Raw genomic sequence first — 42,922 nt, forward strand, 5'->3', positions numbered from 1 at the left:
TTTGTCTACAGTCTGAAATGCCGCACAGAGCTGTGCGGCATTTTTTACTTTTTCAAGTGATATGGAACCGTTGTAACGACGACATTTCTACGGTAAAGCAGAAAAGCCCGGATGAGCAGACTGGATTGATTATGAAGAAAATGATGCCAGCCTTTTTTCGGAATAAACTGCGGAATCAAGACAGTCACCTGGTAATTGGATTCGTTTGCCTTATGCTCCACTGTATCCACAAATTTTGTCAGCGGCTGAATAATACTCCGGTATTGCGAGTGCAGGGTGACCAGCCGTACATCGGGCTGCCATTTATTCCACTTTTCTTCAAATCTCTTTTCATCTTCTCTTTCAAATGCAACGTAAACGGCAATAATACGTTCAGGTGAAAGAGACTTCGCATAGTTTAACGAGTTTTCGACTACATGCGTAATACCGGAAACGGGAACAATAATAATATTCCCTTCGATCGGAATAGCAGGCTCGCATGTGGTCATACGCAGCTGGTCACCGACCGCTTCATAATGCAAGTTAATCCGATGAAAGAGGTAAATAATAATAGGCAAAAACACAAGTACCGGCCAGACCTGTGCAAACTTTGTTAAAAAGAAAACGATTGTGACAACAAAGCTGATCAAAGCCCCGATTGTATTAATCACAAATTTCACGGCCCATCCTTTCGGCTTTTCACGAAGCCATTTTACCATCATTCCTGTCTGTGAAAGCGTAAACGGAATAAACACGCCGACTGCGTAAAGTGGAATCAAGCTTTCTGTATGCCCGCCAAATACAATAATCAAAAGAATAGAAGCAAAGCCTAATATTACAATACCGTTAGAGTACCCCAGCCGGTCTCCTCTAATGGTAAACATTCTTGGAATAAATTTATCTTTTGCTAAATTCACCGCCAATAAAGGAAAGGCGGAATATCCTGTGTTTGCAGCGAGAATCAAAATTAAAGCTGTCGTCCCCTGAACAAAGAAATACATAAAGGTACGGCCGAATGTTTCCTCGGCAATTTGAGAAACAACAGTTACTTCCGCCAACGGCGTAATACCGTAGTAGTAAGCCAAATATACGATACCTGAAAACAATAAAGCCAGCAGAAAACCCATCGCTGTCAGCGTTTTGGCTGCATTGGCCGGCGCTGGGCTTTTAAAGTTCGGGATCGCATTGGAAATCGCTTCTACTCCCGTTAAAGCAGAGCTTCCCGATGCAAATGCCCGCAGCAGAATAAACAAGCTGATGCCTGCAACCGGGGTCCCAACCGGCGTGTGCAGCTCAGGCGGCACCTCTCCTGCTGCAATCCGGAACAATCCTGCACCTATCAAAATAAACAAAGCAAGTATAAACAAATATACCGGATACGCCAGCAAGGAAGCAGACTCGGTCACACCACGCAAATTCAAAAGTGTTAATAGCACCACGAATATAATAGCGATCATTACGTTATATTCATGCAAAGCTGGAAAAGCAGATGTAATCGCATCTGTACCAGCCGATACACTAACCGCAACCGTTAAAATATAATCAACAAGCAATGACCCTCCTGCCACCAGCCCCGGATTGGTGCCCAGGTTTGTTTTTGAAACGATATACGCTCCGCCGCCGTGCGGATAAGCAAAAATAATCTGCCGGTACGACAAAATCAATGCGGTTAATAAAATAAGCACTCCTATTGCAATCGGAACCGAGTACCAAAAAGCGACTGCACTGATTGTTATTAAAACAAGTAATATTTGTTCCGGTCCGTAGGCAACAGACGACAGGGCATCTGAAGACAAAATAGCGAGAGCTTTTGTTTTGTTTAACTTTTGTTCGCCAAGCTCAGTTGATTTTAACGGACGCCCAATTAAAAATCGCTTTAAAGAAGAGACCACGTTATTCACCATCCAGTTTCAAAGTGTGTATATCGCTGTTTTAGCTCAACTATTGCTGTTTTTGCGCAGAAAAAAACCAATGATAATTTTTCCACGCAAAAACAAGAAAAGAATTCTCCTGATCTGCAGATGAAAAAACATCATTGGTTTACGTAACGCCCAGCAAGCACTTCTGCCCTCTTTGCGTTCTGTCTTCCAAGCTGTTTTTTAATTAGGCACAATAAAAAGACCTGCTTTTTGCTCAAGCTGCCCTCTTTCGCCGCAGTGTACTGCCACAAAAAAAAGCCCCCTGAATAAAGGTGGTCTTTAGACCTCCTTCGCTTTAGCCGACGAAGTTAGCTGACGGGCAGGATGGCGAAAGAGTACTCTCATCCTTTCCACAAAAACGTGGAATTAGCCCCGAAAAAATTGGGTCCTCCGTTCCCATTGAGGGATTAGGCCGATCATTCTGTTGTTGATGAACTCATTCTACGCTGCCCACTTTTTAAAGTCAATAGCATTTTAGTCAGCAGTCATGTCCTTTTCTAGATTACGATCAATAACAAATATTTCAATGCGCTCCCCGGTTTTAGTGCTCATATCACTGTGGCTTGAAAGCACTTTACAGCCGGTATGCTTCTGCACAATTTCTTCAAACTGATTGCTATACATCTCCCGAAGCACCTGACGCATCTCCTTCACAAGCTTGCGCCCATCTTTGTGGCCGGCCAAGTGCTTTTCCTCTACGGTCATAACACCTTTGAAGCGGACGATGACCATATCCTGAACGATATACGTTTTCGTTTCCTGCGGTCCACGCCCGATCAATTCACGCTGAAGCTTAATAAGCGCTTCACTCAATTCTGCTTCCAGCTTTTTTTTCTGTCCTGCCATTCCCGCTCCCCCCATTTGTCAGAATCAACTGTTTTTCATCATACGTTGAACCGTAAATATCTGTAAAGAAAAAAATAGTATATTACACGAGCGCCTGAACACCAGCCAGCACAAGGCCGATAAAAAAGCCGCAGACAGCTCCATTGACTCGAATCCATTGCAGGTCTTTGCCAATATGGTTTTCCATCATATTCACAAGCGTCTCATTATCCAGCTTATTTAAATTTTCTTCTACCAGCTTGCCAATTTTCGAATGGTTTTCTTCAACAAGCATGCCGATTTGATGCTGAATCCAGGCTTCCATCCGGTTCATTTTATCCGTGTCGTTCTGCACACTTTCAATGGCTCGATTTATAAAAGGCAGAATATAGGACTCCATACACTCGCCACTCTCGACAAAAGCAGAGGTTCTTTGCTGAATAGATGTTAAGATCTCCTCGATTTTACCGGAAAGCTCCCAGTCGTCGATGGCGGCTTTTTTCCGCGTTTCTATCACATCCATCCATTCTTTCCGTTCTGTAATACCGCGCATTTCTTCCTTCACTTTCAACAAAAGAGCCTGCCGGTTCATATCTTCTGATCGCTTAACATTCATCAGGGCGTTCCGCAGCAGGTTTTGCAGCAGACTGCCCAGCTTTTCTTCATTTAACATCTGCTGGAATGATTTAAGGGCAAATTGCATAAACCCATCAAGCTCCAGGCCTTCGATAGCTCGCAGCGCTGTCCGGCCGAGCTGGCGGCTTGTTTCATTTTTGTTAAGCCATTGCTCAATACGGTCCAGCAGGTAATCAAGTGCTTTTTCATCATATTGATAACGAATCAGTCCTTCTACAGCCATCTCGATTACGCGTTCGGTGTCAATGGATCGCAGCGCTTTTTTCAGCTCTTTTTCTATAAGCGGCGCAATTTTTGTTACATCGATAGAATGGATTATTTGAATAAGAAGCGTATTTATTTCCCTTTTGACTGGTTCCGTGGAAACTTCTTTTCGGATAACCGGCATTACTTTCTCCATCACTCGTACATTTTGCAGCTTATGTTGAATGCTTTCTTTTGAAAGCCAATCATTTTCTAATGTATTCACCAGGGCCGACACGATTTTTTTGCGGTTTTTTGGCAAAAGAGCCGTGTGAGGGATTGGGAGGCCCATCGGATGACGAAACAGCGCCGTCACGGCAAACCAGTCAGCAAGACCACCCACCAGACCGGCTTCAAATCCACCATGCAGGATGGCACTCCATGTTGTTTCTTGAAAAGGAATAGTGGCAATAAAGCCGCTGCCCATTATAGCAAGTGAGGTACTGGCTAAATGCTTTGATTGTGTTGATTTTTTATTTTTCATATTTTCTGCACCTTCCGTACATTCTATTGCTTTTATTATAACAACAATAAGAAAAATATTTTAATTTGAAATAGCTAATTTACATATTATATTGACATAGCTAAATATTATTTGTTATTCTCAAGTTTGTAAAAATTGAATATCAAATCCTCATGGCTGTCTCAATGAGGTAGAGGTTGCGATCATTAATAGTAAAACACCAGAAGCCGAAATGGGGCTGATGATGGTGTTTGAAAGGAATGCTCGCCGAAGTTCAAAAGATCCATTTTCCTTTTGGGCTGGGTTTGTATCGAATAGGTGCAAAACTGTCACAGATTTGTTCTGTGGAGAACTATAAAGAGATAGAAAAATGAGGGTTATAAAGATAAAACACAAATGTCCCATGCATTTGTGTTTTTTTATTTAGGAGGAACATGGAATGGATAAAAAATGGGGATTATGGCTGCTAACCGCCATTGTTGTCGGAAACATGGTCGGTTCCGGTATTTTTATGCTGCCAAGCACGCTGGCTCAGATCGCGAGCCCGCTTGGTGTAACGATTGCCTGGCTGCTGACTGGTTTCGGTGTCCTAATGATTGCTCTCGTGTTTGGCACATTGTCAATTCGCAAGCCTGACTTAACAGGCGGCCCTCAAAGCTACGCGCGGTCGTTGTTTGAATCGCCAAAGTACGGAAAAACGGCCGGCTTTTCAATGGTATGGGGCTATTGGGTCGCCAACTGGATCAGCAATGTCGCAATCATCACAAGTTTTGCAGGCTACTTATCAACGTTTTTCCCGATTATGAGAAGTGAACATCTTCTTTTCACAATTGGCTCTCAGCAAGTTTCCGTAGGGCAGACAATTACATTTATCATTTGCAGCTTACTGCTTTGGGGAACACATTTTATTTTGATCAAAAGCATGCAAACGGCCGGCAAGTTAAACTTTGTCGCTACTGCTTCAAAAGTCATCGGGTTTCTGCTGTTTATCACAGCTGCTTTGTTCGCTTTTCAAATGTCGAATTTTGGCGAAATGTATACAACGATTACAGACAGCGAAGGCCAGATACATGGCTTGTTTAGTCAAGTAAATATGGCCGCTATTTCTACGCTCTGGGCATTTGTTGGAATTGAATCAGCTGTTATCTTGTCCGGCCGGGCAAAATCCCAGCGTGATGTTGGACGCGCAACGGTTCTTGGCCTACTTATTGCTCTGGCTATTTATATAGCGCTGACCCTGATTACGATGGGGGTACTGCCTCAGGATATCCTAAGGTCGTCTGATAAGCCCTTTGTCGATGCTCTTTCTGTTTTGATCGGCGATACAGGGGCAACTGTGATGGCCCTGCTTGCGGTGATCTCGTTGTTCGGTTCCACAATCGGCTGGATTCTGCTTGCCTCCGAGGTACCATACACTGCAGCGAAAGAAGGCAATTTCCCGGCTTTCTTTGCGAAAGTGAATAAAAAAGGCAGTCCGTCTCGCTCATTAGCCGTCACAAATGCGATGTCACAAATTTTTATTTTCTCGACGATTTCCGGAACCATCAGCGAAGCATTCACGTTTTTAACAACGTCAGCTACGCTTGCTTACTTGATTCCGTACCTGGTTTCATCTCTGTATCTGTTAAAGCTTACTTTAAAAGGTGAAACGTACGAAGCAGGCGATAAAGCGCGCATCCGTCATGGAATCATTGCCGCAATTGCGCTTGTGTACTCTCTCTGGGTTATTAGATCAGGAACAGCGGACTGGCTAACCTTTACTCTTGGAATCGGACTATTCCTTCTAGGTGTTGTCATTTATCCTATTCTGCGCCGCTCAGATCTTATTAAATAAATAGCTGTTTATACAATAAAAACCATCCTGCCTGCAGGATGGTTTTTATATGGCATTCAATATATTAAAATAGCAACCAACGACAAAATTCTGATCAAATGATCTAGAAAAACTAAACTGGCTGCACGACACCTTTTCTTTTTGCTTCCATATGCAAAACCATTTATCTTTAATATTTTGTAAAGGTTTCTCGGCACTTCTTGAAGGAACCGGACAGTCATGCTAATTTAAATAAAACACTTTGTTTGAAACCAAAGGAGTAAACGATGAAAAAGATAAACGCCAGGACATTATGGGAAATTTTGTTTGTATCAACCCGGCTTGGGCTGACTTCTTTCGGCGGCCCCACAGCTCACTTGGGATATTTTCACGAGGAATATGTGCGCAGACGAAAGTGGATAGATGAACAGAGCTATGCTGACCTGGTCGCTCTCTGTCAATTTATTCCCGGCCCGGCAAGCAGCCAGGTCGGCATTGGTATTGGTGCTGCACGAGGCGGTGTGATTGGCGGCTTGCTGGCTTTTCTCGGCTTTACGCTTCCTTCTGTTATAGCACTCATTTTGTTTGCTCTTCTTTTGCAAGGAGGAAACATAGCGGAAACCGGCTGGATTCACGGATTAAAGCTTGTAGCGGTAGCGGTCGTGGCTCATGCTATTTTAGGAATGGCAGAAAAATTAGCCCCGGACCTTAAGCGGAAAGCCATTGTGCTCGCTGCACTCGCAGTCGTTTTGCTCTGGCAGGCTGTGTTTGTACAGGTACTCGTCATTGCAGCGGCTGCTTTAATCGGCTTTTTTCTTTATCCAAAACATGATTCAAAGACGGTTCGTCCTTTTATTTTCCCCCTTTCCCGGGCATTTGGTATCGCCTGTCTCTTGCTTTTCTTTGCTTTGCTCGTCTGTCTTCCTTTGCTTCGCCAGGCGACGGGGCTGGACTGGCTGGCACTGTTTGATAGCTTTTATCGTAGCGGTGCGCTTGTGTTCGGCGGCGGGCATGTTGTTTTGCCTCTTTTAGAACGAGAATTTGTTTCAGCGGGCTGGCTGACAGCTGAACAGTTTTTAGCCGGTTATGGAGCTGCTCAAGCTGTGCCGGGGCCGCTTTTTACATTTGCCGCTTATATCGGTGCCGTGATCGATGGCTGGAAAGGCGGGCTGCTCGCGACAGCTGCCATCTTCCTTCCGGCGTTTCTACTTGTTTTCGGTATCCTTCCTTTTTGGGATAAACTTCGTCGCAGACCTGCTGTTCAAGGCGCACTGATGGGTGTAAACGCGGCAGTTATCGGTTTATTGATTGCTGCATTTTATATGCCCATTTGGACAAGCAGTATCACTCGCCCTCTTGACTTTGTTTTTGCCGCTATTCTATTCAGCCTGCTGGCACACTGGAAACTGCCTGCCTGGGTGGTCGTTATGGTCGGTGCATTCGGCGGTGCCTTTTTAAGTATATTTATGTAAAAAAGCGGTCTCTTTGGGCAAAGAGACCGCTTTTTATTCTTGTTTCTTTTCGACATATTTTCCGTAATCAGGAATGGCTACTTGATCGAATTCCTGAACAAGTAGAGCTAATCCATCCGATAATTCGCTGCCGCTCATCGGGCGCCCGTGGCCTGTTATCGTGACAGCCGGCTTTAGCTTCTCCAATGCCGCTACAGAACTTTTCGCAGCTTCCCAGTCGGTCGTCAAATACCGCGGAGGGCCGTTTAGCTCTTGTTTTTGTGTCACCACTTTATAAAAAGAATCCTGTTTAACCGTTATGAATGCATCGCCTGCCAACAAAACACGATCCTTTTCCCGGAACAGCGATATATGCCCCGGAGAATGACCCGGTGTGTGAACCCACCGAAAATCCGGCAGATGCGGAACCGTTCCATCAGTGGGAAGGCTTCTGACATTCTCGGCCAGGTTAATCGCCTCACGCGGAAACAGCGGTGACATCTTCGCTACCATGCCGCCTTCTACCGTCGCGTCTGGTTTAGGATATGGTCTTTGTCCCGTTAAGTACGGCATTTCCAGTTCGTGTGCATAAACCGGCACCTGCCAATGTTTTATCAATTCAATCACAGCCCCTACATGGTCAAAATGGCCATGCGTTAAGATGATCGCCTTTGGGCGACTGTCAGGACCAAAACGCTTTTCCGCTACAGAAATAATTTCTTCAGCAGACCCGGGCATTCCTGCGTCAATTAAAACGAAATCTCCGGTTTTTGAGTCTTCGATCAGGCAAATATTCACGATTTGAATTGTGTGGCAGATAATACCCGGTAACACTTCGACGGAATCACCGCTTTTTATAGAAGTGGCGGGAATGACTTTGTAATCACTGCCATATGTCATCTGTTGATCCATTTGCCATCCTCCTTTTTTGCTGTTTACCATACGCCGATTAGTATTCCTCTGCCCGGACAAACTATTTAAGAAAACGAAAGGCTCTTTTTATATTACGGGATATACCCACCCATAACGCGGATTGCAGTAATAAGGGGGTCTTGTGCCAATTTTCGGTACTTGAATACTTGCAGCATCTGCCGTATAAATAATTTTTTCTTTTTCATTAGACTGTTGTACAAGCAGCAGCCTAACCTGGCCGTTTATTTCAAAAGCCTGCATACCCAGCTTCCTCCCTTCTTTTGGTTCTCCCTTACTTTATTCAATTTTTCTGCAAATGGACTCCCGCTTCGCAGCCGTTTAAGACATTCACCACAAACGCCTATCTTACATACAGTGTGATAGGTTATTTTTTAACAAGGAGGGTTTTTCCATTTTGAATAATGACAAAGAAAAAAAACGAGACGAATCTCAACAGTCGTATCCTCTTTACCCAAATTGGGGGAAAATAACACAATATGAAGATGTTTCTCTTACCGTCCCGGAACAAAGACAGCATCGGCAACCAGGACTGGAAAAATGGATGGTTCCCCGACCTATTGTAGAAAATCCAAATGAAAAAGGCAGCGGAAAGCTGCGGGGAAAAACGGCATTAATCACGGGTGGAGACAGCGGAATTGGCGCCGCTGTGGCCATTGCTTTTGCAAAGGAAGGAGCAAATGTGGCTATCTCCTATTTGGATGAACATGAAGATGCCCAGCGGACAAAAAACCGAATTGAAGCCCTTGGCCAGTGTTGTTTACTGCTGCCTGGTGATGTAGGCAAAAAAGAACAATGTACTGCTATTGTAGAAAAAACCATATCAGCTTTTGGCAGGCTTGATATACTGTGTAACCATGTCGGCATTCAGTTTCAGCAGTTGAGTCTGCTTGATATTACGGATGAACAATTTGACCTGACCTTTAAAATTAATATTTATTCACACTTTTATACAACACGGGCGGCGCTTCCTCATTTAAAAGCTGGCAGCTCTATTATCAATACTTCTTCTGTTACAGCTTACCGGGGGCACAAAGAATTGATTGATTATACAGCCACAAAAGCTGCCAATATCGGTTTTACACGCGCTTTAGCCAATAACCTGGCCGGCCAGGGAATACGCGTAAATGCTGTAGCACCCGGGCGTGTTTGGACACCGCTTATTCCGGCAAGCTTTTCAGCAGACCAGGTTCCGCTTGTTGACAATCTCATGGATCGCCAGGCACAGCCATTTGAGCTGGCTCCCACTTATGTTTACCTTGCTTCGAATGATTCCCGGTTTGTCACCGGTCAGACGTTCCATGTAAACGGCGGCGAATGGACTTCTTCATAGAGAAAGAAAACAACAAAAAGGAAGCAGTTCATCACTACTTCCTTTCCTTACATAATTTAGACCGATCATCGTATTCGGGATTGTCCCCGTCTTTGTTATCATTTCCTGGTTTTAGCGGTTACGGATTCTCGGCTGGCGCGACAGGGTGCGAGATCTTCTTTTTCATGTTTGTAAAATGATAAATTGAAGCTCCAGTTGGGTGCTTTCATTAGACCGCTTTGCTCCCGCAGCCATCGCTTCTGCTACCTTGTCCGCGTCCAGGCATTCTTTAAAGCCTGATGGAATCATTACTACTTTCATTTTTTCTCCTCCTTTTTGTTTTCTTTACAATAACCGCTGAATGTTAGCGCTCTCTAAGAAAACCATTAAAATTTGATGAGAAAATAAAAATATATTATCATATTAGAAATTATTTTTAATAATAATTATTATAATTAAATATTGACTTTCGTTTGAGAAGTGTTATCATTTAAATATAAATAAAATACTAACCGATGAGGTGATTTGTTTGATCGAAAAAAACAATCGTTTAACAACTAGCTGGGGTGCTCCAGTTGGTGATAACCAAAATTCACAAACAGCGGGACATCGCGGTCCTACTTTAATACAAGATGTTCATTTACTTGAAAAACTCGCTCATTTTAACCGTGAACGTGTACCTGAGCGTGTTGTTCACGCAAAAGGCGCCGGTGCGCATGGCTATTTTGAAGTAACAAACAATGACATTTCAAAGTATACAAAAGCAGACTTTTTATCCCAGGCAGGCAAACGTACGCCGATGTTTATCCGCTTTTCAACGGTTGCCGGTGAGCTTGGCTCAGCTGATACGGTCCGTGATCCACGCGGCTTTGCGGTGAAATTTTACACAGAAGAAGGCAACTATGATATTGTCGGAAATAACACACCTGTATTTTTCATTCGTGACGCGATTAAATTCCCTGACTTTATTCATACACAAAAGCGCCATCCGCAGACGCATTTGAAAAATCCTACAGCGGTTTGGGATTTCTGGTCTTTATCACCTGAATCCCTTCATCAGGTGACAATCTTAATGTCTGACCGTGGTATTCCAGCAACGCTTCGCCATATGCATGGATTTGGCAGCCATACATTTAAATGGGTAAACGCTGAAGGACAAGCTGTCTGGGTGAAATATCACTTTAAAACAGATCAAGGTGTAAAAAATCTGGATGTAGATGTTGCAGCGAAACTAGCAGGTGAAAACCCTGATTATCATACAGAAGATTTGTTTAATGCAATTGACAATGGCGATTTCCCATCTTGGACGCTGTATGTGCAAATTATGCCGTTTGAAGATGCCAATACGTACAAATGGGATCCATTTGATGTAACAAAAGTGTGGTCACAAAAAGATTATCCACTCATTGAAGTTGGTAAAATGACACTGGACCGCAATCCAGAAAACTATTTCGCAGAAGTAGAACAAGCTACGTTCTCACCAGGTACGCTCGTTCCCGGTGTCGAGCCGTCTCCGGATAAAATGCTTCAAGGCCGCTTGTTTGCTTATGCAGATGCGCATCGCTATCGTGTAGGGGCCAACCATAATACACTACCGATCAACTCGCCAAAATGCCCATACCACAATTATCAGCGTGACGGTCAAATGCGATTTGACGGCAATGGCGGAAAGTCTGTTTATTACGAGCCAAACAGCTTCGGTGGACCTGTTGAAACACCGGAAGCGAAGCTGACACCATTTGAGGTAGAAGGCTTTGCAGGAGAACACAGCTACAGCCACGACGACCATTACACACAAGCAGGTGACTTGTACCGCTTATTGTCTGAAGATGAGCGTACACGCCTTGTAAATAATATTGTTGGAGCTATGAAGCCAGTGGAACGTGAAGACATTAAGCTTCGTCAGATCAGCCATTTTTATAAAGCAGATCCGGAATACGGTACACGTATTGCAGAAGGCCTCGGCCTTGCTGTTCCCGCTCAATAAATAAAAAAAGAGGTATGCCGCCTGCTGGCGGATACCTCTTTACTTTGAAAAGGGGTGAATATTTGTTGAAAAAAACTCAAATTTGTCCTGACTGCCAAATGGCTATGAAAAAGCTAAAGCATAGCACTTTATGCGGGTGTGGCATTAAATTTACAACGATCGGCCGCTCAAAGCGTTAAGAAAACCGCTCGGGAAAATCAGTAATAAGGGCTTCCACAGGTATACCACTGTTTTTGATCCGCTGCCATTCCTTTGGATGATTAATCGTATAAAGACGAAGCAGCATGCCACTATCAACGGCTTCCTTCCCATAATTGCTGAATGCATATGATGCCTGCGTGTGAAGAGCTGTCAATCCAAGATCCTTCGCCCTTGCCAGTGCATCCCGGCGAATTTTCCAAATAAGACCGGCGACTGCTATGTAAGGATCCAGCTCTATCACCCGTTTAATACTGTCGAAATTAAATGAGGAAATAATTACTCTCCCTCGCATGTTATATGCTTCAATCAAATCAAGTACTTGCTTTTCAATACCGTGATAAGGCACTTTGTTAGTTTTTAATTCAATATTGATTTGCAGATGATTTCCTGCTGCCCATGTAAAAAATTCATCGAGCGTCGGAATTTTTTCACCTGCAAAGACCGGACTGAACCAGCTTCCTGCATCGAGCTCAGATACTTCAGCCATCGTCATCCGTGCAATTGCACCTCTGCCATTTGTTGTCCGCTTGACGGTTTCATCATGAATAATGACAATTTCTCCGTCACGTGTCATTTGAACATCAAGTTCAATGCCGTCTGCCCCTTTTTCGGCCGCTGCCTCGAAAGCCACCATTGTGTTTTCCGGATGGGTGCCGCTCGCACCGCGATGGGCAAAAATGACCGGCTTCTTATTCATGTAGATCGCTCCTTTTTCCATCATCTTCTTATATTATGTTACATAAAAGAAGAAGCGCCAGCTCTGGCACTTCCTTGCCTCGTAAAAATGGCTTCCGTGCACGGAAGCCATTTTTTATTTCTTTTTAATTTTTACAAACATCACCTTTAAGTAATGACCTTCAGGAAAAGTTTCGATTGTTCGAAAATCTTCTGGCAGCCCGTATTGCTCAAGAATTTCGTAGGAAACTCCCTGCTCTTTGCAGGCTGTTTTAATAAACTTTTTAAACGTTTTTACATCCACAGCGCTGCTGTTTGTGGATACAACAATGATTCCATTATGCTTCGTTAACTGAATCGTTTCTTCGAGCAGCTTTGGATAATCTTTTGCAGCACTGAACGTTCGTTTTTTTGTTTTTGCAAAGCTTGGCGGATCAACCACAACAAGATCAAAGGTGCGGTTTTTACGTGCAGCGTATTTAAAATACTGGAATACGTCGTCTACTACAATTTCCTGCTCGGAAGCATCAATGTCATTTGCTTCAAATTGCTGGACGGTTTTCGACCGGCTCCGATTAGCTACATCTACGCTTGTTGTTTTTTCGGCACCTCCCAGTGCAGCACAAACTGAAAATGCGCCTGTATAAGAAAACATATTCAGCATTTTCGCACCTTCCGCATACCTGGTTCGAATTGCATTTCTTACTTCCCGCTGGTCAAGAAAAATGCCCGTCATGGCGCCGTCATTTAAATCGACACAAAAATTCACACCATTTTCCTTGATCATCATTGGAAACTCCCCGCGCTCTCCTTCTACAAAATCATCGTCTTCAATGTACTGGCCCTTTTGATCAAAACGTTTTTTTTCATAAATCCCTTTGAACTGAAGCTTTTCTCGCATGGCGGCCAGAATCTCTTTTCGAAACGAATAAATACCTTCGCTATACCAGTGGATCACATAAAAGCCATCGTAATAATCGATAATTAAACCGCCAATTCCATCTCCTTCACCGTTAAACACCCGAAAAGCATTGGTATCTGGATTTTTCATCAGCTCTTTACGATGCTGAAGGGCTGCTTCTATTTTTCTGACGAAGAAAGGAGTATCTATATATTCCTCTGGCTCATGTGTAATAATCCAGCCGATCCCTTTATTTTGCACACCGTAATAGGCAGTACCAATATAGTTTTTCTTATCGTCTAAAATGCGGAGGATGTCTCCTTCTTTTTTGAGCACTTTGACATTTTCAACCGCTTCTTTTTCCAGCAGCGGATATCCTGCCCGCAGCTTTACTGCCGCTTTTTTGTTTACTTTTACATTGATCAGTGTTTTCATTCCAGCCCCCTGAGACCTTTTTTTCTTTATCTTATCAAAACCCTGCTGTAAACAGCATCTTTTACGTATGATACAATGAAAAAAAGGATGTTGAAGGGATTTTTGCCTCATGATAAAACTCGCAGCAGGTTCACTTCAATGGGCGGTGTTTTTAATTGCCTCGTCTATTGCTGCACCAGTCGCGATTGCCGGACTGTTTCACCTGGATGCTTCTGCAACGGCAGAGTTTGTTCAGCGCACCATGCTTGTACTCGGCGCTGCTGGAATTCTACAAAGCCTGTTCGGCCATAAGCTGCCTATTAACGAAGGGCCTGCCGGACTATGGTGGGGTGTATTCACTATTTATGCAGGCTTCTCGGGTATTTTATACTCCAATTCTGAATCTACACTTCAGGTACTACAAAGCGGCATGCTGTATGCTGGTGTTTTATTTGTTCTTTTTGCAGTTTCTGGACTGGTGAACCGAATGAAGAGCTTGTTTACGCCAACGATTACATTCGTTTACCTTTTACTGCTCGTCCTGCAGCTGAGCGGCACCTTCGTAAAAGGCATGATGGGTCTACCAAACGAAGAAGGTCGCATAGATCTTATTGTTGTTCTCGGCAGCCTGCTCACCCTTGGTTTTACTTTTTGGATCACCGGTCATCGAAACCCGCTTGTACGTCGGTATTCTGTGTTAATTTCCATCGGCACAGGCTGGATGCTTTTTGGTCTGATTGGAAAAAGCCATCTACCTTCTAGTGAGAGTGATACTGTTTTTTCACTGCCGGATATCTTTGCATTCGGTCCGCCCGTTTTTGACGGCGGGATGCTGGTCACCTCGTTTTTTATTACCCTCCTGCTCGTCGCCAATATGATGGCCTCCATTCGTGTTATGGAAGGTACATTAAAACGTGAATTCGGGCAGCAAGCGCCTAATCGTATTCGGCAGGCGGGCATTTTTGCCGGCATTAATCACTTGATGGCCGGCGTTTTTTCTGCGGTCGGTCCTGTACCGATCTCTGGCGCTGCCGGCTTTGTTTCCGCAACGAAAATGCGCTCGGTCTGGCCTTTTGCCTTAGGCTGCTTCCTAATTGTCGCGGTAACCTGTTTTCCTTCAGCTATGCTCGTACTGTCTTCACTGCCGGCTCCTGTAGCGTATGCAGTCACCTTTGTTCTTTTCACAGGCATGGTGCGGATGGCCTTTTACGAGCTGAACAGCGCCGATCATATAGAACAATCGCTTAAAGTAGCAGCTATTGGGCTGATGACCGGTGTGGGGTTTATGTTTCTTCCGCCTGAAAGTGTGTCCGAGCTCCCGGCAGCCCTTTCTGCCATTTTGTCAAACGGACTTTTGACCGGCACCATTACAGCACTTATTTATGAACAATGGCTCCTATGGCGTGCCCATTCCTAATGTGAAACAGCGGTTTTGCCGATTGGCAAAACCGCTGTTTAATTGGACCGCTGCGTTTTAAATTGGAATTGAACAGTGCCTTCCTTTTTATCTTTCCAAATAAGATATGCATCAAACGGCCGCTTTCCTTTAAAGCCTTTGATTAAATTTGTTTTTCCAGTTTTCAGCAGCTTTTTCATATTCGTTGCACTGATCGACTTACCGAGCATTTTTTTGCTGAGTATAAAACCGCATTTTGATGATTGATACGCAGAACAGCCATAAAACTTCCCTTTATCAACAACCGGACTGCTGCATCTTGGGCAGGAACCAAGCGGCTGATTGCTGCTTGGTTCCTGCTTAGCTGGTGCATCAAATGTCCAGCTGCTGGAATGCTCTACCGCATCCTGCACAATTTTCTGGGCAAGCCGCTTCGACTGTTCAATGAACACATTTGCCGGCGCTTTTCCTTTGCCGATTTCTTTTAAACGCTGCTCCCATCTGCCCGTCAATTCTGGTGAAGCAAGCAGCGTATTGTCCACAGCATCCATTAAAACGAATGCCTTGGCCGTGGGTACAACACGATGTTCCTCTACCTTCATATAGTCAAGCTGTTTCAGCCGTTCAATAATATTGGAACGCGTGCTTTCTTCTCCGAGGCCCGAAACAGACTTTAACACACTGCCGAGCTCTTTATCATCCATCGTATAGCCAACGTTTTTCATCGCTGTAATCAGTTCCCCTTCTGTATAACGCTTGGGCGGAACCGTTTTTCCTTCCACTACTTTTACATCCTCGGCTGTTCCTCTTTGCCCTTCTTTTACTTCCGGCAGCAATACATCATCTTTTTCCTTTTCAAACAGAACTGGACGCCAGCCTGGCTCGATCAGCCGTTTTCCGTTTGTGATAAACATATGAGAACCTATGGCTGTTTGAATCGTAGAATGGGCAAACAAAGCCGGTTCGTAATGAGCAGCAATCAATGAACGGACGATGATATCATAAATCTTTTGTTCGTCTCCGCTTATAGAACCGAACGCCGGCACTTTTTCCGTTGGGAGGATGGCGTAATGGTCACTTACTTTTTTAGAATCCACATAACGTTTATCCGACATAATAGAACGCGTTGTTTCGGACGCCCATTTTTTATAAGGCTCTAAGGCAGACAGCTTGCTTAAAATGGCCGGAAATGCCGCCGCTTCTTCCGGATTTACGTGATTGCTGTCGGTCCGGGGATAGGTTACAAGGGATCGTTCATACAGAGACTGTGTGATTTCCAATGTTTTTTTCGGTGAAAAGTTAAACCGCTTGTTCGCAAGCGCCTGCAAAGTAGACAAACTATGAAAAGCAGGCGGCGGCACCGGTTTGTTTTCTGTTTTTACCTTGAAGACTTCTGCTTCTTTTCCTATACATTCATCCCGAACGGCTTCAGCTGCTTCTTTTTCAGCAAAGCGTGTTTCTTTTTCTTTCACCCATTTTCCTTCGTATACGGCATTGTCCATTTTAAAAGAAGCAACAACTTCATAAAACGGCCTGGATACAAAATCAAGAATATCTCGCTCCCGCTTCACAACAAGAGCGAGTGTTGGTGTCTGCACGCGCCCAACCGCATATACGTCCCGGCCTGCTCCCTTTGTTTTGGATTGAATCAAAAGAGTGTAAGCACGGCTGGCATTCATGCCGATCAGCCAGTCTGCATAGCTGCGTGCCATCGCTTCATGATAAAGCGGCATTGTTTCTTCAATAGGACGCAGGTTGGCAAAAGCCTGTTCCACAGCCCTCGGTGTTAAGCTGCTTACCCACAGGCGCCGCATCGGCTTATTAATGCCGGACATCCGGACAACAAGCTGCACAATCAGCTCTCCCTCGCGCGCCGGGTCGCCTGCGGAAATAATTTCAGTTACGGCTGGATTACGGATGATATCCTTCACTGCTTTGAAACGGCTCGTTTTGGATGGAATCACTTTATATTTGAAGGTTTCTGGAATCATCGGCAATGTTTCAAGATGCCAGCGCTTTAATTTAGGATCCATTTCATGCGGGGGCACGATTTCAAACAAATGACCGCTGCACCAGGCAAGCAGTGCACCATCTGGAAAAGTGGCACACGGGGCAATTTCAATGTGCGTTCCCTTTTTCACATGGCGAAATGGAGCGGCAAGCGCCTGTGCCTGGGATGCTTTTTCAGCAATAATCGCCTGCATAGCGTTTCCTCCTATCGTTAAAACAAACGTTCGATTCTTCCATTATAAAGGGGGGATTTCTTTTTCGCAAACGCAAAAAAGCGAAGCCGGCTTTGGGCTTCGCTTTTTTAGCTTAGTTTTCTCTCTGCTTCGCCAATCGCCTGACGAATGGCACTTTCCGGATTTGAAATCACATATCCATGACCCGAAGCAAGCAAAGACGGCCGAAGGAATTCGATCTGTTTCGCACTTTCAATCGCTGTTTGCTTATCCCATGTTCCAAATGCAGGAAACGGGAACATTGGTTTCAATGTGCCGGCAACCGCTGTGCCTCCACGCGTTTGAAAAGCGTCCCCCGCAATAAGATGTTTGTTTCGTGTGTCCAAAAATGACATGGAACCAGGTGTATGGCCCGGCGTAAAAACAGCTTCAAGTGAACCAATTCGATCTCCTGCTTCCAGCTCTACGTCTGGACGTGTCCGCATTCTTTTTGGCACTCCGCCTTTGACTGGCTTTTGCGCTTCGTGTGCATCAATCGACAAGTCCCCCTGCAAAATACGGGCATCACGTGCAGAGATACAAACCGGCACATCAGGCATAATCGCTTTGAGTTTATCGACAGAGCCAATATGATCCTCATGAGCGTGCGTCAGCACAATGTGCCCGATTGGCTTGCCCAATTGTTTAACCATATTCATAATGGCTGCTGCACTAAATGGAAGCGCCGCATCGATCAAAGTAAGAGATTTCTCTTCCTCAACGATATAGCAATTTACCGGAAACAAGGATGGCATAAAAGAAAGCTGATATAATGTTCCCCTTTTTTGAATGCGAACCATGACAATCCCCTTTCGATGAAAAATGGCTTCCGTACGAAACGGAAGCCATTTTTTATTTGTAATAGGTGCTGACATTGAATCCTTTTGCTTTGTAGTAATCAAGGATACCATTATAAATCGCGATGGACATTTTATTCATTTGGGCATCAGACGCCATCTTCGCAGCGTCTTCAGCATTTGTAATAAAGCCGAGCTCAAGAAGTGTTGCCGGCATGCTATTTTCTCGGAGAACAGAAAGATTGCCTGGCTTTGTGCCCCGGTCGCGAAGCCCCCATGCATCAATCATACGCGCCTGAATTTTTTCGCCCAGAAGCTTACTGTCTGCTACATGCTGATTTCCAGCTGCATAGTAATAGGCTTCTGTACCAGTTGCAGCAGGCGAGGCTGCATTCGCATGAATACTGACAAAAATATCGCCATTCTCATTTTTCGCAAACTTAGAACGATCGATCAGCTCAATAAATACATCGGAGGACCGCGTCATTTTTACAGTAAACGGTGTTTGCTTTAAAAGGTTCCTTACCTGAAGTCCGGTTTTCAGAACTACATCTTTTTCATTTAATCCATTGCCGACTGCTCCAGGGTCTTTGCCGCCATGACCCGGGTCTAAAATAATCGTTTGTCCGGCAAGAGCAGAATGGTTGTCTGGTGACGGAGCCGGCGCTGGCGAAGTCACGGCGCCTCCTGCCGATGAACGTAAATAATACGAGCTGACAAACCCAGTAAGGGCGCCCGTTTGAATATAAGTCCAGCCGCCGACTGAATGAGCACCTGTTACTTTTGTGTTGCCTGAAATCTTGCCGATTGATGCATAGTTCGTTGACGGGCCGGTGCGAATATTTAAATTGTTTACTGTCGAGACAAGCGGGGAATCAAAAGACGCTGTTTGCTTTAAACGAAAAGCTGGATTAACAGCACGTGCCAGAAACACAGCAAAGTCTGCACGAGTGATCGTTTTGCTTGAGCCGAACGTGCCATCGGCCATCCCGCTTGCAATTCCGAGCTTTAAAAGTGCCTGTTCAGCATCACCGGAATAACTGAATGCTCTTTTTAAAATAACAGCCATCTCACTACGTGTGACTGCTTTAGATGGAAAAAACTTGTTTTCCGGGGTACCAGTCATGATCCCTTTATCAGCCAGTGCTTCGATATAGCCGGACGCTGTATTTCCTTTTCCTATATCAGCAAACCGGGTCTCTCTCTGATGTCCGTCCAGCTGCAGCGTACGGCCAACAAAAATGGCCACCTGTGCCCGTGTTAACGTTGCTTCTGGGACAAATGATGTTGACGTGACTCCATAGACAATTTTTCCTTCGGTTAAGTAATTAACTTCCTTAACTGCACGCGGTGGAACATCTTTAAATCCTGCTGCTTGAACAGGTGCTTGAATGCCCAGCAGAGAAAGAACCAGGCACAATGCTGCCATAAACATCGTCCATTTTTTCACTTTGTTGCCTCCATTCAAATATATGCCGCTTTTAATCTATACATCGGTTATATTTATTTCATTTTAACGTTTTTTTGGAGACAATTTTATTTCATTTGTGTTACAGACCTCTTGAGCGGCGTTTGAATGAAGCAGTATATATCTCCTTGCGGGCATGCAAAACAGGATCATCAGAGCATTCTATTCCAGCCGGCAGTATGGTTGGATCGAATAGGAGCTGGTCATTGGGATGGGTGAGTTTTTCTTTTATCTCCAGGCGGCCGACGAGAACTCTGCTCCTCTCTTCAGGCCAGAGTACAGTTGAATCGTCCACGGCATCTTCCGGTTTTCCTAGAATAATAGAAAGGGTAAAACCAACAGGCAGCTCCTCTTCTAATTCTTTTTCCAAGTAATCCGCCGGGTGAGTGACAGCTTCTTTTACCGCTTCTTTGCTGAACGATTGGTCTGGTGTCCATTCATATTTTATCGGATAGCGGTCTCCTGCTTGATTGATAAAGTAAAATGTATGAATAGGAAAATAACGGCTTGTTGAGTAGCTTACGAACGGCTTCAATCGTTTGAAAATCTGAAAAGCGGCTTTGCCTTCTGGATAGTCAGTGAACATTTTCACCAGATCCCATGGGCCTGGTTTTTCTGCTGCAAGCCTCATCATCTCTACAAAGGCTTCCGGCGTTTTTGTTAAAAAAACAGGCACATTAACACCTACTAAATAAGTTACTTGTCCGTCTGGAAGGTGAAATTGAACAGACATCCCTTTGACTGGAGAAAAGCCGTCAAGCATGTTTGGATTGGGTGAACTATCAGAAAAGCGGACGACTGCTTTCACCGGCTCCCGCTGTAAATGCGCGGCTGTTGTGTACGGAGCTGCCTGTCCATTTGGAGTGAAAACAGCCTTGTAAAAGCTGCCTCTCGCATGTGCCCGGCGGCAGCCCGGGTGTGTGCCTGCTATTTTTTCAATAGATTCTATCGCAGTTTCGGCTAAATCTGCATACCTTTCGTTCATAGAGCATCCTCCTTTTTTATTCATCCTTACCCAAAAAAGCCTTTACTGATTCAAATACAATCAGCAAAGGCTTTTTTCCCGCTCATGGTTAGCTGTTTAAAAATCGGATAAGTTCCCCTGAAAACTTCTCACGTTTGTCCCAAAATGAACCATGGCCGCTTTGTTCAAATGGAACAATATGTGAATTTGGAATACCTTTATTCATTTCCTCTGCAAATTCATACGGGCAAATTTGATCTTTTTTTCCGTGAAAAATAGCAGTCGGTACATTTATACTGCCGAGATCCATTCGCAAATCCTCATCCCGAAGTGCTTACAGCAGACTTGATTGTGGAATGACCTCCTACTTGAAGACCGGTAGAAAAATAACCGACTTTCCTTCATCTATATCATTCGCAAATAACTTTACGTCTTTTGCTGTTTCAATAAACATAACCTGGAACACTCCTTTTAAATGGATGGAAATCCGCTCAATCCTTTCCCGCCCTTACGCCCTCACAAACATGCCAATATGCTGTATACTGTTAATGGCTTATTCTTAAAAGAAGGTGATACGTATGATCCGAACCGCTGCCATTACAGTTGACCAGACTGTTTTGCATAATATTCCGCTCCAGGACCTTCAGGGAGAAAATATTCTTTGGTACTGGGTGGATCTTGATCAGCCGACCAACGATGAAACGACGATTTTACAGGATTTTTTCTCATTTCACCCGCTGGCCATTGAAGACTGCCTGCATTTTATTCAGCGCCCAAAGCTCGATTACTATGAAGATCATAATTTTATGATTATCCAGTCCGTCAACCAAAAAACCCTCGACCCGGAGGAAATCGATATCTTTTGGTGTGCCAATTATATCGTAACGTTTCACCGAAAAAAATCAGTTGAAATCGACACAGTATGGGACCGCCTGCTGGATGCAAAAAAAATCAAAAACCTGAACCCGGTCCAGGTTTTATATCATCTTGTTGACAAAGTGGTTGATCACTTTTTTCCAAGTGTTTATCAAATTGAAGACAGCTTAATTCAGTTGGAAGCAGAAGACGCAGATCAAGCCAGCACCGATGATTTATTTAACATCAGAAAAGAATTATTAAAGCTGCGCCGGATTATTTTCCCGATGCGGGAGCTGCTTTATCGGGTCTTGAATTCGGACCGTGTTCGAATGGGTAAAAAAAGCAAAGTGTATTTTAAAGACATTTATGACCACCTTTTAATGCTGACGGAAATTGTTGAATCAAACCGAGAGCTGACAAAAGATATGCGTGACAGTTACTTATCCGTTAATTCAAATCGAATGAACAGTATTATGATGACCCTGACTGTGATTACGACTATTTTCATGCCGCTTACATTCATTGCTGGTATTTATGGGATGAACTTTGATTATATGCCGGAGCTGCACTGGCGTTACGGTTACTTTATTGTGCTGGGCGTAATGGCTGGAATTTCTTTATCAATGTTTATATTTTTCTGGCGCAAAGGCTGGTTTCGACAGGATCATTAATAAAAAAAGAACCGATGCAAGCCATCGGTTCTTTTTCCATTTTTTCTACATAATTTCTTTTGGAAAAATGAGTGAGAAATAGAGTGTGTCTTGATGAAAATCATTTTTCTTTCAATAAATACCTCTCTGCTTTTTGTTTATATTCCCAAACAAACGAAACAAATTTTCATTTCAGCACAAATAAATTATCTATCAATCAATGATAAAATGAGCGTACGCTTATTTGTTGTAAGCGTTAACAAATAAGTTCCGGCCTGCTTTCTATCTTTTTATTTTTGATCAATCTGACTGTTTCGGCAAAAGAGAAGTCTGTGTTTCCTTCTTATTCTTCTTGCCAACCGAAACAGCACAGAGCTACAATGAGGAAGCGTGTTAATTTCTTGAAGCATCACAGAGCGATTTTTTCCATTTTAGAACTTATTTTAAGGAAAGGAAGAACACAAATGGCACAACTAGATTCAAAGAAAATAACACCTAAATCAAACGGCAGCACCGAACTGCACCGTGGGTTAGAAGAAAGGCATATTACACTAATGTCCCTCGGCGCTGCAATCGGTGTCGGGCTGTTTTTAGGCTCCGCCACCGCAATTAAACTGGCTGGACCAGGTATTTTGCTTGCTTACGCAGTCAGCGGTATGGTGATGTTTTTTATTATGCGTGCACTTGGTGAAATGGCAATTGAAAAGCCTGTTGCCGGTTCATTTAGTAAATACGCGCGTGATTATCTTGGCCCACTGGCCGGATTTATAACTGGATGGAACTACTGGTTTTTATGGGTTGTAACCTGTATGGCGGAAATTACCGCGGTCGGCGTTTATATGGGCTTCTGGTATCCAGATGTTCCAGCCTGGATTTGGGCATTAGCCGCCCTGGTCATTATGACAACCGTTAACTTTTTAGCAGTAAAAGCATATGGGGAATTGGAGTTTTGGTTTGCTCTCATCAAAATTGTTGCGATTCTTTCGATGATTGTAATCGGTGTGTTAATGATCGCTTTCGGAATCGGAAACGGTGGTATTGCAACCGGGATCAGCAACCTTTGGGAGAACGGCGGCTTTTTCCCGAATGGTGCAAAAGGACTTCTGTTATCCTTGCAGATGGTTATGTTCGCTTATTTGGGCATTGAGTTAATCGGTGTTACGGCCGGGGAAGTAAAAAACCCGGAAAAGTCATTATCAAGAGCGATTGACTCTGTATTTTGGCGGATTTTAATTTTTTATGTGGGCGCTTTGTTCGTCATTATGTCTATTTATCCGTGGACCGAAATTGGCACACAAGGAAGCCCCTTTGTCCTGACATTTGAAAAAGTGGGTATTCCAGCAGCAGCCGGCATTATCAACTTTGTTGTTCTAACGGCCGCTCTTTCATCTTGCAACAGCGGTATTTTCAGTACAGGACGCATGCTGTTTAATCTGGCAGAACACGGGGAAGCACCTGCTTCTTACCAAACGCTGACTCGAAACGGTGTGCCGGGCAAAGCTATTATTGCGTCTGCCGGCGTGCTGCTCATTGGCGTTTTGTTGAATTATCTTGTACCTGCTAAAGTTTTCACATGGGTAACGAGCATTGCGACATTCGGAGCGATTTGGACATGGGCAGTTATTTTGCTTTCACAAATTCGCTACCGCAAGAGCTTGAGCCCGCAACAGCAGCAGAGGCTTAAATACAAGGTTCCGCTATTTCCTTTTACTTCATACATCTCTCTTGCATTTCTAGCAGGCGTTATCGTTGTAATGGGCTTTAGTGCGGATACAAGAATTGCCCTGATTGTCGGTCCACTTTGGCTGCTTTCATTAACGGCTTTCTATTATGCCAAAGGGTTTCACCGCAAAAATGCATAAGTGCTCTTTCAACGGACCGGTTCTGCCCTGAGCAGGCCGGTCCTTTTTACGATCAGCCATACTTTTTCTGATGCTCTTTTTTCATCTTTAAGTACTCTTCATCCTCACGTACGGTTTTCCACTTCACTTCAAAGATCGCAGCTGATTTCGCTTTTTCTTCATCAATATGCCGCTCGTTTACTTCACCTTTTTTATCATATTTGCGCCCGCCTTTATAATTGGTGTAGCGACGTGAACGCGTATAGCCCATCTGCAAAAATTTGCGAGCCATATCCATGCCGACAAAATCTCCTTTTTCTTTGTACTCTAAAAACATGCTGTAAATCTTTTCTGATGATTCATGGGCAATATCCGGTGTTTTAAAGCGCCAGTGCGGCAAAATTTCGCTTTTATACGGCTCGACCAGAAGCACGCCCTGTTCACCACGGCCTACCCGGTATTTTTCTGGTTCTTTTCGAAAGTCAATGCGGTCAAAATCGAGTGAATAATCAAATGCCATTATGCTTCTCTCCTTTTTCTTTTTTTACCCGCTCTTCCAGGGACAAAACGAAGGAAAATACGTTTAAAACTGCGCCAATTGTAAATAGTAGTAAAAAAAGATGAAAAGAGGATCGCGATGAAAAAAATTTACGGTACTGCTGCTTCTTTTTTTCTTGCAGGGATGCTGACAGCTGGATGTGGGACAGATGAAAGTGAACAGCCTGTTTTGGATACAGAAACCGATACAATTGAAGAAAACGCCCGTGATCTGCCAAGTAAAATTCAAAATGTTCAAAGCATGCTTGACCGTGTAAACACGCACATCAAATCTTCTGAAAGCGGCGAGGAGCTTCAAGAAGCTGGAGAAAGCCTGAAGGAGCATTGGGATTTAGCCGAAAAGGAAGTGGAAGAACAGTATCCAAAAGATTATGCGGCCATTGAAAAAAGCCTGTATCCACTTATAGATGAAGCAAAAAAAGACAGTCCGGACCTTCAGAAAATGACACCATGGGTGAAAGATGCTAATGATCAATTAACTGCCCTTTTAGAAAAAGCATCAAATCCTAAAAAAGAAGAAGATGCGTTAAATCTAGAGCAAAAATAAAAGGAGGTGTGGAGGATGGCTGATGAATTCCAGGAAACGATTCAGCGGCCGTTTCCGCTCCCATCTTCTCCATGGGCCGCCAAACAACGATGGGATTTTATGCTTTTTCTTCACTGGCCGGTTTCAGCTCAAAAACTGAAGCCGCATATTCCGTCCGCTCTGTCTCTTGACTTATTTGGTGGCAATGCCTGGATCAGTATTGTACCGTTTCTGGCCCGTAGCACCCGCCTGCACGGCATGCCGCCCTTTCCTTTTTATCATTCTTACTTGGAATTAAATATAAGAACATACGTAACGTACAAAGGCATTCCTGGCGTTTACTTTTTCAGTCTCGGCGTCGATAAATGGCCGGTCGTCCTTGGTGCGCGCGCCGCTTCCTTTCTTCCGTATTACCACACTCGAATGAAGCTGCTTTTACGCAATCAAACTGTGTACTTTCAATCAGGAAACAAGCAGCCTTTTCGCGCCGCTTATTTTCCTTCTTCTCCTGTTTTTATTCCATCGGAGGGCAGCATAGACTTCTGGCTGCTTGAACGCTACTGCCTGTTTGATCAAAAAGGCAGTATCGTTCTTCGCGGAGATATTCATCATGACCGCTGGCGTGTGGCAGAAGCGTCCTGCGCTTTTTTGAACCTGCCGTCTGTTCCTTTTTTACCGGATACTCTTTTTAATCAAAAGCCTCTCGCTCATTTTGCCCACAAAAAAAACGTGTTTGCCTGGCCATTAAAAATTTCCAGATAAACACGTTTTTGATTATGATGTAAAAACGACGCCGGCCTGTCTGCGGGCTTCTTCTGTGATCTCGATCACGATTTCGCTTATATTCCGGTAATGCTCGTACATATTCCGGTCATTTGATTGAATCGCTTTTGCAATCGCTTCTGCTTCATACATCATGTCGTTCTCTTCTTCTGCAATGGCTAGTTGTTCCTGCCCGCCTGAGAGCCGATCTGTAAATTCGATACTTGCAATCGGCGCCACATGGTCAATCGTAATCGTACCGTTTTCTCCACTGATTTCACCTGGCAGGAATGAATCAGTTATTTTTGAAAACATCGTTGTACACACATGTGTGCCGTAATCAAGCACCACTGAGCCGCTTCCGTCTACCCCTGTCGGCAGCATTGTCACCCGGGAACTGATGCTTTCCGGCTTGCCAAACAACGAAACAGCCAGGCTGATCGGATATACACCTAAATCTACAAGAGCACCGCCCGCAAACCTTGGTGAAAAGATGTTTGGTTCTTCCCCTGCCAATACATTGTCGTAGCGGGAGGAGTATTTCATATACTGCAGGAACGAGTGGCGAATAGGACCTACTTTTTCAATCGCCTGTTTTAAGCGGGCATGATTTGGTGTATAAAGATTCCGAAATGCTTCAAATAAAAATACACCGTTCTCATCTGCTGTTTGAAATGCTTTTCTGCACTGCTCAGCTGTCGAAAACATGGGTTTTTCGCATAGGATATGTTTTTTATTTTTCATTAACAAAAGCGCCTGTTCAAAATGAAGGGAATTAGGTGAAGCGATATACACGACGTCAATTTCTTCATCAGACGCGAGGTCTGCAAGGTCTGTGAAAACCCTCGGGGCTCCCAGCCTTTCTGCTTTTTCTGGAGAGCGCGAATAAGCGCCGGCAAATGTTAGTGCATCTGTTTTGCTGACGGCGTCTACAAATCGCTCGGTAATAGAGCTTGTACCAATCGTTGCAATGTTCATATGTAATCCCTCTCTTATCCAAAATATTAGCTGCTGCTCCTTGTTATTTTCTCAGCAAAACACGCCAAGATCAACTGCCGGCCAAACAAGTTTCTTTTTGGAATATACATATACATTGTATACTGTTCAAAAAGGAGGTAAAAAAATGGGACATGTATGCGCAAGAGAATTTAACTGTGAAAAAGAACTGACACTGGCAGTGATCGGCGGAAAGTGGAAAATGCTCATTCTGTGGCATTTAGGAAAAGAGGGCACAAAACGGTTTAACGAGCTTAAATCCTTGATGCCTGGCATTACGCAGCGTATGCTCGTAAATCAACTGCGTGAGCTCGAATCGGATTTTATTGTCCATCGGGAAGTGTATCCGGTTGTGCCTCCTAAAGTAGAGTATTCCTTGACAGACCAGGGCCGGACGTTAATGCCAATCCTTGAATCCATGTATGACTGGGGCAAGAAATATAAGGATCTTATTGAAGAACAAGCTGATAAAACTTCCGCGAAAATCGAACATGATAAATAACTGACAGAGCATATAAAAAATGCTCTTTTTTTATTGCACAGTATACTTTTTAGCACTATATGAGTTTAAAGTGCGTACTTCTTTTTTGCTCAGCATGCGATTACAATGAACAAACATCAAACAAAAAAGGAGAATTTATCATGAAATTACAATTAGCACTTGATCTCGTCAACATTCCAGAAGGCATTGAGCTTGTGAAGGAAGTACAGGAGCATATCGATGTTGTTGAGATTGGTACACCAGTTGTGATTAACGAAGGCCTTCACGCTGTGAAAGCGATGAAAGAAGCATTCCCAAACCTGGACGTGCTTGCGGATCTTAAAATTATGGATGCAGCCGGCTATGAAGTCTCACAAGCCTCAGCGGCTGGCGCAGATATTGTTACCATCCTCGGTCAGGCAGAGGATGCTTCTATCAAAGGCGCGGTTGAAGAAGCGAAAAAACAGGGTAAACAAATTTTGGTTGATATGATCGCGGTAAAAGATATTAAAACACGGGCGCAGGAGCTTGACGCACTTGGCGTTGACTACATTTGTGTGCACACTGGCTACGATTTGCAGGCAGTCGGCCAAAATTCATTTGAAGACCTTCACACAATTAAAAGCGTCGTGAAAAACGCTAAAACAGCAATCGCCGGCGGAATTAAGCTTGAAACACTTCCTGAAGTCATTAAAGAACAGCCTGACCTTGTCATTGTTGGCGGCGGTATTACAAGCAAAGACGACAAAAAAGCAGCTGCGGCAGAGATGAAAAAATTAATTAAAGAAGCGGTTCATGCTTAATGACAAAACAGCTGGAACGCATTTTACAGGAAATTCAAACAACAGCTGCCCTTATCCGTGATGAGGAAACTATACAGCTTGTGAATGGCATTATCGAAGCAAACAAAGTATTCGTTGCCGGCGCAGGACGCTCTGGTTTCATGGCAAAATCATTCGCCATGCGTATGATGCATGTCGGACTTGATCCGTATGTTGTTGGCGAAACGGTAACACCAAACCTGGAAGCAGGCGATATTTTTATCGTCGGCTCCGGTTCTGGAGAAACGAAAAGCCTCGTTCCTATGGTAGAAAAAGCAAAAGCGATCGGTGCAACGGTAGCCGTTGTGACGATCGTTCCGGATTCCACCATCGGAAAACAAGCGGATATCGTCATTCAAATCCCGGCACAGACAAAAGCCGGCGAAGACACAGGCACCACGTCCATTCAGCCAATGGGCTCTTTGTTTGAACAAAGCTTACTGCTGTTTTATGATTCACTTATTTTAACGATCATGGAAAAACGCGGCATGAACTCGGACCGCATGTACGGCCGTCATGCAAATTTAGAATAGTATTCAGGGCTGCTTGTATAAGGCAGCTCTTTTGCTCTTTTCAAAAGTATTTCCTTAAAAGCTCCCTACTTTTTTTAATATCTTCTTTGATGTTTCCATGAGAGCAGAAAAGGTTACATACTAAGTAAGATTGTGTCGAGAGGATGTGTTTTTATGAAAGGCTTTCTTTTTATTGTGATTGGGATTATTATTGTTTTTGCTGCGTACACCCTTTTGAAAAAGATAAAAAATCGACGCTAATAAAAGCGGAGCTTATATATGGGTTCCGCTTTTATTCTCTCTTAAAAAATAAATAAAATCGGTCGGGCAGCTTCCGTATCCTGCCTGGCGCAGCATAACAACAACATTGCCACGATGGGATGTTCCATGATTGACGACATGGGTAATAAGCTCAGCCAATGTGTTTTCAAAAGAAACGCCTTGTTTGTCTTGATACTTGATGATTTTATGGCCGTCCAGTTCGGCTGAAAGAAAATCTCTTACTTCTTTTTGTAGATTTGCAAAAGCCTTTTTTGCTTCCATGGCAGTTGAAAAATGTGTTTCCCCGCCAGCTGTGCCACCAGCTTTTTTCATACGTGAAAACCAAAGCCGGTCTACATCATAAATATGTTCAAATGTACGACTGATTGATGGAAATGGACCGGCAGCCGGTTTGGTAAAAACCTCTGGATACAAAGCCAGGTGTTCAAGCATCCGTTCGTTGGCCCAGGCATGATAGTCATACAACTGCTTCATTCGTTCTCCACCTTTCTTACCCCATTATTTCATTGTTTATACTATATAACAAAACAAATGGCCTTAAAAAGAAATACGTATTTGTTCAGCATAATATTCTGCCGTGAGGGTAAAAGAAAACTATTCTAAACAATTTAGGAGGTTTTTTTCATGCGCGCAGTTACATATCAAGGTGTAAAAAACATGCAGGTGAAAAACGTAGCGGACCCTACCATCCAAAAAAGGGAAGATATTATCGTTCGTATTACCTCAACAGCCATTTGTGGATCGGATTTACACATTTATCAAGGCGCACTCCCGCCGGCGGAAGATGATTATGTAATTGGTCATGAACCAATGGGAATTGTGGAAGAAGTCGGGCCAGACGTCACGAAAGTCAAAAAAGGCGACCGCGTGGTGCTGCCGTTTAATGTTTCCTGCGGCCAATGCTTCTATTGTAATCACGATATGGAGAGCCAGTGTGACAACTCCAACGCAAACCCTCATATCGATTCGGGTGGTTATTTAGGCTTTACAGAGCGCTATGGAAACTTCCCCGGTGGCCAGGCCGAATATCTGCGTGTGCCATACGGAAACTTTATGCCCTTTGTGATTCCAGAATCATGCGAGCTTGAGGATGAATCCGTTTTATTCCTATCGGATATTCTACCGACTGCTTATTGGAGCGTTGAAAACTCTGGTGTGAAATCAGGAGATACGGTCATTGTACTTGGCTGTGGACCGGTTGGCTTATTAACACAGAAATTTGCCTGGATGAAGGGCGCCAAGCGAGTCATTGCGGTGGACCATGTTCCATATCGACTGGCTCATGCCAAGAAAATGAATAACGTGGAAGTATTCAATTTCTCGGAATACAAAAACATGGGTGACCATTTAAAAGAAATTACCAATGGCGGTGCGGATATTGTCATTGACTGCGTGGGCATGGATGGAAAAAAATCACCGGTTGAAGCGATTGAACAAAAACTCAAGCTGCAGGGCGGTACATTAAGTGCGATTCAAATCGCCTTGAGAGCGGTTCGCAAGTTCGGAACGATCCAGCTTACTGGCGTTTACGGTTCTTTGTATAACATGTTCCCGCTCGGCTATTTGTTTGAGCGGAACATTACCGTCAAAATGGGCCAGGCACCGGTTATTCATTACATGCCGGAGCTGTTTGAAAAAATCACAGCTGGCGAGATTGACCCGACGGAAATCATTACCCACAAAGTGCCGCTCGAGCAGGCGGGCGAGGCTTATCAAATGTTTAACGACCATGCCGATGAATGCATTAAAGTCGTTCTGAAACCATAAAACAAGAAATCCGCCTCTTAAAGGGCGGATTTTATTTGTTTGATATAAAAATAACGCACAATAAAGAAGTAAATAATTTGAATAGTAGTAAAGATTAAAAGCACGTAGATGCATTCAACAAAAAACGGCTGGTAAAACATATTGGAAAGTGCCGTCAGCGCCACAACACCATGAATAAGCGCTACAACAATCGGCGAGAAAAACAAAAGCGCGATCTGCTGGTTCAGCACTCTTTTCAGCTCCTGTTCGGTTAAGCCCATTTTTGCAACCGCCTTGAATTTTTCTTTGTCCTCATCCAGATCACTATACAAACGGAAGTAGAGAATACTGCCGGCGGAAATAAAAAATACCATGCCGATAAACAGTCCGACGAACAATGTGGGTCCATAGCCAGCGTTTAATATATATAAAGCAAAATCGGATGCAAAGAAATAAGGCTGCTCTCCATTTTGCAGTTCTTCCGATAGAACCTTTCCTGCCTCAACTAACTTTTCGGCAGAATCATCACTCATCCATGCATAAAACGGCTCCGACTGAACCGGCTTTCCAAGCTGCTCAAAGATAGAGTCCGATACGATCAATCCCCTGGAAACCGGCATAGTATGCGTTTTAATTACCTGATTCGGCTTCAAGCTTCCGCCTGACAAAAGCGGAATTCGAAGATCCGTGAGTTCCTCTCCCGATTCATATGCCTCAAACATTTCATTTGTATACTCTATCGCAGCTGCGCCGTTCGCCGAAACAACCGCCGGCTTTTGACCGATCATAGCTGCAAACCGATTAAAATCGGACACCTTTACGATCAACAGGGGATCTTTATTTCCTTCAACTTGAAAATAGGTCAGAAGCATGTGCTCGTCACGGGCTTCTACCCCTTTGTCTGCTAATACCTCGTTTATTTTGCTGACTTCCTGCTGCTCAATTTCTGTGTTTTTCTCAGAAAGCGTGTAGGTTATAGAGTATGCATTCTCTTCTTTTATAGCGGAATTTAAAAGTGATTTAAACCCATACAATGTTCCAATGGCACTAAAGGCTACAGTTGAGACAATGGCAACCATAAAAAACGTCCGAGCGTTATCCTTCATTCGAAATGATAGGTCGGAAAACAGCAGCATATTCGTTTTTTTCCAAAAAACAGAAGGTTTTTCTTTTAAACGTCGAATGATAAATACACTTAACTGTGTGAATAAAAAGTAAGTGCCCGCTACTACAACAATGACTACAGGCACAAGCGCCGCGGCAACATACACTCCTTCTACACGAAGAGCTACCGCATAGCCGCTGCCAATCAAAAGCACTACGAGAAGCGCCAGCCATTTCGAGGCTTTCGGTTCTCCCTTTGACTGCTTTTTGCTTTTCATCAAATCAATTAATTTCCCGCTTCGCAAAATCGCCGCTGTAAAAAAAGAGATAAATAAAAACAGCAGAGCGAAAGCAGCAAAAGTAAGGACAATCGCTTTAACCGGCATGTAAAAGTCCAGGTCCGTCCCAATAATCAGCACATTTTCCGCAATCAGCAAAATAAGCTTTGCAAACACAAGGCCAAGACCAATACCGCCAATAGTTGCAAAAAAGCCGATCAGCAGGTTTTCAAGAAATACCATCAAGCGAAGCTGAATCGGCGACATGCCCTGCATGATCAATAAACCAAATTCATTTTTTCGTGTTTTTAAAAAAGCACCCATGGAGTACAGTACGTAAAAAAAGGCAAAAGCAAAAATGATTCCTTCCGCGGTCGTCAGAGCAATGGAAACAGATTGCACCACTGCTCCTTGTCCGAGCGCCGGATGAAAAGCAAAAACGGCAAATGTGAAAAAAACCATAACAGAAAACAAGCTGCTTAAAAAGTAGGCCGCATATAAGCGTTTGTTACGAAAAACATTATTAAACGCGAATTGACGAAAGGTCATGTGCGTCGCCTCCCAGCAGAGAAAGTGTGTCAATAATTTTTTGGAAAAATGCCTGCCGGTTATCACCGCGGTGGATTTCCGTATACAGCTTTCCATCCCGGATAAAGATGACCCGCTGACAATAGCTGGCGGCCTGCGGATCATGTGTGACCAGCATCATTGTTGTTTTTTTTGTACGGTTGATCTCTTCAAGCATTTCCATCACTGCTTTAGACGATTTGGAATCAAGATTTCCCGTCGGCTCATCAGCGAGCAGCAGGCTCGGTGAGTGAATCATCGCTCGTGCCACTGCTGCTCGCTGTGCCTGGCCTCCAGAAATCTCATACGTTCGCTTATTCATGATTTCCGTAATGCCAAGCTGTTCGGCTATAGTGGCCGCTTTCTTCTTCATTTCGCTCACTTTTTCTCCATCAAGCGTCAGCGGGAGGACCATATTTTCCTCGACCGTGAGCGTATGAAGCAGGTTGAAATCCTGGAAGACAAAGCCAAGCTCGCGCCGGCGAAATTTAGCCAGATCATTTTTTTTAAGCTGATGCGGATTTTGTCCGTTCAGCAAAATTTCACCCGTTGTCGGTTCATCAATGGTAGCGATCATATTTAATAGCGTGGTTTTCCCGCTTCCCGACGGCCCCATTACACCGACAAACTCACCTTCTTCGATTGTTAACTGAATATCGGTCAGGGCCCTGTAAGAAACCTTGCCTTCATATGTTTTACTTACACCTTTTACATTTAACATACAATGATCTCCTCTCTGTATCGTTTGTAAGATCAGTGTACGATTTCCAGTCGACTGCTTCTATCGATTTTTCTTTCAGCTATCTTACAATGATGTAAGGTTACGCCACGAATCGAATACAATGCGTACTGTCGTCCCTTTTCCAGGCTCTGATTGGATTTCAAGGCGATGGTCGAGCCGGGCTGCTGCTTCGCTGGCAATATACAGCCCCATGCCCGTTGACTCCCGAAAATGGCGCCCGTTCTCCCCGGTGAAAAATGGATCAAATACCCGTTTCAGGTCGGTTTTTGGTATACCGACACCAAAGTCGGTTACTTCAATCATCGCTTTTTGCGAGCGGGAGGTGAGTGAAATCCTTACTTCATTACCCTTCCCGGTCGAGTATTTCACTGCATTTTGCACAAGCTGCTGCAAAATGAAAAATAGCCACTTTTCATCAGATTCTGCCACAATAGCGCGATCCAGATCGGTTTTCGGATATACTCCGTTCCGGATGAACAGCCGCTTATTTTCTCGTATTACGTCCTCAATCACCTCTGAAACCCGGATAGACTTTATGTAAAAATCCTGTTCAAATGTCCGCAGCCTTGCCATGTACAAAACCGTATCAAGTCCTTCTCTCATTCTTTCTGTTTCCTCCCGGATACTGGATGATTCCGGCTCATCCATTTGCTGGGCTGTTAATTCAATAACAGAAAGAGGTGTTTTCATTTGATGCACCCATTGGTTCATAAAAGTTAAATGATCATTTTGCTGCCGGTCCATCTCCCTTACTCTGCTCTCATAATGTCTGTATTGTGAGACAAGCAGTGTGTGAAGTGCCTGCGGGATCGCTCCTTCTTCGAGCTTCTGTAATGAGTTATCCATCGATTCAACGGGCCGGCTTAGTCGGCTATAATACGCTCGATGTGTCACATACCGATAAACAAGATATACACCCAGGAAAAACAATGCTAAAAAGCAGCCATAAAGAGCCGGTTTTATATGTCGATAGCCATCAAGCCAATAAACAAGAAAAATCATACCGAACTGGATCAGCTGCACAATGATTAGCGCTATATGTTCACGAAAAAAAAGGTTCATCTCTTTTCCTCTCCCGGCACATTCAGCCGGTAGCCCGCTCCCCTGACTGTTTCAACTGCGTCCACAGCCCCGACCTCCTGAAGTTTTTTGCGAACGCGGGTAATGTTTACATTCAATGTGTTTTCATCTACATATGTCTGGTTGTCCCACAGCTTTTCCAACAATGCTTCCCGGCTTGCCACGCGCGGATATCTTTCCATCAGCATTTCGATAATGGCTGCTTCCTTTGCGGTTAACACTGTCATTGCTTCTTCATAGGCTAGCTCCATCCGCTCTGGATACAGAATAAGGCCAGCTGTATGTAAAATACGTTCCTCCGCTTTGACGGCGTACTCCCCATATGCCCGCCGCAGATGGCTGCGAATTTTCGCCATAACCACCTCATAATAAAAAGGCTTTGTTATGTAATCATCCCCACCGTTTTCAAGCGCCATGACCTGATCCATCTCGCCATCCCGAGCTGAAATGAATAGCACCGGACAGATAGAATCTTTTCGAATCTGACGGCACCAGTAAAAGCCGTCAAAACTCGGCAGGTTGATATCAAGCAGCACTAAATCCGGTTTATAGGCATGAAATTCGTCAAGCACGCAGTCAAAATTAGCGATCTTATATACATCAAACCCGTATTTTTCGATGTACGCTTGAAGAAGACCAGCAATTTTTGCATCGTCTTCTATAATCATAATTTTTTGCACTTGTATCACCCCCTGTTTTATTATGGCAGAAAAAAGGAACATTTCGAAGTTTGTTTATAGAAACAAAGAAAAAAGCAGCCCTTGTAGGACTGCTCTTTTATTCGTTTACCGTCACCGGCATATGAAAATGCTGAAATACTTTTACCATTTCCCGCTTTGCCTCTTCTTCATCCGGCCCATGAATTTCAAGCTGGAACGATTTAGAGGTTAAAACGGAGTGCGTTAATCCTAAAATACTTTTCACATCGATGCTACGATGATCTGTTTTCAACACAATACTGGATTGAAATGGCTGAGCCGTTTTATTTAACTCCACGACGAAACGAGCAAAGGTCTGTCCAAGTTCCATGCTGGTCCTCCTTAATCTTCTTCGTTAATAATGACTGAACGGCCGCGCATTTTCATAATAAGTGGAATGCTGATCCACAAAGCACCAATCAGCAGGAATATAAGTGAAACCGGGCTTGTCACAAAAACTGAAAAATCACCATTGGAAGAAGTAAGGGCACGGCGCATATTATTTTCAATCATCGGGCCAAGCACCAGTGCCAGAACAAGCGGCGCAACCGGATAATCATTTTTGGTTAAAAAGTAACCGAGCAGTCCGCAGGCAAGCAGTAAAGCTAAATCAAAAATATTAAACTGTACCGCATACACACCGAAGATCGAAATTGCCACAATAACTGGCAGCAAATATTTGGCCGGTGTATCAATGACCTTGGCAAATACTTTTACAAGCGGCATATTTAAAACGAGCAGCATCACATTGCCGATAAACATACTGGCAATTAAGCCCCATGCTACCTGCGGGTTGTCTTCAAACAGCAGTGGACCCGGCTGTACATTGTACATAATAAGAGCTCCCATCAAAATAGCGGTTGTGCCGGAGCCTGGAATCCCCATCGTCAGGAGCGGGATCATAGCGCCGCCGGATGCCCCGTTATTGGCAGACTCGGGGGCAGCTACTCCCGCAATCGCTCCATGGCCGAATTCTTCCGGGCGTTTGCTTATTTTCTTTTCGGCAATATAAGAAAAGAAAGAGGCAAGCGTCGCGCCCGCACCTGGCAGCACACCGATAAAAAAGCCGAGCAGTGAGCCGCGGACGATTGGCCCGGTGCTTTCTTTCATATCCTGCTTGGTCGGCAAAATCCGTCCCACTTTCGCTGTTTTGCCATCTCCATTGTCACGGTCTAAGATTGTCCGGAACACTTCACCAAGTGCGAATAAACCTACTGCTACTGTTAAGAATTCAAGTCCTGAATACAAATAAGGGTTATCATATGTGAAACGGGAAACCCCGGATACATTGTCCATCCCGATCGTCGCTAAAAGCAGGCCGGCGACTGTCATAATCAGTGCTTTTGTAATCGAACTGCCCGCCAGTCCGCTGACCGCACACAACCCGAGAAGCATAAGTGAGAAATATTCAGCCGGCCCAAATGAAAGAGCTAGTTCAGACAGCGGCTTCGCTAATAGAGTTAAGCCAAGCAGCGAGACAATTCCTGCTACAAATGAGCCGATAGCAGAAATAGAAAGCGCAGCACCGGCCCGGCCCTGCCTTGCCATTTGATAACCGTCAAGTGCTGTTACAACAGAGGAAGATTCTCCCGGCGTGTTTAATAAAATCGATGTTGTCGATCCCCCATACATAGCACCGTAATACACACCCGCAAGTAAAATAATTGAACTGGCGGCAGCACTTTGCGGATCAAGACCAGATGTCAGTGTTGCCGTAATCGGAATTAAAAGAGCCACGCCGCTCATCGGTCCAATTCCCGGCAGTACGCCCACTGCCGTGCCAATGAGGACACCAAAAAAAGCAAAGGCCAGGTTCTGCCACTGCATGGCAACCCCAAATCCATCCATTAAAAACTGTACTGTATCCATGTGTAAGCACCTCCTTTAATTTAAACAGGAAATCCTGGCAGCGAGCCCTGTAAAAGGCCGACAAAAATGTAGTAAACGCCAAAAGAAAACGCCGCAGCGATCACAATGCTTTTGAGCCAGCCGCCTCTTTCTAACACTTGAAATCCAATCAATAAAAATAAAAAGGTTGTAATCACGTAGCCAAGCGGCTCTAACAGCACAACATAAAGAACGGCGGCTGCAAAGATAATGAAAAACCTTTTGTAATCCGGCTTTTCTCCTCCTGTTTCCTGTTTACTTTTTAGGGCTTCAATAAAAAGCTTGATGCTTAATAAAATCAATAAAATGCCGAGTCCGATTGGAAAAATATCTGGTCCCACGTTGCTTCCATAAGAAGTGGCAGCAATTTTGCGGCTTTCTACGATAAAAAAGACGCCTATTAGAAGAAAGATAATGCTGGCATAGCGATCGAATGTCCTGCTCATTTTATGCACCTCCATGTTTGTTTCACCTTAATGTAACCGCTTTCTAAAAAGTATCAGCTTCCATCTGCCAATAGAAGTTTTTCTGCATAACTTGAATAACGATCATATTTTTAACGCAGCATCTATTTTCCGTGAAAAATATGAAGTTAATGCTGTTTAATGATCTTTATGAGATGAATGTGCAAAAACTATTCCCGTTCATTGGCTGATGATACTATTCGTTTATGAAAGCGTTACCAACAACAAAGGGGGGCATTTCAATGAGTGTAACATTTAAAGTAAAAAAGTGGGGCAGCCTGATTACAGCCGGTGCGCTTGCACTTAGTTTAGCAGCTTGCGGCAATTCTACTTCTTCAACTTCTGGAGGAAGCGATGAAGAAAACGCTGCTTATCCGGAGAAGCCGATCGTAATCAATGCACCGTCCGGAGCAGGCGGCGGGCTTGACACAACTGCACGTGCTTTAACGAAGGTATTAAATGAAACGGGATTAACAGAGGAGTCCATGACGGTTGAAAACAAGCCAGGCGGCGGTCAGGCAGTCGGCCTTGCGGACTTTATCAGCCAGGACCCGGAAGACCCTTACCGTTTGTTTCTTCCTTCCGTTCCACTGCTTATCAATAATTTGAAAAAAGAAGGAAACAGCCCGCATTCCTATAAAGATTTAACGCCAATCGCCCAGCTTACGAAAGATTATGGAGCGATTGTCGTGCCGGCAGATTCCAAGTATAAAGATTTAGAGTCACTGTTTAAGGACTTAAAAGCGAAGCCGGACAGCTTAACACTGGCAGGCGGATCGTCTCCGGGTTCTCAGGACCATCTAGTTGCCATGCTTCCTGCTGTAAAAGCGGGTGTTGACGCTGCGAAAATTAAATACGTTTCATACGATGGCGGAGGAGAAGCAATGACTGCTCTGATCGGCGGCAATGCCGATGTGCTTGCTACAGATATTTCCGGTACGGGTGAGTATTTAAAAGCAGGAAAAATTCGTGTCCTTGGCGTGTCTTCTCCAGAGAGATTAAAAGGCACATATGCAGATATTCCAACATATAAGGAAGCCGGAGTTGATGCGGAATTTACGATTTGGCGCGGCTTGTTCGGACCGAAAGAAATGCCGGACTACGCAGTGGATTACTGGAACAAAACACTTTCAGAAATGGTGAAAACACCAGAATGGCAGAAAGTTCTCGAAACAAACGGCTGGGAAGATGGCTATAAAAACTCTGAGGAATTCACGACTTTCTTAGGAGAACAGGAGAAATTAGTACAGGAGATTTTAGAATCGCTTAATATGCAAAAATAAGCTTATTGTATTTGAGGAGGAATCTTTTTGCAAGAATCAACAGAAACAGCCAAGCAGCGGGTGAAAAGCCAGTTTGGAAAATCAGCCGAGTACTATGTCACAAGCAGTACCCATTCAACAGGGTCGGACCTTGCCCTTCTTCCCGAATGGCTGGAGATTGGTCCTGATTCTCTCGTTCTTGACATTGCAACAGGAGGCGGCCATGCAGCGAAAGCGCTGGCCCCTCATGCTGCTCATGTGTTTGCCACTGATTTAACCGTGCCAATGCTCGAAGCCGCAAAAAAACATTTAGCTTCATCGGCTGACAATATCTTTTACGTAGCAGCAGATGCAGAAGCCCTGCCATTCTTGCCACATACGTTTGATGCGGTCACCTGCCGGATTGCTGCTCACCACTTTCCAAATCCGCGACTGTTTGTAAAGGAAGCGGCACGTGTTTTAAAGCCAGGCGGGCGCTTCATTTTGATTGATAACATTGCACCTGAAGAACCGTCCTTAGATACTTTTGTAAATCGGCTTGAGTCCCTGCGTGATCACAGTCATGTGCGCAGCTATACGATTTCGGAATGGAAGGGCTGGTTTAAGGAAGCCGGATTTAGCCTGGTCAAAGAACAGGTACGCAAAAAAGAACTCGGCTATCCAGAATGGGTACACCGTACAACCGCTTCTTCTGAGCAGGTTCAAGAAGTGGATGCTCACCTTCTCTCTGCAGACGTGGCTGTTTCCACATACTTTTCTGTAAAAACACAGGGTGAAAGCATTGCATCATTTCAAATTGATGAATGGATGGCCATGGTTCAACGAAACTAAGCTTAGGTGTTCCACTTTGTGGGGCACCTTTTTACTTTTTTCGATATCTTCGTTCCGGACGGCCAATCGTCCCATACATAATCTCCACGTCCGCTTCTTCCGCTGCGACCAGATATTCTAAATATCTTCGCACCGTGGAATTGCTTGCGCCAATCGCCCGCGCTGTTTCCTCCGCATTAATGCTTGAAGAAGCTTCCTGTAAGTGTGCACGCACTTTTTTCAGCGTATGTTTATCAATTCCTTTTGGCAGCTGATCGGTTTGCTCTACATATTCGGCCCCGGCCGCCTGGCCCATGATACCGAAAAAACGATTGACTTCCCCCTGTTCAATAAGCGCGGCTTGAGACAGCTTTTTCTTTGTTTCTTTGTACTGCTCAAGTGTAGATAAAAACTGGTTGATCATAATGGGCTTCAGCATGTAACTGTACGCACCGCCCCGGATGGCTTCACTAACAGTGCGAACATCATTTGCTGCTGTAATCATAATGACATCCACACTGCGCACTTCTTTACGAATTTCCCACAATAAATCAGTCCCGTTTATATCAGGCAGGTAGACATCAAGCAAAATAAGATCAGGTGTAAATACATTTAATAAGTCCAGTGCCTGCTTTCCAAGGTTTGCAGATGCTACAATTTCAAACCCATCTACTTTTTGAACAAACTTCTTATAAATATTGATCGTTGTCTCATCATCTTCGATAATCATTACCTTAATCGGTGCCATAAAAAATGCTCCCCCTTTTATTTACTCCTTTGGAATGGTAATTGTAAATTGTGCACCACCAAAGGAGCTTCTTGAAATATAAAGATCTCCCTTTAGTTTCTGAAGTGTATTTTTAACAATTGCCAGTCCAATTCCGTGATTGTCCCCATCCTTTGTCGTAAAACCTTCTGTAAAAATTTGCTCCTCTTCTTCAGGAGAAATACCCGGGCCGTTGTCTTCAATATCAAAAATAAGTTCACGGCCGATATCGGTAAATGAAACACTGACAAGCGCTTCTTCTCCCTTTAGCCGTCCGGCTGCCTCCATCGCATTGTCAATAATGTTCCCTAACACGGTTACAAAAAGCTTTGTGTCAAAAGAAGGAGGCACAGCGGATAAGTTGCTGTTTTCATCTATATAGAAACGGACTTTCATTTCTTTAGAGCGATGAATTTTACCGAGAAGACAAGCTGCAATATAAGGATCTTTTACAGAAGAAGTTAAAAAAACGACAATGTCCTGCCGTTCTCTTACTTCCTCCGCTATAAACGATCTTGCTTCCTCATATTGCTCTAACACCATCAATCCATAGATGGTGTTTAATTTATTTAAATACTCATGATTTTGCGCCCGGATGTTATCGGTAATACTTTTGACCGCTGACATTTCCTCCTCTATTTTCTCGATTTCTGATACAGGGCGGATCGTTAGTACCGCACCCTTTGTTTGGTTATTTAGCCAAATTGGCGCACCATCTGCTACATAAAGCTGATGTTCAAACAAAAGACGCTGCCGCACAATGCTTTCCTTTTGCTCAATAATCGATTCAGCCATCCGAACGAGCCGGCTGTTTGTTATTTTCCCCTCATCGCTAATTTGCCCTTCTAGCAGATTTCTAGCTCTTTTGTTGATAGATGTTATTTTTTGATTGTTATTGACAGCAATGGTCGCATCTCGAATGGATTCGAGTGTCGCTTCTTTTTCTTTGAATAAAAAAGAAATTTCTTCAGGCTCCAAATTAAAAATCAATTTTTTCACCCGCTTCGCTATCGTAACGGCTCCCGTTATTCCAAATAAACTAATAAACAGCGCGAAAAACAGTATCTTTAATTGGTATTCACCTCTTGCTTCATCTACTTCTGTTGTTAAAAATCCGACAGAAGACACGCCAATAATCTCTCCAGCTTTGTTGTAAATGGGGGTTTTCGCTTTAATAGCTGAACCCGAGATACCCGTTCCCTTATACACGACCGATTTTCCGTTTAAAAGGCTTTCTTTGCTGCTCGTTCCCATCTTTTTACCGATATGTTTCTTTATATGATGGGAATAGCGGACATTATCTTTATTACCGATCACAACATATCCTGCGCCCGTTGATTTTCTTATGCTTTCTGCTACGGACTGAATGCGAATCGATGGATCCGGATCATCAAACGCCTGGATAATCGTTTCGTTTTGAGCAGCCATTTTAGCTACAGTCATTGCCTGGTTACCCAGTGATTTCTCAGTCAGATCTCCTATAAGAGTAAAAAAGATAGCGCTTACAAAAAGGATCGTTAAGCAAACTACTATAGAAATAAGACCTATCATTTGCCCAAGCAGTTTGGGCTGTCCTTTAAAAACCAACATGTAATCTCCCACCTTCTAATGGAGAAACTCCTTCTTTTATTTATCTCAATCTCTTAAGAAATGTCAATATTTTGTTCATTTTGTTCACCAAAATTCCATGATTTATTTCTTTTCAAAGCAGGAAAAAAAGGTGTATCTTTGTACGTATACTATCTAATTTCTGGAGGCTGCTGGAATGAATGATGAAATTCGAGTTCTTGGAAACAAACTATCTCAGGTGAAATATGACATTGCCCGGGACATCCATCAAAACCTTTCACATATGTCGAACATTCAAGAGTCAGCCGGCTGGGGGATGGAGCGGGCGATTGAATACCGAGCCCAATTTATCCAAATGTTCGCAGACATTTTAATGGAACAGCCTGACCGTGGGCTTGCTTTAAAGCGATTTAGTGAGTGGGGATCCAAAACTGGAGAGATCGCCTGCAGCCTGAACGCGCCAATGGATAAGGTTCTGCAAACGACAACAGTATATCGGACGGCCATTTGGGATGTACTGAAGCATGAAATGGGGCAGAAGCAAATGTCCATTGAGACGGTTTTTGACAGTATCGCTATGATTGATCCGCTGCTGGATCAAGCCGTTTATGCGCTAAGTATGGCTTACGTGAAGTTTCATCAAAAAGCGCTCCAACAATCGGCTGAGGCGCTCTTGGAACTTTCTGTACCGGTTGTACCAATTACAAAAGGAGTCGCTGTACTTCCACTGATCGGCAGTATGAACAATGAACGGGCAGCCCTTTTGATGGAGGAAGTGCTGCAAAAAGCGGATCAACTCAAGCTTTCCCATCTCCTTCTTGATCTGTCTGGTCTATTAATGGTTGATACGATGGTAGCGGATCAAATTTTCAAAGTCATTGATGCCTTGTCTCTGCTCGGGATAAAAGCGGCACTTATTGGCATTCGTCCTGAAGTAGCTCAAACAATGGTCACAATCGGCATTGACGTAGATAAATTGGAGGTAAAAGCAAATTTAGAAGCGGCATTAAAAGATTTACAGCAATCCGCCCATTTATTTTCGTCTTAACAAGTGATGAGCCAAAGA

The 42,922-nt window shown here is 44.0% G+C and carries 41 protein-coding genes and 2 riboswitches; of the genes, 16 read left to right on the top strand and 25 right to left on the bottom strand.

The window, feature by feature from the left end:
- Window positions 1-44: 44 nt before the first annotated feature.
- The 3 genes from VP97_RS16170 to VP97_RS16180 all read right to left on the bottom strand — a co-directional run bounded on the left by VP97_RS16170 (window position 45) and on the right by VP97_RS16180 (window position 4,086).
- Complete coding sequence (locus VP97_RS16170; protein ID WP_050183057.1) at window positions 45-1,871, bottom strand: APC family permease; 1,827 nt, start codon at window positions 1,869-1,871, stop codon at window positions 45-47.
- 309 nt (window positions 1,872-2,180) lie between these two features.
- Window positions 2,181-2,322, bottom strand: a riboswitch (cyclic di-AMP (ydaO/yuaA leader).
- Between the two features lie 50 nt (window positions 2,323-2,372).
- The gene (locus tag VP97_RS16175; RefSeq protein WP_050183058.1) at window positions 2,373-2,744 is read right to left on the bottom strand and encodes a Na-translocating system protein MpsC family protein; all 372 of its coding nucleotides are present in this window, start codon (window positions 2,742-2,744) and stop codon (window positions 2,373-2,375) included.
- Between the two features lie 82 nt (window positions 2,745-2,826).
- Window positions 2,827-4,086 (bottom strand): DUF445 domain-containing protein, encoded by a 1,260-nt coding sequence (locus VP97_RS16180; protein ID WP_050183059.1) that lies wholly within the window; start codon window positions 4,084-4,086, stop codon window positions 2,827-2,829.
- Window positions 4,087-4,248: 162 nt separating this feature from the next.
- Window positions 4,249-4,428, top strand: a riboswitch (Lysine riboswitch).
- 76 nt (window positions 4,429-4,504) lie between these two features.
- Between VP97_RS16180 and VP97_RS16185 the strand changes: the two genes are divergently transcribed.
- Both VP97_RS16185 and chrA read left to right on the top strand, forming a co-directional pair.
- A complete protein-coding gene (locus tag VP97_RS16185) occupies window positions 4,505-5,899 on the top strand; it encodes an amino acid permease (RefSeq protein ID WP_050183061.1) in 1,395 nt (464 codons plus the stop codon).
- Between the two features lie 266 nt (window positions 5,900-6,165).
- Entirely contained in the window at window positions 6,166-7,350 is a 1,185-nt protein-coding gene (gene chrA, locus VP97_RS16190; RefSeq protein WP_050183063.1) for a chromate efflux transporter, read from the top strand.
- 33 nt (window positions 7,351-7,383) lie between these two features.
- Here chrA and VP97_RS16195 read toward each other — a convergent pair whose 3' ends face one another.
- Window positions 7,384-8,241, bottom strand: coding sequence for an MBL fold metallo-hydrolase (locus VP97_RS16195; protein ID WP_050183064.1), 858 nt, complete (start codon window positions 8,239-8,241; stop codon window positions 7,384-7,386).
- An 87-nt stretch (window positions 8,242-8,328) separates the two neighbouring features.
- Window positions 8,329-8,502 (bottom strand): hypothetical protein, encoded by a 174-nt coding sequence (locus VP97_RS24270; protein WP_172656797.1) that lies wholly within the window; start codon window positions 8,500-8,502, stop codon window positions 8,329-8,331.
- Between the two features lie 154 nt (window positions 8,503-8,656).
- Here VP97_RS24270 and VP97_RS16200 point away from each other — a divergent pair, with 154 nt between their 5' ends.
- Entirely contained in the window at window positions 8,657-9,592 is a 936-nt protein-coding gene (locus VP97_RS16200; protein WP_050183066.1) for an SDR family oxidoreductase, read from the top strand.
- A gap of 162 nt (window positions 9,593-9,754) precedes the next feature.
- Here the strand turns inward: VP97_RS16200 and VP97_RS24365 are convergent, their stop codons facing one another.
- Window positions 9,755-9,892, bottom strand: a complete 138-nt coding sequence (locus tag VP97_RS24365) for a hypothetical protein (RefSeq protein ID WP_216594932.1) — start codon at window positions 9,890-9,892, stop codon at window positions 9,755-9,757.
- 211 nt (window positions 9,893-10,103) lie between these two features.
- Between VP97_RS24365 and katA the strand changes: the two genes are divergently transcribed.
- Entirely contained in the window at window positions 10,104-11,558 is a 1,455-nt protein-coding gene (katA, locus tag VP97_RS16205; RefSeq protein ID WP_156153530.1) for a catalase KatA, read from the top strand.
- 175 nt (window positions 11,559-11,733) lie between these two features.
- Here katA and VP97_RS16210 read toward each other — a convergent pair whose 3' ends face one another.
- Both VP97_RS16210 and VP97_RS16215 read right to left on the bottom strand, forming a co-directional pair.
- Complete coding sequence (locus tag VP97_RS16210; protein WP_050183069.1) at window positions 11,734-12,456, bottom strand: glycerophosphodiester phosphodiesterase; 723 nt, start codon at window positions 12,454-12,456, stop codon at window positions 11,734-11,736.
- A 114-nt stretch (window positions 12,457-12,570) separates the two neighbouring features.
- A complete protein-coding gene (locus tag VP97_RS16215; protein ID WP_050183070.1) occupies window positions 12,571-13,770 on the bottom strand; it encodes a class I SAM-dependent rRNA methyltransferase in 1,200 nt (399 codons plus the stop codon).
- Window positions 13,771-13,879: 109 nt separating this feature from the next.
- Here VP97_RS16215 and VP97_RS16220 point away from each other — a divergent pair, with 109 nt between their 5' ends.
- A complete protein-coding gene (locus VP97_RS16220) occupies window positions 13,880-15,166 on the top strand; it encodes a purine/pyrimidine permease (RefSeq protein WP_082220403.1) in 1,287 nt (428 codons plus the stop codon).
- Window positions 15,167-15,204: 38 nt separating this feature from the next.
- On the opposite strand, the gene VP97_RS16225 is transcribed toward VP97_RS16220, so the two are convergent.
- The 5 genes from VP97_RS16225 to VP97_RS16245 all read right to left on the bottom strand — a co-directional run bounded on the left by VP97_RS16225 (window position 15,205) and on the right by VP97_RS16245 (window position 20,906).
- On the bottom strand, window positions 15,205-17,349 hold the full coding sequence (locus VP97_RS16225) for a type IA DNA topoisomerase (RefSeq protein ID WP_050183071.1): 2,145 nt from the start codon (window positions 17,347-17,349) through the stop codon (window positions 15,205-15,207).
- Between the two features lie 107 nt (window positions 17,350-17,456).
- Window positions 17,457-18,167, bottom strand: coding sequence for an MBL fold metallo-hydrolase (locus VP97_RS16230; RefSeq protein WP_050183098.1), 711 nt, complete (start codon window positions 18,165-18,167; stop codon window positions 17,457-17,459).
- Window positions 18,168-18,219: 52 nt separating this feature from the next.
- On the bottom strand, window positions 18,220-19,614 hold the full coding sequence (locus VP97_RS16235; RefSeq protein ID WP_245629912.1) for an N-acetylmuramoyl-L-alanine amidase: 1,395 nt from the start codon (window positions 19,612-19,614) through the stop codon (window positions 18,220-18,222).
- A 100-nt stretch (window positions 19,615-19,714) separates the two neighbouring features.
- A complete protein-coding gene (locus VP97_RS16240; RefSeq protein ID WP_050183073.1) occupies window positions 19,715-20,617 on the bottom strand; it encodes a catalase in 903 nt (300 codons plus the stop codon).
- 88 nt (window positions 20,618-20,705) lie between these two features.
- Window positions 20,706-20,906, bottom strand: a complete 201-nt coding sequence (locus VP97_RS16245) for an alpha/beta fold hydrolase (RefSeq protein WP_050183074.1) — start codon at window positions 20,904-20,906, stop codon at window positions 20,706-20,708.
- A gap of 268 nt (window positions 20,907-21,174) precedes the next feature.
- Here VP97_RS16245 and corA point away from each other — a divergent pair, with 268 nt between their 5' ends.
- Together corA and alaP are read left to right on the top strand one after the other, a co-directional pair.
- Complete coding sequence (gene corA / locus VP97_RS16250) at window positions 21,175-22,125, top strand: magnesium/cobalt transporter CorA (RefSeq protein WP_050183075.1); 951 nt, start codon at window positions 21,175-21,177, stop codon at window positions 22,123-22,125.
- A gap of 443 nt (window positions 22,126-22,568) precedes the next feature.
- Complete coding sequence (alaP, locus tag VP97_RS16255) at window positions 22,569-23,966, top strand: alanine permease AlaP (RefSeq protein WP_050183099.1); 1,398 nt, start codon at window positions 22,569-22,571, stop codon at window positions 23,964-23,966.
- A gap of 52 nt (window positions 23,967-24,018) precedes the next feature.
- On the opposite strand, the gene VP97_RS16260 is transcribed toward alaP, so the two are convergent.
- Window positions 24,019-24,465, bottom strand: a complete 447-nt coding sequence (locus VP97_RS16260) for a DUF4385 domain-containing protein (protein ID WP_050183076.1) — start codon at window positions 24,463-24,465, stop codon at window positions 24,019-24,021.
- A 117-nt stretch (window positions 24,466-24,582) separates the two neighbouring features.
- Between VP97_RS16260 and VP97_RS16265 the strand changes: the two genes are divergently transcribed.
- Together VP97_RS16265 and VP97_RS16270 are read left to right on the top strand one after the other, a co-directional pair.
- Window positions 24,583-25,050 (top strand): hypothetical protein, encoded by a 468-nt coding sequence (locus tag VP97_RS16265; RefSeq protein WP_050183077.1) that lies wholly within the window; start codon window positions 24,583-24,585, stop codon window positions 25,048-25,050.
- 15 nt (window positions 25,051-25,065) lie between these two features.
- On the top strand, window positions 25,066-25,791 hold the full coding sequence (locus VP97_RS16270) for a YqjF family protein (RefSeq protein WP_050183078.1): 726 nt from the start codon (window positions 25,066-25,068) through the stop codon (window positions 25,789-25,791).
- A gap of 12 nt (window positions 25,792-25,803) precedes the next feature.
- Here the strand turns inward: VP97_RS16270 and VP97_RS16275 are convergent, their stop codons facing one another.
- Window positions 25,804-26,769 carry a Gfo/Idh/MocA family protein gene (locus VP97_RS16275; protein ID WP_050183079.1) on the bottom strand — a complete coding sequence of 322 codons (966 nt, stop codon included), beginning with the start codon at window positions 26,767-26,769 and terminating at the stop codon, window positions 25,804-25,806.
- Between the two features lie 145 nt (window positions 26,770-26,914).
- Here VP97_RS16275 and VP97_RS16280 point away from each other — a divergent pair, with 145 nt between their 5' ends.
- From VP97_RS16280 to hxlB, 3 genes are all read left to right on the top strand, one after another.
- On the top strand, window positions 26,915-27,289 hold the full coding sequence (locus tag VP97_RS16280) for a winged helix-turn-helix transcriptional regulator (protein ID WP_050183080.1): 375 nt from the start codon (window positions 26,915-26,917) through the stop codon (window positions 27,287-27,289).
- 140 nt (window positions 27,290-27,429) lie between these two features.
- Window positions 27,430-28,071: a 3-hexulose-6-phosphate synthase gene (hxlA, locus tag VP97_RS16285; protein WP_050183081.1), complete on the top strand. Its 642-nt coding sequence runs from the start codon at window positions 27,430-27,432 to the stop codon at window positions 28,069-28,071.
- Window positions 28,071-28,622, top strand: a complete 552-nt coding sequence (gene hxlB, locus VP97_RS16290) for a 6-phospho-3-hexuloisomerase (protein WP_050183082.1) — start codon at window positions 28,071-28,073, stop codon at window positions 28,620-28,622. Before hxlA ends, hxlB begins: the two co-directional genes overlap by 1 nt.
- 252 nt (window positions 28,623-28,874) lie before the next feature.
- Here the strand turns inward: hxlB and VP97_RS16295 are convergent, their stop codons facing one another.
- Window positions 28,875-29,357 (bottom strand): DinB family protein, encoded by a 483-nt coding sequence (locus VP97_RS16295; protein ID WP_050183083.1) that lies wholly within the window; start codon window positions 29,355-29,357, stop codon window positions 28,875-28,877.
- A gap of 150 nt (window positions 29,358-29,507) precedes the next feature.
- On the opposite strand from VP97_RS16295, the gene VP97_RS16300 reads away from it, so the two are divergent.
- Window positions 29,508-30,650 carry a zinc-dependent alcohol dehydrogenase gene (locus VP97_RS16300; RefSeq protein ID WP_050183084.1) on the top strand — a complete coding sequence of 381 codons (1,143 nt, stop codon included), beginning with the start codon at window positions 29,508-29,510 and terminating at the stop codon, window positions 30,648-30,650.
- A gap of 17 nt (window positions 30,651-30,667) precedes the next feature.
- Here VP97_RS16300 and VP97_RS16305 read toward each other — a convergent pair whose 3' ends face one another.
- The 7 genes from VP97_RS16305 to VP97_RS16335 form a co-directional block, all read right to left on the bottom strand.
- Entirely contained in the window at window positions 30,668-32,560 is a 1,893-nt protein-coding gene (locus tag VP97_RS16305) for an FtsX-like permease family protein (RefSeq protein ID WP_050183085.1), read from the bottom strand.
- Window positions 32,535-33,299 carry an ABC transporter ATP-binding protein gene (locus tag VP97_RS16310; protein ID WP_050183086.1) on the bottom strand — a complete coding sequence of 255 codons (765 nt, stop codon included), beginning with the start codon at window positions 33,297-33,299 and terminating at the stop codon, window positions 32,535-32,537. The genes VP97_RS16305 and VP97_RS16310 overlap by 26 nt, the downstream gene beginning before the upstream one ends.
- Before the next feature lie 84 nt (window positions 33,300-33,383).
- Window positions 33,384-34,382 (bottom strand): sensor histidine kinase, encoded by a 999-nt coding sequence (locus tag VP97_RS16315; protein WP_050183087.1) that lies wholly within the window; start codon window positions 34,380-34,382, stop codon window positions 33,384-33,386.
- Window positions 34,379-35,080, bottom strand: coding sequence for a response regulator transcription factor (locus tag VP97_RS16320; RefSeq protein WP_050183088.1), 702 nt, complete (start codon window positions 35,078-35,080; stop codon window positions 34,379-34,381). The genes VP97_RS16315 and VP97_RS16320 overlap by 4 nt, the downstream gene beginning before the upstream one ends.
- Window positions 35,081-35,177: 97 nt before the next feature.
- Window positions 35,178-35,429, bottom strand: a complete 252-nt coding sequence (locus VP97_RS16325; RefSeq protein WP_050183089.1) for an HPr family phosphocarrier protein — start codon at window positions 35,427-35,429, stop codon at window positions 35,178-35,180.
- An 11-nt stretch (window positions 35,430-35,440) separates the two neighbouring features.
- Window positions 35,441-36,967: a tripartite tricarboxylate transporter permease gene (locus VP97_RS16330; protein ID WP_050183090.1), complete on the bottom strand. Its 1,527-nt coding sequence runs from the start codon at window positions 36,965-36,967 to the stop codon at window positions 35,441-35,443.
- Window positions 36,968-36,987: 20 nt separating this feature from the next.
- The gene (locus VP97_RS16335) at window positions 36,988-37,431 is read right to left on the bottom strand and encodes a tripartite tricarboxylate transporter TctB family protein (protein ID WP_050183091.1); all 444 of its coding nucleotides are present in this window, start codon (window positions 37,429-37,431) and stop codon (window positions 36,988-36,990) included.
- A 260-nt stretch (window positions 37,432-37,691) separates the two neighbouring features.
- Here VP97_RS16335 and VP97_RS16340 point away from each other — a divergent pair, with 260 nt between their 5' ends.
- Together VP97_RS16340 and VP97_RS16345 are read left to right on the top strand one after the other, a co-directional pair.
- Window positions 37,692-38,732 (top strand): tripartite tricarboxylate transporter substrate binding protein, encoded by a 1,041-nt coding sequence (locus VP97_RS16340; RefSeq protein ID WP_050183092.1) that lies wholly within the window; start codon window positions 37,692-37,694, stop codon window positions 38,730-38,732.
- A 27-nt stretch (window positions 38,733-38,759) separates the two neighbouring features.
- Complete coding sequence (locus VP97_RS16345; protein ID WP_050183093.1) at window positions 38,760-39,542, top strand: class I SAM-dependent methyltransferase; 783 nt, start codon at window positions 38,760-38,762, stop codon at window positions 39,540-39,542.
- Between the two features lie 31 nt (window positions 39,543-39,573).
- Here VP97_RS16345 and VP97_RS16350 read toward each other — a convergent pair whose 3' ends face one another.
- Window positions 39,574-40,269: a response regulator gene (locus tag VP97_RS16350; protein ID WP_050183094.1), complete on the bottom strand. Its 696-nt coding sequence runs from the start codon at window positions 40,267-40,269 to the stop codon at window positions 39,574-39,576.
- A gap of 21 nt (window positions 40,270-40,290) precedes the next feature.
- The gene (locus tag VP97_RS16355) at window positions 40,291-41,877 is read right to left on the bottom strand and encodes an ATP-binding protein (RefSeq protein ID WP_050183095.1); all 1,587 of its coding nucleotides are present in this window, start codon (window positions 41,875-41,877) and stop codon (window positions 40,291-40,293) included.
- 175 nt (window positions 41,878-42,052) lie between these two features.
- On the opposite strand from VP97_RS16355, the gene VP97_RS16360 reads away from it, so the two are divergent.
- Window positions 42,053-42,904, top strand: a complete 852-nt coding sequence (locus tag VP97_RS16360; protein WP_050183096.1) for an STAS domain-containing protein — start codon at window positions 42,053-42,055, stop codon at window positions 42,902-42,904.
- The last annotated feature ends 18 nt before the right edge of the window (window positions 42,905-42,922 follow it).

Source organism: Domibacillus robiginosus (assembly GCF_000966195.1).
GTDB classification, from domain to species: Bacteria; Bacillota; Bacilli; order Bacillales; family Domibacillaceae; genus Domibacillus; species Domibacillus robiginosus.

Excerpts from the sequence above, each read along its gene's own strand:
- VP97_RS16175 (WP_050183058.1), bottom strand. The coding sequence starts at position 2,744 with ATGGCAGGACAGAAAAAAAAGCTGGAAGCAGAATTGAGTGAAGCGCTT.
- VP97_RS16180 (WP_050183059.1), bottom strand. The coding sequence starts at position 4,086 with ATGAAAAATAAAAAATCAACACAATCAAAGCATTTAGCCAGTACCTCA.
- VP97_RS16185 (WP_050183061.1), top strand. The coding sequence starts at position 4,505 with ATGGATAAAAAATGGGGATTATGGCTGCTAACCGCCATTGTTGTCGGA.
- chrA (WP_050183063.1), top strand. The coding sequence starts at position 6,166 with ATGAAAAAGATAAACGCCAGGACATTATGGGAAATTTTGTTTGTATCA.
- VP97_RS16195 (WP_050183064.1), bottom strand. The coding sequence starts at position 8,241 with ATGGATCAACAGATGACATATGGCAGTGATTACAAAGTCATTCCCGCC.
- VP97_RS24270 (WP_172656797.1), bottom strand. The coding sequence starts at position 8,502 with ATGCAGGCTTTTGAAATAAACGGCCAGGTTAGGCTGCTGCTTGTACAA.
- VP97_RS24365 (WP_216594932.1), bottom strand. The coding sequence starts at position 9,892 with ATGAAAGTAGTAATGATTCCATCAGGCTTTAAAGAATGCCTGGACGCG.
- VP97_RS16210 (WP_050183069.1), bottom strand. The coding sequence starts at position 12,456 with ATGAATAAGAAGCCGGTCATTTTTGCCCATCGCGGTGCGAGCGGCACC.
- VP97_RS16215 (WP_050183070.1), bottom strand. The coding sequence starts at position 13,770 with ATGAAAACACTGATCAATGTAAAAGTAAACAAAAAAGCGGCAGTAAAG.
- VP97_RS16220 (WP_082220403.1), top strand. The coding sequence starts at position 13,880 with ATGATAAAACTCGCAGCAGGTTCACTTCAATGGGCGGTGTTTTTAATT.
- VP97_RS16225 (WP_050183071.1), bottom strand. The coding sequence starts at position 17,349 with ATGCAGGCGATTATTGCTGAAAAAGCATCCCAGGCACAGGCGCTTGCC.
- VP97_RS16230 (WP_050183098.1), bottom strand. The coding sequence starts at position 18,167 with ATGGTTCGCATTCAAAAAAGGGGAACATTATATCAGCTTTCTTTTATG.
- VP97_RS16240 (WP_050183073.1), bottom strand. The coding sequence starts at position 20,617 with ATGAACGAAAGGTATGCAGATTTAGCCGAAACTGCGATAGAATCTATT.
- VP97_RS16245 (WP_050183074.1), bottom strand. The coding sequence starts at position 20,906 with ATGGATCTCGGCAGTATAAATGTACCGACTGCTATTTTTCACGGAAAA.
- corA (WP_050183075.1), top strand. The coding sequence starts at position 21,175 with ATGATCCGAACCGCTGCCATTACAGTTGACCAGACTGTTTTGCATAAT.
- alaP (WP_050183099.1), top strand. The coding sequence starts at position 22,569 with ATGGCACAACTAGATTCAAAGAAAATAACACCTAAATCAAACGGCAGC.
- VP97_RS16260 (WP_050183076.1), bottom strand. The coding sequence starts at position 24,465 with ATGGCATTTGATTATTCACTCGATTTTGACCGCATTGACTTTCGAAAA.
- VP97_RS16265 (WP_050183077.1), top strand. The coding sequence starts at position 24,583 with ATGAAAAAAATTTACGGTACTGCTGCTTCTTTTTTTCTTGCAGGGATG.
- VP97_RS16270 (WP_050183078.1), top strand. The coding sequence starts at position 25,066 with ATGGCTGATGAATTCCAGGAAACGATTCAGCGGCCGTTTCCGCTCCCA.
- VP97_RS16275 (WP_050183079.1), bottom strand. The coding sequence starts at position 26,769 with ATGAACATTGCAACGATTGGTACAAGCTCTATTACCGAGCGATTTGTA.
- VP97_RS16280 (WP_050183080.1), top strand. The coding sequence starts at position 26,915 with ATGGGACATGTATGCGCAAGAGAATTTAACTGTGAAAAAGAACTGACA.
- hxlA (WP_050183081.1), top strand. The coding sequence starts at position 27,430 with ATGAAATTACAATTAGCACTTGATCTCGTCAACATTCCAGAAGGCATT.
- hxlB (WP_050183082.1), top strand. The coding sequence starts at position 28,071 with ATGACAAAACAGCTGGAACGCATTTTACAGGAAATTCAAACAACAGCT.
- VP97_RS16295 (WP_050183083.1), bottom strand. The coding sequence starts at position 29,357 with ATGAAGCAGTTGTATGACTATCATGCCTGGGCCAACGAACGGATGCTT.
- VP97_RS16300 (WP_050183084.1), top strand. The coding sequence starts at position 29,508 with ATGCGCGCAGTTACATATCAAGGTGTAAAAAACATGCAGGTGAAAAAC.
- VP97_RS16305 (WP_050183085.1), bottom strand. The coding sequence starts at position 32,560 with ATGACCTTTCGTCAATTCGCGTTTAATAATGTTTTTCGTAACAAACGC.
- VP97_RS16310 (WP_050183086.1), bottom strand. The coding sequence starts at position 33,299 with ATGTTAAATGTAAAAGGTGTAAGTAAAACATATGAAGGCAAGGTTTCT.
- VP97_RS16315 (WP_050183087.1), bottom strand. The coding sequence starts at position 34,382 with ATGAACCTTTTTTTTCGTGAACATATAGCGCTAATCATTGTGCAGCTG.
- VP97_RS16325 (WP_050183089.1), bottom strand. The coding sequence starts at position 35,429 with ATGGAACTTGGACAGACCTTTGCTCGTTTCGTCGTGGAGTTAAATAAA.
- VP97_RS16330 (WP_050183090.1), bottom strand. The coding sequence starts at position 36,967 with ATGGATACAGTACAGTTTTTAATGGATGGATTTGGGGTTGCCATGCAG.
- VP97_RS16335 (WP_050183091.1), bottom strand. The coding sequence starts at position 37,431 with ATGAGCAGGACATTCGATCGCTATGCCAGCATTATCTTTCTTCTAATA.
- VP97_RS16340 (WP_050183092.1), top strand. The coding sequence starts at position 37,692 with ATGAGTGTAACATTTAAAGTAAAAAAGTGGGGCAGCCTGATTACAGCC.
- VP97_RS16350 (WP_050183094.1), bottom strand. The coding sequence starts at position 40,269 with ATGGCACCGATTAAGGTAATGATTATCGAAGATGATGAGACAACGATC.
- VP97_RS16355 (WP_050183095.1), bottom strand. The coding sequence starts at position 41,877 with ATGTTGGTTTTTAAAGGACAGCCCAAACTGCTTGGGCAAATGATAGGT.
- VP97_RS16360 (WP_050183096.1), top strand. The coding sequence starts at position 42,053 with ATGAATGATGAAATTCGAGTTCTTGGAAACAAACTATCTCAGGTGAAA.